48 protein-coding genes and 2 pseudogenes (1 of these 50 running past the window's edge) are annotated in these 57,671 nt (G+C 68.9%); 23 read left to right on the forward strand and 27 right to left on the reverse strand.

Annotated features, from left to right (window positions below; genetic code table 11):
• The 3 genes from BFF94_RS00005 to BFF94_RS00015 form a co-directional block, all read right to left on the reverse strand.
• On the reverse strand, positions 1-2,335 hold a 2,335-nt coding region (locus BFF94_RS00005), incomplete at its 3' end, for a type VI secretion system Vgr family protein (RefSeq protein ID WP_219138798.1).
• Complete coding sequence (locus BFF94_RS00010) at positions 2,336-2,605, reverse strand: PAAR domain-containing protein (protein ID WP_128845706.1); 270 nt, start codon at positions 2,603-2,605, stop codon at positions 2,336-2,338.
• Positions 2,606-2,757: 152 nt separating this feature from the next.
• Entirely contained in the window at positions 2,758-3,690 is a 933-nt protein-coding gene (locus BFF94_RS00015) for a LysR family transcriptional regulator (protein ID WP_128845704.1), read from the reverse strand.
• Between the two features lie 205 nt (positions 3,691-3,895).
• On the opposite strand from BFF94_RS00015, the gene BFF94_RS00020 reads away from it, so the two are divergent.
• From BFF94_RS00020 to pdeR, 4 genes are all read left to right on the forward strand, one after another.
• Positions 3,896-4,669 (forward strand): putative hydro-lyase, encoded by a 774-nt coding sequence (locus BFF94_RS00020; protein ID WP_128845698.1) that lies wholly within the window; start codon positions 3,896-3,898, stop codon positions 4,667-4,669.
• Between the two features lie 88 nt (positions 4,670-4,757).
• Positions 4,758-6,056, forward strand: a complete 1,299-nt coding sequence (locus tag BFF94_RS00025; RefSeq protein ID WP_128845695.1) for an MFS transporter — start codon at positions 4,758-4,760, stop codon at positions 6,054-6,056.
• Between the two features lie 118 nt (positions 6,057-6,174).
• Entirely contained in the window at positions 6,175-9,819 is a 3,645-nt protein-coding gene (locus tag BFF94_RS00030; protein ID WP_219138799.1) for a hydantoinase B/oxoprolinase family protein, read from the forward strand.
• A gap of 560 nt (positions 9,820-10,379) precedes the next feature.
• Positions 10,380-12,383: a cyclic di-GMP phosphodiesterase gene (pdeR, locus tag BFF94_RS00035; protein ID WP_128846501.1), complete on the forward strand. Its 2,004-nt coding sequence runs from the start codon at positions 10,380-10,382 to the stop codon at positions 12,381-12,383.
• A gap of 48 nt (positions 12,384-12,431) precedes the next feature.
• Here the strand turns inward: pdeR and BFF94_RS00040 are convergent, their stop codons facing one another.
• A complete protein-coding gene (locus BFF94_RS00040; RefSeq protein WP_128846498.1) occupies positions 12,432-13,295 on the reverse strand; it encodes a crotonase/enoyl-CoA hydratase family protein in 864 nt (287 codons plus the stop codon).
• Between the two features lie 475 nt (positions 13,296-13,770).
• Here BFF94_RS00040 and BFF94_RS00045 point away from each other — a divergent pair, with 475 nt between their 5' ends.
• Both BFF94_RS00045 and BFF94_RS00050 read left to right on the forward strand, forming a co-directional pair.
• Positions 13,771-15,741, forward strand: a complete 1,971-nt coding sequence (locus tag BFF94_RS00045; protein ID WP_128841498.1) for an APC family permease — start codon at positions 13,771-13,773, stop codon at positions 15,739-15,741.
• Between the two features lie 38 nt (positions 15,742-15,779).
• A pseudogene (locus BFF94_RS00050) lies at positions 15,780-15,938 on the forward strand (DUF1840 family protein); the annotation flags it as partial.
• 73 nt (positions 15,939-16,011) lie between these two features.
• Here the strand turns inward: BFF94_RS00050 and BFF94_RS00055 are convergent.
• The 3 genes from BFF94_RS00055 to BFF94_RS00065 form a co-directional block, all read right to left on the reverse strand.
• On the reverse strand, positions 16,012-16,176 hold the full coding sequence (locus BFF94_RS00055) for a hypothetical protein (protein ID WP_164497711.1): 165 nt from the start codon (positions 16,174-16,176) through the stop codon (positions 16,012-16,014).
• A 44-nt stretch (positions 16,177-16,220) separates the two neighbouring features.
• Entirely contained in the window at positions 16,221-16,502 is a 282-nt protein-coding gene (locus tag BFF94_RS00060) for a hypothetical protein (RefSeq protein WP_128841499.1), read from the reverse strand.
• A 76-nt stretch (positions 16,503-16,578) separates the two neighbouring features.
• Positions 16,579-16,764, reverse strand: a complete 186-nt coding sequence (locus BFF94_RS00065; RefSeq protein ID WP_128841500.1) for a hypothetical protein — start codon at positions 16,762-16,764, stop codon at positions 16,579-16,581.
• A gap of 367 nt (positions 16,765-17,131) precedes the next feature.
• Between BFF94_RS00065 and BFF94_RS00070 the strand changes: the two genes are divergently transcribed.
• Together BFF94_RS00070 and BFF94_RS00075 are read left to right on the forward strand one after the other, a co-directional pair.
• The gene (locus tag BFF94_RS00070) at positions 17,132-19,051 is read left to right on the forward strand and encodes a DUF3857 domain-containing protein (protein ID WP_128841501.1); all 1,920 of its coding nucleotides are present in this window, start codon (positions 17,132-17,134) and stop codon (positions 19,049-19,051) included.
• Between the two features lie 56 nt (positions 19,052-19,107).
• A complete protein-coding gene (locus tag BFF94_RS00075; RefSeq protein ID WP_164497712.1) occupies positions 19,108-19,275 on the forward strand; it encodes a hypothetical protein in 168 nt (55 codons plus the stop codon).
• A gap of 116 nt (positions 19,276-19,391) precedes the next feature.
• On the opposite strand, the gene BFF94_RS00080 is transcribed toward BFF94_RS00075, so the two are convergent.
• Entirely contained in the window at positions 19,392-20,441 is a 1,050-nt protein-coding gene (locus BFF94_RS00080; protein ID WP_128841502.1) for an AraC family transcriptional regulator, read from the reverse strand.
• 70 nt (positions 20,442-20,511) lie between these two features.
• Between BFF94_RS00080 and BFF94_RS00085 the strand changes: the two genes are divergently transcribed.
• Positions 20,512-21,723 (forward strand): MFS transporter, encoded by a 1,212-nt coding sequence (locus tag BFF94_RS00085; RefSeq protein ID WP_219138800.1) that lies wholly within the window; start codon positions 20,512-20,514, stop codon positions 21,721-21,723.
• Between the two features lie 30 nt (positions 21,724-21,753).
• On the opposite strand, the gene BFF94_RS00090 is transcribed toward BFF94_RS00085, so the two are convergent.
• The 4 genes from BFF94_RS00090 to BFF94_RS00105 all read right to left on the reverse strand — a co-directional run bounded on the left by BFF94_RS00090 (position 21,754) and on the right by BFF94_RS00105 (position 24,709).
• Positions 21,754-22,599: a helix-turn-helix domain-containing protein gene (locus tag BFF94_RS00090; RefSeq protein ID WP_128841504.1), complete on the reverse strand. Its 846-nt coding sequence runs from the start codon at positions 22,597-22,599 to the stop codon at positions 21,754-21,756.
• 48 nt (positions 22,600-22,647) lie between these two features.
• Positions 22,648-23,205, reverse strand: a complete 558-nt coding sequence (locus tag BFF94_RS00095; RefSeq protein WP_128841505.1) for a carboxymuconolactone decarboxylase family protein — start codon at positions 23,203-23,205, stop codon at positions 22,648-22,650.
• A 138-nt stretch (positions 23,206-23,343) separates the two neighbouring features.
• Positions 23,344-24,105 carry an isocitrate lyase/PEP mutase family protein gene (locus BFF94_RS00100; RefSeq protein WP_219138801.1) on the reverse strand — a complete coding sequence of 254 codons (762 nt, stop codon included), beginning with the start codon at positions 24,103-24,105 and terminating at the stop codon, positions 23,344-23,346.
• 136 nt (positions 24,106-24,241) lie between these two features.
• Complete coding sequence (locus BFF94_RS00105) at positions 24,242-24,709, reverse strand: MarR family winged helix-turn-helix transcriptional regulator (RefSeq protein ID WP_128841507.1); 468 nt, start codon at positions 24,707-24,709, stop codon at positions 24,242-24,244.
• 81 nt (positions 24,710-24,790) lie between these two features.
• Between BFF94_RS00105 and BFF94_RS00110 the strand changes: the two genes are divergently transcribed.
• Positions 24,791-25,159 (forward strand): hypothetical protein, encoded by a 369-nt coding sequence (locus BFF94_RS00110; protein WP_128841508.1) that lies wholly within the window; start codon positions 24,791-24,793, stop codon positions 25,157-25,159.
• Between the two features lie 91 nt (positions 25,160-25,250).
• Positions 25,251-25,868, forward strand: coding sequence for a glutathione S-transferase family protein (locus tag BFF94_RS00115; RefSeq protein WP_128841509.1), 618 nt, complete (start codon positions 25,251-25,253; stop codon positions 25,866-25,868).
• A gap of 58 nt (positions 25,869-25,926) precedes the next feature.
• Here BFF94_RS00115 and BFF94_RS00120 read toward each other — a convergent pair whose 3' ends face one another.
• From BFF94_RS00120 to BFF94_RS00140, 5 genes are all read right to left on the reverse strand, one after another.
• The gene (locus tag BFF94_RS00120) at positions 25,927-26,649 is read right to left on the reverse strand and encodes an HAD family hydrolase (protein ID WP_128841510.1); all 723 of its coding nucleotides are present in this window, start codon (positions 26,647-26,649) and stop codon (positions 25,927-25,929) included.
• A 23-nt stretch (positions 26,650-26,672) separates the two neighbouring features.
• Complete coding sequence (locus BFF94_RS00125) at positions 26,673-27,644, reverse strand: ornithine cyclodeaminase family protein (protein ID WP_219138802.1); 972 nt, start codon at positions 27,642-27,644, stop codon at positions 26,673-26,675.
• A gap of 87 nt (positions 27,645-27,731) precedes the next feature.
• The gene (locus BFF94_RS00130; protein WP_128841511.1) at positions 27,732-28,862 is read right to left on the reverse strand and encodes a DSD1 family PLP-dependent enzyme; all 1,131 of its coding nucleotides are present in this window, start codon (positions 28,860-28,862) and stop codon (positions 27,732-27,734) included.
• A gap of 129 nt (positions 28,863-28,991) precedes the next feature.
• Positions 28,992-29,918: a LysR family transcriptional regulator gene (locus BFF94_RS00135; RefSeq protein ID WP_128841512.1), complete on the reverse strand. Its 927-nt coding sequence runs from the start codon at positions 29,916-29,918 to the stop codon at positions 28,992-28,994.
• A 97-nt stretch (positions 29,919-30,015) separates the two neighbouring features.
• Positions 30,016-30,930 carry an NAD(P)/FAD-dependent oxidoreductase gene (locus tag BFF94_RS00140; protein WP_128841513.1) on the reverse strand — a complete coding sequence of 305 codons (915 nt, stop codon included), beginning with the start codon at positions 30,928-30,930 and terminating at the stop codon, positions 30,016-30,018.
• Positions 30,931-31,070: 140 nt separating this feature from the next.
• Between BFF94_RS00140 and BFF94_RS00145 the strand changes: the two genes are divergently transcribed.
• From BFF94_RS00145 to BFF94_RS00160, 4 genes are all read left to right on the forward strand, one after another.
• Positions 31,071-31,511, forward strand: a complete 441-nt coding sequence (locus BFF94_RS00145) for an RrF2 family transcriptional regulator (protein ID WP_128841514.1) — start codon at positions 31,071-31,073, stop codon at positions 31,509-31,511.
• Between the two features lie 250 nt (positions 31,512-31,761).
• On the forward strand, positions 31,762-32,346 hold the full coding sequence (locus BFF94_RS00150; RefSeq protein WP_219138803.1) for a DUF2760 domain-containing protein: 585 nt from the start codon (positions 31,762-31,764) through the stop codon (positions 32,344-32,346).
• On the forward strand, positions 32,343-34,184 hold the full coding sequence (locus tag BFF94_RS00155) for an Hsp70 family protein (protein WP_128847891.1): 1,842 nt from the start codon (positions 32,343-32,345) through the stop codon (positions 34,182-34,184). The genes BFF94_RS00150 and BFF94_RS00155 overlap by 4 nt, the downstream gene beginning before the upstream one ends.
• A gap of 5 nt (positions 34,185-34,189) precedes the next feature.
• Complete coding sequence (locus tag BFF94_RS00160) at positions 34,190-36,952, forward strand: Hsp70 family protein (protein WP_219138805.1); 2,763 nt, start codon at positions 34,190-34,192, stop codon at positions 36,950-36,952.
• 85 nt (positions 36,953-37,037) lie between these two features.
• Here the strand turns inward: BFF94_RS00160 and ctlX are convergent, their stop codons facing one another.
• Complete coding sequence (ctlX, locus tag BFF94_RS00165; RefSeq protein ID WP_219138806.1) at positions 37,038-38,039, reverse strand: citrulline utilization hydrolase CtlX; 1,002 nt, start codon at positions 38,037-38,039, stop codon at positions 37,038-37,040.
• 59 nt (positions 38,040-38,098) lie between these two features.
• A complete protein-coding gene (gene ocd / locus BFF94_RS00170; protein WP_128842643.1) occupies positions 38,099-39,178 on the reverse strand; it encodes an ornithine cyclodeaminase in 1,080 nt (359 codons plus the stop codon).
• Positions 39,179-39,494: 316 nt separating this feature from the next.
• Here ocd and BFF94_RS00175 point away from each other — a divergent pair, with 316 nt between their 5' ends.
• Complete coding sequence (locus BFF94_RS00175; protein WP_006479718.1) at positions 39,495-39,926, forward strand: Lrp/AsnC family transcriptional regulator; 432 nt, start codon at positions 39,495-39,497, stop codon at positions 39,924-39,926.
• A gap of 193 nt (positions 39,927-40,119) precedes the next feature.
• Positions 40,120-40,521: a GlcG/HbpS family heme-binding protein gene (locus BFF94_RS00180; RefSeq protein ID WP_128842645.1), complete on the forward strand. Its 402-nt coding sequence runs from the start codon at positions 40,120-40,122 to the stop codon at positions 40,519-40,521.
• A 31-nt stretch (positions 40,522-40,552) separates the two neighbouring features.
• Here BFF94_RS00180 and BFF94_RS00185 read toward each other — a convergent pair whose 3' ends face one another.
• From BFF94_RS00185 to BFF94_RS00220, 8 genes are read right to left on the reverse strand one after another with little or no spacing between them, the layout of a single operon-like run.
• Complete coding sequence (locus BFF94_RS00185) at positions 40,553-41,437, reverse strand: alpha/beta hydrolase (protein ID WP_128842642.1); 885 nt, start codon at positions 41,435-41,437, stop codon at positions 40,553-40,555.
• On the reverse strand, positions 41,434-42,828 hold the full coding sequence (locus tag BFF94_RS00190) for an FAD-dependent oxidoreductase (protein ID WP_128842641.1): 1,395 nt from the start codon (positions 42,826-42,828) through the stop codon (positions 41,434-41,436). Before BFF94_RS00190 ends, BFF94_RS00185 begins: the two co-directional genes overlap by 4 nt.
• 28 nt (positions 42,829-42,856) lie before the next feature.
• On the reverse strand, positions 42,857-43,696 hold the full coding sequence (locus tag BFF94_RS00195; protein WP_128842640.1) for a tryptophan 2,3-dioxygenase: 840 nt from the start codon (positions 43,694-43,696) through the stop codon (positions 42,857-42,859).
• Positions 43,697-43,737: 41 nt separating this feature from the next.
• Complete coding sequence (locus tag BFF94_RS00200) at positions 43,738-44,016, reverse strand: MoaD/ThiS family protein (RefSeq protein WP_128842639.1); 279 nt, start codon at positions 44,014-44,016, stop codon at positions 43,738-43,740.
• Positions 44,017-44,070: 54 nt separating this feature from the next.
• The gene (locus BFF94_RS00205) at positions 44,071-44,481 is read right to left on the reverse strand and encodes a M67 family metallopeptidase (RefSeq protein ID WP_128842638.1); all 411 of its coding nucleotides are present in this window, start codon (positions 44,479-44,481) and stop codon (positions 44,071-44,073) included.
• 10 nt (positions 44,482-44,491) lie between these two features.
• The gene (moeB, locus tag BFF94_RS00210) at positions 44,492-45,655 is read right to left on the reverse strand and encodes a molybdopterin-synthase adenylyltransferase MoeB (RefSeq protein WP_128842637.1); all 1,164 of its coding nucleotides are present in this window, start codon (positions 45,653-45,655) and stop codon (positions 44,492-44,494) included.
• Between the two features lie 50 nt (positions 45,656-45,705).
• Positions 45,706-46,749: an aminotransferase class I/II-fold pyridoxal phosphate-dependent enzyme gene (locus BFF94_RS00215; RefSeq protein WP_219138807.1), complete on the reverse strand. Its 1,044-nt coding sequence runs from the start codon at positions 46,747-46,749 to the stop codon at positions 45,706-45,708.
• The gene (locus tag BFF94_RS00220) at positions 46,742-47,695 is read right to left on the reverse strand and encodes a helix-turn-helix transcriptional regulator (RefSeq protein WP_128842634.1); all 954 of its coding nucleotides are present in this window, start codon (positions 47,693-47,695) and stop codon (positions 46,742-46,744) included. The genes BFF94_RS00215 and BFF94_RS00220 overlap by 8 nt, the downstream gene beginning before the upstream one ends.
• Positions 47,696-48,051: 356 nt before the next feature.
• Here BFF94_RS00220 and BFF94_RS00225 point away from each other — a divergent pair, with 356 nt between their 5' ends.
• From BFF94_RS00225 to BFF94_RS00250, 6 genes and pseudogenes are all read left to right on the forward strand, one after another.
• Positions 48,052-50,013, forward strand: a complete 1,962-nt coding sequence (locus BFF94_RS00225) for a CoA transferase (RefSeq protein WP_219138808.1) — start codon at positions 48,052-48,054, stop codon at positions 50,011-50,013.
• Positions 50,010-51,980, forward strand: a pseudogene (locus BFF94_RS00230) (AMP-binding protein); the annotation flags it as partial. The gene BFF94_RS00225 and the pseudogene BFF94_RS00230, both read left to right, overlap by 4 nt.
• Positions 51,981-52,048: 68 nt before the next feature.
• Positions 52,049-52,759, forward strand: a complete 711-nt coding sequence (locus BFF94_RS37705) for an SAM-dependent methyltransferase (protein WP_246637194.1) — start codon at positions 52,049-52,051, stop codon at positions 52,757-52,759.
• Positions 52,760-52,834: 75 nt separating this feature from the next.
• Entirely contained in the window at positions 52,835-54,550 is a 1,716-nt protein-coding gene (locus BFF94_RS00240; protein WP_219138809.1) for an ABC transporter ATP-binding protein/permease, read from the forward strand.
• A 260-nt stretch (positions 54,551-54,810) separates the two neighbouring features.
• Positions 54,811-57,018, forward strand: coding sequence for a TonB-dependent receptor (locus BFF94_RS00245; protein ID WP_128847473.1), 2,208 nt, complete (start codon positions 54,811-54,813; stop codon positions 57,016-57,018).
• Between the two features lie 10 nt (positions 57,019-57,028).
• Positions 57,029-57,671: the 5' portion of an MFS transporter gene (locus BFF94_RS00250; protein ID WP_219138810.1), read on the forward strand. Its footprint extends 632 nt past the window's final position; the window shows 643 of its 1,275 coding nt (coding positions 1-643); it begins with the start codon at positions 57,029-57,031; the stop codon falls past the right edge of the window.

The raw sequence follows: 57,671 nt of genomic DNA on the forward strand, positions 1-57,671 counted from the left end.
CCTCTGCCGCATGCAGATGGATACTGTCGGTCGTGCTCGTGATCTGGATTGCCTTTTTAGCGGTCACGTCGACACCATCGGTCTGCGCCTCGATACGCACTTTCCCAGCGGCGGCGACGAGTGCCATGCCTGCCTTGTGTACGAACAGCGAGAACGTATTCGATATGCTCGCGAACAGCGAACGCCCCACGGCGATCCCGACATGCCGGCCACTTGTCACCGCGACATCCTCACCGCTTGCGATATGAGCGCTACGCTCGGCCACCAGACTGATGCCAGCCGGCCCAGCCAGCACAATATCGGCCTCCATCAACTCCGGGAACTCGTCCGGGCCGGCTGGCGTATTGCCTCTGATCGCATCGTTGCGTGCCTTGAGCGCCCGAGTCACGTCGCTCTGATCCGTGCCGCGTTGTTGTGCGTCGTGCTGTTGCGCCAAATCCGTGAGGCTTTCCTGTAGTTCGCGCGCCCGCGTGAGTCGGCCGATGGCCTCTTTGGCGTCCTTCGCGTGACCGGGGCCGCCCGGTTGACCGTCTGTCGACACGAACAAACCCTTCAACGCCCGAACAACGCCCCAATCGTCAGTGCGAAGGTCAAAGCCTTTGCCGCGCGCATCGGCGCGCCCCTTCTTTCGGGTGATACGCCGAAGGTTGCCGAGACTCAGCAGGGACGCGCCCGCGTCGCTGGCTATCTGCGTCTGGATTTGCTCCCGCGTATCATCGATTGCCACGTGGCCGGATGCGGTGCCGTGGAATTCCTTGCCGCGCAGTACCGACAGCGCATGATTGTGCGGCAGGTCCAACGCAGGCTGGCGGAGCGCGTTGACGGCACTGCCGATAATCACCGGTAAATCCGGATCACCGTAGTAGTGCGACACCGCCACTTCATGACCGATGCGCGGAATGAACGTCGCCCCCATATCCACGCCTTGCCACGGCGACAGCGCGCGCAGCCAGATGCCTGAGTTCTCGTCGTGCTGGCCTTGCCGGTCCCATTGAAACTGCACCTTGACCCGGCCGTATTGGTCCGTCCAGATTTCCTGCCCGGCGGGGCCAACCACGATAGCCTTCTCAGGCCCGCTCATGATGGGCTTGCGGACGCTGCGCGCTAGCCGGAACGGCTCATTCGTCGGCAGCAGTTCGAATTGTGCGTCAACGCGATAGGTCTGGGCGCCGCTGGTCCGTCCCGCGACTTCCTCAATGTCGAGCGCGCACGATACAACGAGGTATTCACGGTTCGCTGCCTGCTGCGGATAGCCGGTCAACGTAAAGGTGTGGCCGACCGTGAGGCCGCGCAGATTGCCCTGGCCGTTCGCACGCCGCCCCGCGCAGCGGTGCGCCTCAAGCTGCACTTGCGCGAAGTGCCGCGCCTCCCGCTCCGTATCGTTCGGCTGGCCCGTCAGCCCTTGCGCGCCCGCGAGCGGCTGACTGTAATCGCCCCAACCGTAAATCTCGCCGTCGGCGCTTGCGGTCGGGCGAGGGTCTTCCGCCGTGGCGGCCAGATTGGCGCGCGGGCGGGTGTAGTCGTAGTCCGTCACGATCACGTGCCCCGGCGTCAGTCGGCTGATCACGGACAGCGCGTGAATGTGTTCCTCATCGATACGCTGACCATCGGGCGGCAGATAACGCAGCATCTCATAGGCCGCGCCGTGCGGATGATGGCCGCCCATCGAGTCGCACAAGACCAGACGGTGATGGCCATCGTCGTGCTCGAACCACCACCAGATCCCCCATTCTTCCCAGAGGCGTTGCAGAAACGCCCAGTCCGATTCAAACGCCTGCCGCTGCACGTCGCGTTTTGGATAAACGCCCCGGAATGCGCCCAGACGCTTATCGACGCGGTAGGGATATTTCGAAAGCACCGCGTCGGTGATTTCGACGACGGTCATATCCTGAAAGAGACGGCAATCCTGCGTCAGCGTCGCGCGATAGAGCCACGGGCGCAGTTCCAGCTCGTACAGAATCGAATCGCGATCCTGACCGGCAAGCCGGGCCACTTCGACCAGCCCGGTTATCTCACGCGTTCCCGCGCCGATGTTTCCGAGTCCGACGCCATCGGCCAGCCCCGGAATAAACTGCCCGTTGCCTTCGAGTTGGATCGATACGGTGACTTCCGTGCCGACCACCTTGTCCAGATCGTGATTGGCCGTGCGACTGGGGGAGACCGCATAAGCGTCGTCGGTGCGCAGCGTAACGACGTAGCGGCATTCATCGAGACGGCCGATGGTTTCGGTGCCGTGCAAGCGCACTGGAACGAATACCGGCAGCGCGTCCATCCCATAGGTCGGCAACGCTGCGCCCGTGATGGACAGCGTGTGAGCCTGAGTAAACATCGCCATTTACGCTGCCCCCGTTGTTCGCTGACCAATGACGGTCGCACCGCAACCGGTATTGTCGCCGTGGTAACCAACACGTCGACCGCGATGCGTACGCTGGCCACTCGCCAGCAACGGGAAAACGCCACCACATTTCGGGCACGTCACGCCGTGGCCGTCCAGCGCCACCCCCACGCCGAGATGCTTCAGATCACCGGCGGCTTCGGTGACGGTGCCGCCATGATCGGTGGCGTCTCCCAGGCGAACCATTTCATGGCCTTGTGCATTCTTCATCAGCGATCTCACATATCACGTGGATCGAGATTGATAACGTGAAAATGCAGCGACGCCTATGGGATGAATACGATTTTTCCGACTTTGACTTTCGTTAAACAAAAGGTGTTCATTTTGCGCGCGGCTATGTCGACCTGCGCCATTCCACCGCTTCAAAGCGCCTCAACCAGCCGCCGCGTGCTCTTCTCGCAATACTCGTGACACGCGGCGCGCGCAGCGATCGACGCGCCATGCACGAACCTCGGCGCATCCGCGCGCCGCGACATCGACACGACGATCGACGGCGGCGACGGCTGCAGCGGCAGCTCGACGACTTCGCCGCTTTCGATCAGCGCATCGACGAACAGCACCGGAATCGCGGCGACGCCGAAGCCGTCGCGCACCAGCTGCACGATCACCGAGATCGACGGCGACCCGGTAATGCGCGTGTCCGACAGCGGCACGCCGTGCGCGTGCGCGAGCGTGCGAACGATATCTTCCAGCGCGCGGTGGGGCGCGGTGCCGCGCCCGTAGGTCAGGATCGGCTGGCGCAGCACCTGCCGCGCGAGGCCCGTGCGCGTGTTCGGCAGCAGCCCCGTGCGCGCGATCCAGCGCACCGGGTAGTTCGCGAGCGCGTCGCAGACGACCGACGCCTCGTCGCTGCCTTCCACGCGGATGATCAGGTCGAGCTCGCCGGCCATCAGCCGGCGCTGCAGCACGACGCTGACATCGACGGTCAGGTCGATCTCGAGCTGCGGATAGTCGGCCGCCAGCCGGCGCATATAGTGCGGCAGCCAGCTGTGCACGACGGTTTCGATCACGCCGAGCCGCAGCTTGCCGCGCAGCGCGCTCTCGCCGGACGCGGCGGCCTGCAGCTCCTGCGTCGCCTCGACCACGGCTTTCGCATAGCCGAGCAGGTACTCGCCGTTCGGCGTGAGCCGGAATTCGCGGCTGTCGCGGTCGACGAGCACCGTCTGCAGTTCGTCCTCGAGCGCCTTCAGGCGCTGCGAGATCGCGGCCGGCGTCGCATGCAGCGCGGCGGCCGTCGTGCGGAAGTTGCGCAGCTTCGCGAGCACGACGAAGGTTTCGAGAAAACGCGTGTTCATGGCGGTCGGGCGGACGGTGGATGCGCAGCTTGCCGGTGACGAAAAGTGAACGGGACCGGGGAAAACCCCGAGATCCGTTAAGAAATTCTATACACGAAGCGCAAAAAAACTCGTTGGCGACAAAATTTTTTCTTTTCTATTCTTGGCCGTATCCGATGACACGAAGCGGTCATCCCGACGACACACCGATCTGCGACCGAACATCATGACGCCTTCCGAATTCCGCCAGTCCGTGCGCCACGGCGCATTCCGCGGCCCGACCGCCGGCCACTGCGGCCCGTTCGCGCAAGCGAATCTCGCGATCCTGCCCGATGCGTACGCGCACGATTTCCTGCGCTTTTGTCAGGCGAACCCGAAAGCGTGCCCGCTGCTGGGCGTCGGCGAACCGGGCGCGTTCCGGCTCGACGCGCTCGGCGAGGATCTCGATATCCGCACCGACGTGCCGAGCTACAACGTATACCGCGACGGCCGTCTGACCGAACGCGTCGAGTCGCTGGAAGCGCTGTGGCGCGACGATTTCGTCGTATTCGCGATCGGCTGCTCGTTCTCGTTCGAGGAGATGCTGGCGCGCGAAGGGATCGGGCTGCGCCACGTCGAGGAGGGTCGCAACGTGCCGATGTACCGCACGTCGATTCCGAACCGCCGCGCGGGGATCTTCGGCGGCCAGCTCGTCGTGTCGATGCGGCCGATGCGCGGCGCCGATGCGATCCGCGCGGTGCAGGTCACGAGCCGGTTCCCGGGCGTGCACGGCGCGCCGATCCATCTCGGCCACCCGCAGGAACTGGGTATCGCGGATCTGAACGCGCCCGAATTCGGCGACGCGGTGACGATCCGCGACGGCGAACTGCCGGTGTTCTGGGCGTGCGGCGTGACGCCGCAAACCGCGCTGATGGACGCGAAGCTGCCGATCGCGATCGCGCATACGCCCGGCCACATGCTGATGACCGACATCACGAACGCGTCGCTGGCCGTGTTCTGATCCGGCAAACGGCCACGCACACGACACACGCCCGACACACCGCACACCCGACCACCATCCGACGGCGCATCACGACAGGAGCACCACCATGGAAAGCAAGACTCTCGCGGCACCCGCCGCCGAGCCCGCGAGCCGAGCGCGCAACGGCCTGTTCTCGTGGTACGGAGATGCGCAGCCGCGCGAGCGCCGCGCGTTCTGGAGCTGCAAGGTCGGCTACATGCTCGACGGGATGGACACGCAGATGCTGTCGTTCGTGATCCCGACGCTCGTCGCGACCTGGGGCATCTCGCTGGCGGACGCGGGCTTCATCGGCACGGTCACGCTGCTCGCGTCGGCGCTCGGCGGCTGGATCGCCGGCATCCTGTCCGACCGGATCGGCCGCGTGCGCACGCTGCAGCTCACCGTGCTGTGGTTTGCCGTGTTCACCGCGCTGTGCGGGCTCGCGCAGAACTATCACCAGTTGCTCGCGGCACGCGCGCTGATGGGCTTCGGCTTCGGCGGCGAATGGACGGCCGGCGCGGTGCTGATCGGCGAAGTGATCCGCGCGCGCGACCGCGGCAGGGCGGTCGGCCTCGTGCAGTCGGGCTGGGCGATCGGCTGGGGGCTGTGCGCGCTGCTGTATGCGCTGCTGTTCTCGGTGCTGCCGGCCGATCAGGCATGGCGCGCGCTGTTCCTCGTCGGGCTGGCGCCCGCGCTGCTGGTCGTCGCGATCCGCCGCTACGTGAAGGAGCCGGACGTCTACGAGAAGGAGAAGGCCGCGCAGGCGAAAGTGGCCGATGCGCCGCGCCTCACGGAGATCTTCGCGCCGAAGCTGATCACGACGACGCTGCGCGCGGCGCTGCTGACGACCGGCGCGCAGGGCGGCTACTACGCGATCACGACGTGGCTGCCGACCTTCCTGAAGACCGAGCGGCACCTGACCGTGATGGGCACCGGCGGCTATCTCGCGATGATCATCTTCGGCTCGTGGGTCGGCTACCTGACGAGCGCGTACCTGACCGACCGCCTCGGCCGCAAGCCGAACTTCATCCTGTTCGCGGTCGGCTCGATGGCGATCGCGTTTGCCTACACGTCGCTGAACCTGACCAACGCGTCGATGCTGTGGCTCGGCTTCCCGCTCGGCTTCTTCGCGTCGGGCATCTTCTCGGGGATGGGCGCGTTCCTCACCGAACTGTTCCCGACCCGCGTGCGCGGCTCCGGCCAGGGCTTCTGCTACAACGTGGGCCGGGCGATCGGCGCACTGTTCCCGTTCCTGATCGGCGCGCTGTCGAAGCAGTACGGGCTCGGCACCAGCATCGGAATCTTTGCGGTCGCCGCGTACGGCGTGGTGGTCGTCGCCGCGCTGACGCTGCCCGAGACACGCGGCCGCGAACTCGACGCCGCGTAAGCGGCGGGGCGGCCGGCCCTTCGTTTTCCTTCCCTTTCATCGACACCGTGACACGGCGCGCGACGCGCGCCGTGCGGCGGCGCTCGTCCTCGATTCAACGACGCATCGACCCGACATCATGACTGACCGACACCTTTCCCCCGTTCCCTCCGACGCGGCGCGCTGGCAATTCTGGATCGACCGCGGCGGCACCTTCACCGACATCGTCGCGCGCCGGCCCGACGGCACGCTCGTCACGCACAAGCTGCTGTCGGAGAACCCCGAGCAGTATCGCGATGCGGCCGTGGCCGGCATCCGCCACCTGCTCGGCCTCGCGGCAGGCGAGCCGATCACGCCCGAGCGCGTCGACATGGTGAAGATGGGCACGACGGTCGCGACCAACGCGCTGCTCGAACGCAAGGGCGAACGCACCGCGCTCGCGACGACGCGCGGCTTTCGCGACGTGCTGCGCATCGCGTACCAGAACCGGCCGCGCCTGTTCGATCTCGACATCGTGCTGCCCGATGCGCTGTACGAGACGGTCGTCGAGATCGACGAACGCGTCGGCGCGCACGGCGACGTCGTCGTGCCGCTCGACGCACCGGACGCCGAAGCGTCGCTGCGACGCGTGTTCGACTCGGGCGTGCGCGCGCTCGCGATCGTGCTGATCCACGGCTATCGCCATACCGCGCACGAACGTGCGCTCGCGGAGCTCGCGCGCCGCATCGGCTTCACGCAGGTATCGGTGTCGCACGAGGTGTCGCCGCTGATGAAGATGGTGTCGCGCGGCGATACAACTGTCGTCGACGCGTACCTGTCGCCGATCCTGCGCCGCTACGTGGAGCAGGTCGCGCACGAGATGCCGGGCGTGAACCTGCAGTTCATGCAGAGCAGCGGCGGGCTGACGCGCGCCGACGCGTTCCAGGGCAAGGACGCGATCCTGTCGGGCCCGGCGGGCGGCATCGTCGGGATGGTGCGCGCCGCGCGCGCGGCCGGCTTCGCGCAGGTGATCGGCTTCGACATGGGCGGCACGTCGACCGACGTGTCGCACTACAACGGCGAGTTCGAGCGCGTGTTCGAGACGCAGGTGGCCGGCGTGCGGATGCGCGCGCCGATGATGAGCATCCATACGGTCGCCGCGGGCGGCGGCTCGGTGCTCGGCTTCGACGGCGCGCGGCTGCGCGTCGGGCCCGAATCGGCCGGCGCGAACCCGGGGCCGGCCGCGTACCGGCGCGGCGGCCCGCTGACGGTCACCGACTGCAACGTGATGCTCGGCAAGATCCAGCCCGATCATTTCCCGCGCGTGTTCGGCCCGCATGCGGACGAACCGCTCGACCGCGACGGCGTGGTCGCGAAGTTCGCCGCGCTCGCCGACGAGATCCACGCGGCGACGGGGCGGCGCGAGACGCCCGAGGCGCTCGCCGAAGGCTTCCTCGACATCGCGATCGGCAGCATGGCGAACGCGATCAAGAAGATCTCCGTGCAGCGCGGCCACGACGTGTCGCGCTACGTGCTGACGACGTTCGGCGGCGCGGGCGGCCAGCATGCGTGCGGCGTGGCCGACGCGCTCGGCATGACGCAGGTGTTCGCGCATCCGCTCGCGGGCGTGCTGTCCGCATACGGGATGGGCCTGGCCGACCAGACCGCGATGCGCGAGCGCGCGGTCGAGGCCGTGCTGTCCGACGCATCGCTGCCGGCGCTGGACGCGGCGCTCGACCGGCTGGCCGACGAGGCCGTCGGCGCGCTGCTCGAACAGGGCGTGCCGCCGGAGCGGATCGCGACCGAACGACGCGTGCACCTGCGCTACCAGGGCACCGATTCGGCGCTCGACGTGCCGGCTGGCAGCGTCGACGCGATGCAGCAGGCGTTCGAGGCCGCGTACCGGCAGCGCTACGCGTTCCTGATGCCCGGCACGCCGCTCGTCGCCGAGCTGGCCTCGGTCGAGGCGATCGGCCGCTCCGACGCGCCGGTGGAGACCGCGCCGCTCGCGCCGCGCGAAGCGGGCGACGGCGCCACGCCGCGCGCCGATTCCGCCGTGCGCTTTTATTCCGGCGGCCGGTGGCACGACGCGGCGCTCTACGTGCGCGACACGCTGCTCGCCGGCGACGCGATCGACGGCCCGGCGATCGTCGCCGAGAAGAACGGCACGACCGTCGTCGAGCCCGGCTGGCGCGCGGAGATGACCGCGCAGGGCAACCTCGTGCTGACGCGCACGACGCCGCTGCCGACGCGCCGCTCGCTCGGCACCGACGCCGACCCGGTGCGGCTCGAGATCTTCAACAACCTGTTCATGTCGATCGCCGAGCAGATGGGGCTGCGGCTGCAGAACACCGCGTACTCGGTGAACATCAAGGAGCGCCTCGACTTCTCGTGCGCGATCTTCGACGGCGACGGCAACCTGATCGCGAACGCGCCGCACATGCCCGTGCACCTCGGCTCGATGGGCGAGAGCATCCGCACGGTGATCGAGCGCAACCGCGGCCGCATGCGCGACGGCGACGTGTTCATGCTGAACGACCCGTATCACGGCGGCACGCACCTGCCGGACGTGACGGTCATCACGCCGGTGTTCGCGGACGGCGCGGACGCGCCGCTGTTCTACGTCGGCTCGCGCGGCCACCACGCGGACATCGGCGGCACGACGCCGGGCTCGATGCCGCCCGATTCGACGCATATCGACGAGGAGGGCGTGCTGATCGACAACTGGCAGCTCGTGTCGGCCGGCGTGCTGCGCGACGCCGACACCCGCGCGTTGCTCGCGTCGGGCCGCTACCCGGCGCGCAACGTCGAGCAGAACATGGCCGACCTGCGCGCGCAGGTCGCCGCGAACCAGAAGGGCGTCGACGAATTGCGCCGGATGGTCGCGCAGTTCGGCCGCGACGTGGTGCTCGCGTTCATGGGACACGTGCAGGACAACGCGGAAGAAGCCGTGCGGCGCGTGATCGGCGCGCTGCAGGACGGCGCGTACCGCTACCCGCTCGACAACGGCGCGGAGATTCGCGTCGCGATCCGCGTCGACCGCGCGGCGCGGCGCGCGGAAATCGATTTCACCGGCACGTCCGCGCAGCTCGACAACAACTTCAACGCGCCGAAGGCCGTCTGCATGGCCGCCGTGCTGTACGTGTTCCGCACGCTGGTCGGCGACGACATCCCGCTGAACGCCGGCTGCCTGAAACCGCTCACGGTGATCGTGCCGGCCCGCTCGATGCTGAACCCCGAGTATCCGGCGGCGGTCGTGTCGGGCAACGTCGAGACGTCGTCGGCGATCACCAACGCGCTGTACGGCGCGCTCGGCTGCGTCGCGTCGAGCCAGGGCACGATGAACAATTTCACATTCGGCAACGCTCAGCACCAGTACTACGAGACGATCGCGGGCGGCAGCGGCGCGGGCGACGGCTTCGCGGGCGTCGGCGCGGTGCAGACGCACATGACGAACTCGCGGCTCACCGATCCGGAGGTGCTCGAATGGCGCTACCCGGTGCGGCTCGATTCGCACCGGATCCGCGCCGGCTCGGGCGGCGGCGGGCGCTGGCGCGGCGGCGACGGCGCGGTGCGGCGGATCCGCTTCCTCGAGCCGATGACCGCGTCGATCCTGTCGAACAACCGGATCCATGCGCCATTCGGCGCGGCGGGCGGCGAAGCCGGCGCGCTCGGGCGCAACACGATCGAGCGGGCGGACGGCACGGTCGAGGCGCTCGACCATATCGGCCGCGCGCAGATGGCGCCGGGCGACGTGTTCGTCGTCGAAACGCCGGGCGGCGGCGGATACGGCGCGGCGGGCTGAACCGTGCAACCGGCGCGGACACCCGCGCCGGTACGCGGAAAATATTGCAACGGACTGTGGAATAAAACCGCGCATTCACGCACGAACCGAATCAAAAATGACGGAAAGCCGGGTCGCCGGAATGCGATCCGACCCTGCCGCCACGGTCCAGAAGTAGATTTGGCCCCTATTACTGAATTGACCGGAGACGCCCGCCCGGCGGGGCATTCAGACCGTCCCGCCAACCCGTTGCGCGCCGCCGCCCGCGCGTTCGTGCATGCTGCCAATCATGAAAAATCCGGCTTGCCAATCGAGTCCCGATTCCTTGACACTCTGCTCTAAATGTGAGTGCCAATTCTGATCGTCATTTGATAAGATGACTTCATCATTCGTTTGGCAGAACCTGCGCGCGTCATGCGCGAACGCCGGGTCGCATTAGTTGGAAACAAGTACGGACGAGGGCCATCGTCACGGCCATCACGGCCGACCAGCCGGGAGCGCGCGACGCGCGGCCCGGAAGGGCGGGCGGTCGGCTCGCCTCCGTCTACACTGTGCGTTTTTTTCTGGATCGGGGCGGCTCCATGGATGACGAAAACGATAGCGCGGTGCTCGAGGCGCACGTCGGGACCCGCAGCCCCTGCTGGCGTCTCGGCAGCGACAGCAATGCGCTCGAACTGGCCGCCGTGCGCGGCCTGACCAACGTCGCCGTTGCGCTGACGGTCGAGCAGGCCGCGCGCATTCGCGCGCTGACGGGCGTCACGTCGCACCTCGTGCTCGAGATCGTGCTGTTCGGCGAGTCGGTCAGCCTGCATCTCGTCGGCAAGAAGGTCGACACGACCGACTGGGCCGGCACGGCCTGCGCCTATTCCGATGCGGTGTCCGTCGCGTGCGATCTCGGGCACGGGCTCGCGTTCGCCGAGCAGGTCGTGTCCGAAGTGAATTCGCTCGTCGTGATCCTCGACCGCAACGGCATGGTGCAGCGCTTCAATCGCCTGTGCGAGGAGGTGACGGGCAAGCGCGAGGTCGACGTGATCGGCCGCAGCGCGTTCGAGCTGTTCATGAGCCCCGAGCAGGGCGCGCAGTCGCGCACCAACATCACCGGCTTTTTCGCGAGCAACTGTTCGTTCGCGGTCGAGCGCTACATCAACACGGTCAACGGCCCGCGCCTGTTCCAGTTCCGCAACAAGTTCGTGCAGAGCGGCAGCGGCGTGGAGGAGCAGTTCCTGATCTGCTCGGGCATCGACGTCACCGAGGAGCGCAATGCGCAGCAGCGGCTCACCGAACTGGCGAACACCGACGTGCTCACCGGGCTGCCGAACCGCCATGCGATCAGCGAGCGCATCCACGCCGCGATCGCCGCGGAGACGGCCGCGTCGCGCGGCCAGGTCGGCATCCTGTTCCTCGACCTGGACAACTTCAAGCGCGTCAACGATCACTACGGGCACATCACCGGCGACCGCCTGCTGCAGGACGTGTCGGGAATCATCGGCGGCTGCCTGCCGTCCGGCGCGACGCTCGCGCGGCTCGGCGGCGACGAATTCCTCGTGCTGTTCGAGCACGGCACGCGGCCGCTGCTCGAAGCGACCTCGCAGATCATCCTCGAACGGCTGCGCACGCCGATCCACCTCGGGCTGATGGAGGTCTACACGAGCTGCTCGATCGGCATCGCGATGCATCCGCAGCACGGCGATTCGCTCGAGACGCTGATCCGCAGCGCGGATACGGCGATGTACGTCGCGAAGGAAGAAGGCAAGCATACGTACCGCGTGTTCTCGCTGGAGATGAACCAGAAGGTCGCGAAGTACATGTGGCTCGACACGAACCTGCGCAAGGCGCTCGAGGAAGAGCAGTTCGTGCTGCACTACCAGCCGGTCGTCGATATCGCGACCGGCGACGTGCACGGCGTCGAGGCGCTGATCCGCTGGCAGTCGCCCGATCGCGGGCTGGTCGCGCCGATCGAGTTCATCCGCTTCGCGGAGGAGTCGGGGCTGATCGCGCCGCTCGGGCGCTGGGTGATGCGCACCGCGGCCGCGCAGGCCGCCGCGTGGAAGACGAAGGGGCTCGACATCCGGATCGCGGTGAACATGTCCGCGCGGCAGTTGCAGGACATGAACATCGTGCACCAGCTCGCATCGATTCTCGACGGCGCGGGGCTGAAGCCCGGCCTGCTCGACATCGAGCTGACCGAGAGCTGCTTCATCGAGGACGAGGATGCGGCCATCGGTCTGATGCGGCAGTTCCGCCAGCTCGGCGCGGAGATCCATCTCGACGATTTCGGCACCGGCTATTCGTCGCTGTCGCAGTTGTCGCGCCTGCCGCTCGATGCGATCAAGCTCGATCGCACGTTCATCACGGGCATCGACCGCAATCCGCGCTCGCAGGCGCTGGTGCGCTCGGTCGTGTCGCTCGCGAAGGCGCTGAATTTCGCGGTGGTCGCCGAAGGCGTCGAGACGCATGCGGAAGCCGAATTCCTCAAGCAGCTCGACGTCGATCACGCGCAAGGCTACTACTTCGCCCGCCCGATGCCGGCGCAGGCGTTCGAGGCGTGGCTCGCGGAGAGGAGAAAGCTCAGGCTGATCGCCTGAGCCTGGTTCCCGCGCAGGCGCCGCCGGCAAGCGGCGGCGCCGGTCGCACTACACCGTGCGTAGCTTCGACACGCGCCGGTTCTGCAGCATCACGAGGCGTTCCATGTACGCGAGATCCTTCAGCTCGATCGTGAACGCCGCATGGACCCACGCTTCCGTGATGTCCATCAGCTCCGAGCGCGACAACTGGAACACGCGCTCGCGTGCGCGCAGCATCGCGCGCACGCCGTTCAGCTTCGGCTTCGTCACGTCGATGAAGGTGCGCGTCGCGAGATACGCGTCACCGGCGTCGAACGTCTGGTCGATCAGCCCGCAGTCCTCGTACCACTCGGCCGCATGCGTTTCGCCGGTCGCGATCAGCGATTCCGCGAGGCCGCGGTCCGCCTTGCGCGCCACCAGCGAATAGCCGCCCATGCCCGGGAACAGGTTGAACGCGATCTCGGGGAACCCGAGCTTCACGCCCTTCTGCGCGAGCACGTAGTGATGCGCGAGCGCGGCCTCGAAGCCGCCGCCGAGCGCGCTGCCCTCGACCATCGCGATCGAGATCGCCCCGGTGCCGAAGCCCGTGTAGATCTCGTACACGCCGTCGATGCACGAGCGCGCGTAGGCCATCAGCTGATCGCGCCTGCCGCTGCGGATCGCGTCGACGAAGAAGCTCAGGTCGCCGCCGACATTGAACAGCTCGGGGACGAGCGAGCCCGTCACCCAGAAGTCGAACTTGAGGCCCGAGTCGCGTGCGACGCGCGCGAGATGGATGATGTCGGTGACGAGTTGTTGGTTAAAGCACGGCCGCGGCTCCGATCGCAGCATCATCCACATGATGTTGCGACCTTCTTCGTAAAAGGCAGTCAGTTGCGAGAGTTCGCCGGCTTCATAAAACGGGCGGCACGCCGGATGGGATTGGAGTTGCATGGTATGTCCTCGTTGGATGTGGTTATTGACGACCGCGCGCCCGGTGCCGTGCGGGAGACGGGTTTCCCGCACGGCGCCGGGCGCGAGGCATCGCCATTGTTGCGCGCGCACAAAAGTCGAATTGCGGGGAACAACGCACGACCGGGACGCGGGTGACGATTGCGTTCGTGCGGACGGGGCGGGCGGCGACGGGTTGGGGGGGCGGGTATCGGAAGGCGGGTCGGGAGGCGGCGGCCGGCGCGCCGGGCGGGCCGATCTGAACGGGGGGAAGGCGGCCGGGGCAGGTTCGCCGTATTGCGCGAACGCGTGCAAACGGCCGATCCGGCGTGCGGCCGCCGGCGCCGTTCGCTTACGCGCTGAAAGCGGCGCCGGCCCGCCGGACAAGCCCTATGGAATATGCGGACTGGCGCCGCGCCCGTGCGTCGATTAGCGTTAGAGGATCGCGCCGCCGCGCCGGGCGTTTCGGGAGGGGACCATGACCGCATTCCAGAGGGTGTGGCAGTTGCTCGTCGGAAAGCCGCTGGACCCGCTCGATCCGCGCACACGGCATGCGATCGCCGTGACGCCGCTGCTGGCCTGGGTCGGGCTCGGTGCCGACGGCCTGTCGTCGTCGTGCTACGGCCCGGAAGAGGCGTTCCTCGCGCTGGCGCAGCACACGCCGCTCGCACTGTTCCTCGCGCTCGCGACGGCGGCGACCGTGTTCATCATCGCGCTCGGCTACAACCAGGTGATCGAGCTGTTCCCGACGGGCGGCGGCGGCTACCGCGTCGCGACGGCGCTGCTCGGGTCGAAGCCGGGGCTCGTGTCGGGCGCGGCGCTGCTGGTCGACTACGTGCTGACCGTCGCGACGTCGCTCGCGAGCGGCGTCGACGCGTTCTTCAGCCTGCTGCCGGTCAGCGCGCAGGCGTTCAAGCTCACGGTCGAGATCGTGCTGATCGTGCTGATGACGGGGCTCAACTTCCGCGGGATGCGCGAATCGATCATGGTGCTGCTGCCGATCTTCATCGGCTTCGTGATCCTGCACATCGCGCTGATCGTGTATGGCGTCGCCGTGCACGGCAGCAACCTCGCGATGATCGTGCCCGACGCCGTGCACGAGGCGCACGGGATGTCGCAGTCGGTCGGCGTATTCGTGATGCTCGCGTTGCTGATGCGTGCGTTCTCGCTCGGCGGCGGCACCTATACGGGCCTCGAGGCCGTGTCGAACAACGTGAACATGCTTGCCGATCCGCGCGTGCCGAACGGCAAGGTGACGATGTGGTACATGTCGACGTCGCTCGCGTTCACGGCCGGCGGCATCATCCTGCTGTACATGCTGTGGCACGCGCGGCCCGTCGAGGGCGAGACGCTCAACGCGGTCGTGTTCGGCCGCGTGATCGATCATCTCGGGCTCGGCTCGGCGTTCGCGCGTCATGCATTGCTCGCGGCCGTGCTCGCGTTCGAGGCCGGGCTGCTGCTGGTCGGCGCGCAGACGGGCTTCCTCGACGGCCCGGCCGTGCTGTCGAACATGGCGTCGGATTCGTGGGTGCCGCGCCATTTCCGCGACCTGTCGACGCGCCTCGTGCGGCAGAACGGCATCATCGTCGTCGGCCTGTCGAGCCTGCTGATCCTGCTGTGGACGCACGGCAACGTCGACGTGCTCGTCGTGCTGTACAGCATCAACGTGTTCCTCACGTTCAGCATGTCGCTGCTCGGGCTGTGCACGTACTGGTGGCGCCATCGCAGCGAGCGCGGCTGGTTCAGGCACTTCTTCCTGTCCGCGCTCGGGCTGAGCGTGACGGCGACCGTGCTCGTCATCACGCTGATCGAGAAGTTCACGGCGGGCGGCTGGCTCACGGTGCTCGTGACGAGCGCGGTGATCGCGCTGTGCTTCATGATCAACCGCCACTACGCGGAGACGCGCGTGCAACTCGCGAAGGAAGATGCGCTGTTCTCGGGGAAGCCGCCCGAAGTCGACGAGGCGAGTGCGCCGGGCAAGCCCGATCCGTCGCAACCGACGGCCGTGCTGCTGGTCGGCAAGCATCGCGGCGCGAGCATGCACGCGCTGCTGTGGGTCAACCGGCTGTTTCCCGGGCACTTCCGCAACGTGATCTTCCTCGCGGTCGGCGAGGTCGATGCGAAGGCGTACGAAGGGCACGAACATCTCGAACGGCTGCGTCACGCGATCACCGAATCGCTCGACTACTATGTCGCGCACTGCCGCCGCAACGGCATCGCGGCCGACTACCGGATCGCGTTCGGCACGAATCCCGTCGTGGAATTCATGAACCTCGCGTCGGCGACGCTCGACGCGTATCCGAACGCCGTGTGCTTCGCGAGCAAGCTGATTTTCCGGCGCGTGAATTTCCTGACCGCATGGCTGCACAACCAGACGCCGGTCGAGCTGCAGGCGCGCCTGCATGTCGAGGGCAAGCAGATGGTGCTGCTGCCGATGAATGTCGGCTAGCGGCGCACGTCACCCGACGCGCCGCGTGACGGCTCGACGATGCATCGCCGCATGCGGGCGGGCTCGCGCAGCGCGCGTGGCCGCTGCTGGACATGATGCGTGCGGCCCATGAACAGGGCCGGCACGTGATGTGGGGCGTGCAGGCGCAGCGCGGGCGCAGCGCGCGCATGCCGCCCGCGGAACCGGGCTTCCGCTGAAAGGCCGACGGCCTCGCGTCGAACGATGCGCAAGGCATCGGCCGATTTTTTGCGCGGCGCGATCGTGGCACGCTTACGGATGGTGATGCGTATGCGTATGCGAGCGCGACGAGCGCCGCGCGGAGCGGCGCAGCAGCCTGTCGCGCGTGCGGTCGCGGCCGCGCCGGGTCGCGAAGAACAGCACCGCGAACACGAGGATCGCGAGCAGCACGAGGGTCCGGACGATATCGTTTTCCATGTCGCCTCCGGCAGGATGGGGGACGAGGAATGCGTGGCCGGCTGTCAGCCGGCGGGCATGCAGGCGCTGGCGAGCTTCGTGTCGATGAAGCGCTTGGCCAGCGCGATCGAGATCCTGACCGCGTCCGTGTCCGCGTCGTTGCGGAACACGTGATGCTTCGGGTCGAGCAGGTGCGCTTCGTGGCATCCGCCCGCATCGCGCCAGTACACGACGGCGAGCGGCTGGTACGGCGTGCCGAGTTCGAACCCTTCGCCGGCCACCGGGTCGACGAGCGCGACCGCGCGGATCCCGCACTGACGATAGGTCAGGCAGAGCGGCGATTCCATGACGGTCTTCACGGCGGGCACCGGCCGTTCCGACCCCGCGCGGCGCATGATCGGACGAATGGGCGCCGGGCCGGATTCACGTCAGCATCGGCATCGCTTCGATCAGCGCGATACCGAGCAGCGCGCCGAGTGCGGCGCCGACCACTTTCGGATGCCACCGCTCGCGATGCAGCGCCGTCAGCAGCGCGCCGGACAGGATCACGCCCGGCAGCGCGAGCGCGATCACGAGGTAACCGATTTCGAAATCGTGGTCGATCTGCACGATGTTTCCTTCCCCATGTCGGCGTGTCGCGCTCGGCGCAATCTCGTTTGCTCCGCCGACGTCGCCCGCACGAGTGATCTGCCTGAATTATATGTCGCGACATGATATAAAAATCGGTCTCGCCCGGGCAGGTTGCGCAACGGCGATATTCCGGTGTTGCGACGCCGGTGACGTCGGCCCGGCCGCTTGCCGCGTCGCGGAGGCGGCCTTTCGCCACGCGGCTTGACGCTCGCCGGTACGTCACCCACACTGGGTCGCACGACGGCCACGCGGCGCGTGGCCTGTCATGCGCGCGTCATGCGGGTCGATCCGTTCGCGCCGGCGCGCGTCCCTGGCGTCCAGCAACGAATGCGCGGAGTGCTTCGACGTGGTGCGTTTTCCTTTCCGATGGACCGGCTGCCTGTTCGCGTGCGCCGTTGCGCTCGCCACCTGCGTGCTTGCGCGGCCGGTGCTGGCCGATACACCCGATACGCCCGACACGAGCCGCACGGGCGACGAAGCGCCCGTCACGCTGGTCAGCGACGTCCACGAGTTCGTGATCCAGCACGACGGTTCGCTCGACGAGCACGACGATTCGACGCTGCGCGCGAACAACGCGAACGGCATCGACGCGGTTGCGCAGCGCTATGTCTGGTTCGACAAGAATCTCGAGAAGGTCGACCTGCTCGCTGCCGAGACGATCGACCGCGACGGCGTCGCGCATCCGGTCGGCGCGGACGGCATCCGCGACGTGCAGGAGCCGCGCTCGGCCGGCGCGCCGACGTTCCAGGACGGGCTGTTGCGCACCGTCGTGTTCCCCGGCGTCGAAGCCGGATCGAGCACGCGCGTGGCGTTCCGCAAGACGCGCACGAAGCCCGTCAATCGCGGCTACTTCGGCTATTACGTCGAGCCGTCGCGCGAACCGGTCGACAGCCAGCGGCTGATCTTCGACGTGCCGGCCGACCTGCCGCTGTACGCGGATGCACGTGGCTACGTCGCGCTGCCGCCGGTGACGGCGAACGGCCGTACGCGCTACGAGTTCGACTACCGGCACGGCCCGTACGACCGCATCGAGAACGGCGCGGTCGGCTACCCGACCTACGGCGACCGGCTCGTCGTGTCGACGCTGCCCGACTACGCGGCGTTCGCGGCGCGCTACCGCAACGCGGCCGTCGACCCGAGCACCGACGATCCGGCCGTCGTGCAGCTGGCGCGCGCGCTCACCGCGGCTGCCGCCGATCCGCGCGACAAGGCGCGCATCCTGTACGACTGGGTGCAGGCGAACGTGCGCTACGTCGGGCTGTTTCTCGGCGAAACGGCCGCCGCGCCGCATCGCGCGACGGACATCCTGCGCAACCGCTACGGCGACTGCAAGGACCACGTCGCGCTGTTCGGCGCGCTGCTCGCGGCGGTCGGCATCCGCAGCGAACCGGTGCTGATCAATCTCGGTGCCGTGTACACGCTGCCGTCGGTGCCCGGTTACGGCGGCGGCGCGATCAATCACGCGATCACGTGGCTGCCCGATCTCGCGCTCTACGCGGATACGACGACGGCCGGCATCGCGTTCGGCTATCTGCCGCCGATCGTGATGGATCGCCCCGCGCTGCTCGTCGACACGGGCGTGCTGTCGCGCACGCCGGCCACGCAGCCGCGCGGCCGCATCGCGCGGGTCGAGATCGATGCCGCCCGGCAGGGCGCCGCGCGTTTTCATGCGTACATCGAGGACGACGGCTGGACGGCCGAACTCGAACGCAACCTGTTTCGCCGCGCGCCGCACGAGCGCATCGAGCAGCTCGCGACCGAACGCCTGCGGCAAAGCGGCTTGCGCGGCCGCGCGCAACTGTCGACCAGCGACCGGCGCGTGACCGGCGGGCCGTTCGACGTGACGATCTCGGGCACGCTCGATCATTTCGTGTGGCCCGACGGCACGACCGCATTGCCCGCGCTGTCGAGCCTCACGGGCGGCATCGCGACGCAGGTCGAAGGCTGGCTGGCCGAGCCCGTGCGCACGCAGCCGTGGGGCTGCATCGGCGGCACGTTCGACGAGACCGGCCAGATCGCGCTGCCGGCCGGTGTCGTCGTGACCGACTTGCCGGCCGATGCGGCCGTGCACGACCGCTTCGTCGACTTCACGTCGCATTACGTGTTCGACGCGGCCGCGCGCGTCGTGCAGGTGACGCGGCGGATGACGGCGGCTTTCGGCCGTCAGGTATGCACGCCGGACGAATTCACGGCGCTGCGTGCGTCGCTCGAGCGCATCGAGCGTGACACGCAGGCGCAGATCGTCGTGCGGGCGAAAGGGCGTTGAACGGGGAGGAACGGTGAGCGCGTCGCTGCCATCGGGCGACGCACAGGAGAAACATCATGACGGAACGGGATCACGAGATCGCCGATCTCTCGAAGGAATTGCTGGGCAGGATCGTGCAGGGCATGATCGCGAACGGTGCGGCCGTGGATGTGCAGGCATGTGCTGCGCTTGCCGTGCAGTGCGCGGCGGCGCTGGTCGACGAGCTCGACGCACGCAGCGGCTGAACGCCGAAGGACGTCACGCGCGGCGGCGACTTGTGCGACGCCGGCGAACGCGCGACTTCGGCGCGCGGCAGCGCAGGGCGGGCTGTCGGTCAGCGCCGCGCGTCAGGCGTCAGGCCTTACGCGTCGACACGCACGTCGCCGTCCGCGCGCACGGCGCCCGGCGGCTTGCCCACCACACGCTTGAACGCGCGGCTGAACGCGGCGAGCGACCCGTAGCCGAGCCGGTAGGCGACGGCTTCGATCGTCTCGTGGTCGCGCGCGATCCACTGCGCGGCGAGCCGCATCCGCAGCTCGGTCAGGTAGCGCACCGGCGTCATGCCGGTCGCCGCGAGAAAGCGCTCGGCGAACACCGAGCGCGACACGCCGGCTTCGGTGGCCAATTCCGCGACGCTCCAGTTGCGGCCCGGATCGCGATGCAGCGCGACGATCGCGCGGCCGAGCTTCGGCTCGCGCAGCGCCTGCACCCAGCCCGTCGCGTCGCCGCATCCGCATTCGACCCAGCCGCGCACGATGAACGCGGCGACCACATCCGCGAGCCGCGCGAGGATGCCCGCGAAGCCCGCGCGCGCCGAGCAGGATTCGCGCTCCATCGCGTCGAGCATCGGGCGGATTTCCGGGTAGCGCGCGAGCAGCGTGCCGACGTGCATGAACTCGGGCATCGTGCCGACGAGCGGCTGCATGCCGCCGAGATCGAGCTCCATGCACGCGCTGAAGATCAGCGCATCGCCGGCGCCCGGCTCCGTCGCCGCGGAGGCCGCGGGCGACGCGCCGGCCGACGCCACTGACGCCACCGTATCGCAGATCTTCGCGACCTCGAAGCCGTTGATCTCGCGGCACGGCGCATCCGGGTCCGACACCAGCGCGTGCATCCGGCCGTGCGGCAGCAGGATCGCGTCGCCGGCCTCGAGCCGCATCGTCTCGCCGGTCGCGTCGCGCAGCAGCACCGGCCCGCGCCCGACGAAATGGAACTGCGCGCGGCCCGGCGCTTGGCCGAAATTCAGCCCGAACGGCCGCGCGACCTGGATGCGGCGGTACTGCACGCCGCTCAGGCGCATCCCCAGCAGCAGCTCGCTGACGAGGTCGTGCGCGTCGGGGACAGGGGGAAGCAGCGGCTCGGACATATCGAGATTCGGACGATCGATCAACAAGAACGGATTGTATGTCATAGACCGTCCTGCTGCCGTTCCTTACGATACGTCGTCATCAGTATTTTCCCTAACCGACACGGAACGACGCATGAATCCCGGAATCCCCCCGGCCGCCACCACGGCGGCCTCCCGCGAACCGGCCTGGGGCGCGGTATTCGCGATGACGCTGGGCGTCTTCGGGCTCGTCACGGCCGAATTCCTGCCCGCGAGCCTGCTGACGCCAATGGCCGACAGCCTCGGCGTGACCGAAGGCGTGGCCGGGCAGGCCGTGACGGCCACCGCGACGGTCGCGCTCGTCACGAGCCTGCTGATCTCGGCGCTGACGCGCACGATCGACCGGCGGCGCGTGCTGCTCGCATTCTCGGTGCTGCTGGTCGCATCGAATCTGGCGGTCGCGTTCGCGCCCAACCTGACGACGCTGCTGGTCGGCCGCGTCGTGCTCGGCGTCGCGCTCGGCGGCTTCTGGACGATGGCGACAGCCACTGCGATGCGGCTCGTGCCGACGGCGATGGTGCCGCGCGCGCTGTCGATCATCTTCAGCGGCGTGGCGGTCGCGACGATCGCTTCCGCGCCGATGGGCAGCTACTTCGGCCACCTGATCGGCTGGCGCAACGTGTTCCTGATCGCGGCCGTGCTCGGCGGCGTCGCGTTCGTGTCGCAGGTCGTCACGCTGCCGTCGATGCCGCCGAGCGGCACGACGCGGCTGCGCACGCTGATCGACGTGCTGCGCCGGCCGACCGTCGGCCTCGGGATGTTCGCGACGATCCTCGTGTTCACCGGGCATTTCGCGTTCTTCACGTACCTGCGGCCGTTCCTCGAGCAGGTTGCGGGCGTCGGCGTGAACGGGCTGTCGGCGATCCTGCTCGGCTACGGCATCGCGAACTTCGTCGGCACGTCGCTCGCGGGCCGCGTGCTCGAACACCGGCTGCGGCCGATGCTGATCGGGATGCCCGCGCTGATGGTCGTGCTCGGCATCGCGCTCGTCGCGCTCGGCCGTGCGCCGATGCTCGACGCGGTGCTCATCGCGTTGTGGGGGATGGCGTTCGGCGGCGTGCCCGTCGCATGGTCGACGTGGGTCACGCGCACCGTGCCCGACGAGGCCGAGAGCGCGGGCGGGCTGATCGTCGCGGCGATCCAGCTCGCGATCGCGACGGGCGCGGCGGCCGGCGGCGTCGTGTTCGACGCGAACGGTGCGGCCGGCGTGTTCGTCGCCGCGGCCGTCGTGCTGGCGGTCGCGGTCGCGACGATCGTGACCGGCGTGCCGAAGCGGGTGGGCGTGGTGTCCGCGCTGGCGGAATGACCGGCGCCGGCGGGCCGTTCGGCCCGCCGCTCAGCGCACCGGCGCGTGCGCGTCGAGCAGTTGCCGGTGGCGCGCTTCGGTCGCGTCGTCGGCGGGAAACATGCACTCCATGCGCAGCTCCTGCGCCGCGGCGCTTTGCGGCGTACCGACCGTCGTGACCAGCGAGAAGTAACGCAGCACGACGCCTTCGTGCACGAAGCCGATCGGAATGACCGGCAGCGACGGCGCGGCGGCCGGCGCCGGCGGCGTTTTCCAGTCGCGTGGTGCATCGGGGCTTGCGAGCAGGTCGTCGAGCAGCCGCCGCGCGTCGTCGTCGATCACGCGGCCGACCGATTCGCGATGCACGCGCTGCAGCAGGCTGCGCGACACGCTGTCCCAGTCGGCCAGGAACGGCCGCATGCCGTGCGGATCGAACATCAGGCGCAGCAGGTTGCGCGGGCCTTCGCGCGCGGCCATGTCGATGAAGCAGCCGAAAAAGCGCGGCGCCGCATCGTTGGTCATCAGCACGTTCCAGTGGCGGTCCATCACGATCGCCGGGAACGGATCGTGCTGGCGCACGACCCGTTCGAGCGCGCGGATCACGCCGTGCATCTCCTGTGCATCCCACGGCGCTTCCGAATACACGGGCGCGTAGCCGGCCGCGAGCAGCAGCGCGTTGCGCTCGCGCAGCGGCACGTCCAGCGTCTGCGCGAGCGTCAGCAGCGTGTCGCGGCCCGGCACGCTGCGCCCGCTTTCGATGAAGCTGATCTGGCGCTGCGAGATGCCCGCGTCGAGCGACAGGTCGAGCTGGCTCACGCCGCGCACGTCGCGCCAGTAGCGCAACAACTGGCCCAGTTCGTGCGGCGGCGTGTCCGGATCGCGGCGGCTGGCGTTCATCGGGCCTCCCTGATCGTTCCGTGATCGACGCGAACGACTATATCGGACTCATGCGGCGCTCGCATGCCAAGCGAACTCGTCGAACGGCGCTTCGAGCGTGGGCTGCGTGACGCTGCCGACGTAGTTCGTGATCGTCGACGCGGCAACCACTGCGATGACTTCCAGCAGTTGCTCGGCGGAGAAACCGGCGTCGACGAACGATTGCCGGTCGGCATCGGAGAGGCGGCCGCGGGTGTCGATCAGCTTGCGCGCGGTGGCCGACAGCGCGGCCAGTTGCGCGTCGCCGGGCAGGCCACCGCGCCGGATCGCGTCGACGTCGGCGGGCAGAACACCCTGATTCAGCGCGAGCGCGGTATGGAACGCGACCGGCCACTCGCTCGCGTTCGTGACCGCGTTGGTGAGCAACAGCGTCTGGATCTGCGGCTCGGTGAGGCTGCTGGCGTGCACGCGCTCGAACAGGCCGATGAAACCGTTGATCAGCACCGGCGACGCGGCCATCGCCGCCGCGATGTTCGGGACCATGCCGAAGGTTTGCTGGAGTTGCTGGAGCACAGGCTTCGATTCGGCCGGCGCCGAGTCGATCGTATGAAGCGGATAGGCGGACATGGTGTCTCCCGGGCGATGAGCGCCGCCGGAATGGCGGCGCGACACCCGAAGCGTAGGAGCGAGCGTGCCGCGCGCCAATTACACGGGATGTAATCGCTGGATGCGCGCGCGAGGCCGTCCGCCCCGCGAATCCGCTGGCTAGCCGCCTTGCCCGACCAGCGCCGCCAGCGTCTTCATCGCCTGCAGGTACGGATACGGCCCGTGGCTGATGCGGGCCACGCCGGCTTCCGCGAGGTCGGCGAGCGTCGGCGTATCCGCGACGCGCATCACGTTCACGGGCAGCGGCGAAGCGGCGGTCAACTTGCGAATGAGCGCCGGCGAGCGAAGGCCCGGCACGAACAGGCCGTCGGCGCCGGCCGCTGCGTACGCGCGTGCACGGGCCAGCGTCGCGTCGAGCAGGCGTTCGTCGTGCGTGTCGGCCGCCGCCTTGAAGAACACGTCGGTACGCGCGTTGATGAAGTAGTCGGCGCCCGCGCGATCGGCTGCCTGCCGTGCCGCCGCGACCCGGGCCGCCGCTTCTTCGACGTCACGCAATTCGCCCGTCGCCGGAAAACTGTCTTCGAGGTTGCAGCCGATCGCACCGGCCTCGATGCTCAGCGCGATCGTCTCGGCGACATCCTCCGGCCGCTCGCCGTACCCGCTTTCGAGGTCGACGGTGACGGGCAGGTCCGTCGCGCGCGTGATCCGCTCCAGCACTTGCATCATGAGTGCCCGCGGCATCTGCTCGCCGTCGACGAACCCGTTGGCCGCCGCGACCGACCAGCTGCCGGTCGCCAGCGCGACGGCGCCCGCTTCGGCCACCGTGCGCGCGCTGCCGGCGTCCCACACGTTGAACAGCGCCAGCGGCTGGCCTGCCCGGTGAAGCGACCGGAAATACGCGCCTTTCTCGTTGCTGCTCATGCTCGTTCCTCCTGGGGGAAAACCGGATCGGTTGGGGGTCGAGCGATATTGCCACCGAATCGAGTGCGGCGACGGATTCGCGCAATGGCTGCTGACAACGCGTGGCAGGAAGTCGACTGGCGCTCCGCGCGCCGGCTCAGTCGCGCGTGGCAGGATCGACCGACAGCGTGCGCAACTGGCCGCGCAACTGATCGACTTCCCCCGGTGCGAATGGCCGTTCGATCTCGGCATGCGTTTGCTGCCACAGCGGAAACGCTTCGGCCAGCAGGCCGTGGCCGGCCGGCGTCAGTTCGAGCAGGCGGCTGCGTCCGTCGTCCGGGTCCTGCATGATCGTGACGAGGCCGCGCCGCTCGAGCGGCTTGAGCGCGGCCGTGAGCGTGGTGCGATCCATCGCGAGCAGCGACGCGACCGATTTCATCGGGGCCGGCTGCGGCCGGTTCAGCGACATCAGGAGCGAAAACTGGCCGTTGGTGAGGTCGAGCGGGCGCAGCACATCGTCGAAGATGCGCGCGAGATTGCGCGCCGCGCGCTGCATGTGCAGGCACAGGCAGCAATCGCGCACCATCAGCGTCGTTTCGAAAGGGAGCGTTTCTTTTCGTGCCATGTTGCAATTGTGTTGATATCAACCTATCTTGTCAAGGTCGAGGTGCGGCAGCCCGCCGCGCCTGTCATCGGAGGAGAAGGCATGAGTGCGCAACAGCAGTTGTATCTCGCCGTATTTCTCGGGACCAAGGATAGCCCGGCCATGAAGGCCTGGCTGGCGCTGCCGGAGCAGGAGCGGCGCACGCGCGAGCGGGACGGCATTGCGGCGTGGCATGCGTGGGTCGACCGGCATCGCGACGCGATCGTCGAGATGGGCGGGCCGCTCGGCAAGACCAAGGCCGTCGATGCAGGCGGCATCAAGGACACGGCGAACGCGATGAGCGGCTTTACCGTCGTGCGGGCGGCTTCGCACGACGCGGCGGCCGCGCTGTTCGAAGGCCATCCGCATTTCACGCTGTTCCCGGGCGAGGCGATCGACGTGATGCCGGTGCTGGCGATTCCCGGTGCGTGAACGACGCGTGATGTCGTGCGCCGCGCGTCGTCGATGCGCCGCGGCCCGCATGCGCGACATTTTTTCCGGACATTCTGGAGGGAGATGGGCGATGAAGCTTTACGGATTTGCCGGCACCCGCTCGCAACGCGCGCTGTGGGGGCTGAAGGAACTGGATGCGGATTTCGAATTCGTGTCGGTCAACCTGCTCGAGGGCGAGCACAAGCGGCCCGAATTTCTGCGCCTCAATCCGGCCGGCAAGGTGCCCGTGCTGGTGGACGGCGACCTCGTGATTCCCGAGTCGGCCGCGATCGTGCTGTATCTCGCGGACAAGTACCCGGAGAAGGCGCTGCTGCCGGTCGATCCGGCGTTGCGCGCGGAGGCCTACCGGTGGGTCATGTTCGCGGTGACGGAGCTCGAGCAGCCGTTGTGGCGGATCACGCGGCATTCGTTCCTCTATCCGCCGGAGAAGCGCTCGCCCGCCGATATCGAGCTGGCGCGCGAGGATTTCGCGGCGATGGCTGTGATCCTTGACAAGCATCTCGAAGGGCGCGAGTTCATCGTCGGCAATTCGCTGACGGTGGCCGATTGCGTGACGGCCTACCTGATCGACTGGGCGAGCGAATGCCACCTGATCGAACCGTTCCCGCAACTGCGTGCGTATCTCGATCGGTTGTATGCGCGGCCGAAGGCGCCGCAGCGGATCGCGGACGCGAGGAAGGCGGCGTGAACCTGCGGCGGGTCATCCATCGCGTTGGCATGACCCGCCGCGACACGCCCGCATGCGGTCACGACACCTCGTCAGGCCCGCCGAGCGCGCGGCACAGCATCGACAGGTCGCGCAGCGTGAGATGCGGCGCCGCGGCATGCTGCGGGTCACGTTCCACTTCCTGATGCGTGTCGCGAACGATCCATGCCGCCTGCAGCCCCGCATTCAACGCGCCGACGATATCGAGGTGGAAATCGTCCCCGACATGCAGCAGTTCCGCCGGACGCACGTCGAGTGCGTCCGCCGCCGCATGGAATATCCCGGGTTCCGGCTTCGCGATTCCGAACGCCTGCGCGCTGAGTGTTTCCCGAAAGAATTCGCCGCCGCCGGTCAGCCGGAGATCCGCATTGCCGTTGGTCACCGCGATCAACGGAAAGCGGGCGCTCAGCCACGCAAGCGCCGGCAACGTGTCTTCAAAGAACTCGACCTTGTTCCGCGCGGAATAGAACGCGGCGTACGCGTGCTCGGCCAGCGCGACATCTTCGTTCGCCCGCTCCAGCGCGAGCCCGATCGATCCGAGTCGCAACGCGCGATAGTCGCTGGCGAGGTCCGGGCACAAACGTTCGTATTCCTCACGCAGCTCGCTCAGCGTCTGATGCGTGGGCAGCACGCCCGCGGTATTCGGCGCGTGCTCGATCAGCCATGCGTGAAGCGCTGCCTCGGCCCGTTCGACGGTGGCTCCGAACGGCCACAGCGTGTCGTCCAGGTCGAACGAGAGGGCGGACACTTTGGCAAGACGCATGGCGGTTGAAAGAGGGAAGTTGTCTACCAGGGCCACGGAACGAAGGTTCCGGTGCCGTTATCGAGTGCCTGCCGATACAGGAAGCGTGCGACGGTGAGGTCCTGAAGCGCGAGCCCCGTCATGTCGAATACGGTGATCTCGTGCGCGGCACGGTCGACCGACACCGTTGCTGCGAGGATGTCACCGATTTCAGTGCGTGGCAAATCCGGCGCCCACTGACATTCGCCGATGCTGCGCGCCTGCTCTTGATCGTCCACGAAAATGCGCGCACGTTCCAGCACGCCTGCCGGAAGCTCGCGCTTGCCCGCCGTGTCGGCGCCCACGCAAGTGAGATGGGTGCCGGGCTGAACCGCATCCGCATCGAACAACGCACCGCCGCCCGGTGTTGCCGTGATGACCACGTCGCTATCAGCCACCGCATCGTTGCGGTCGCGCGCCACGCGGATCGCGCACCGTTCCCGGAAGGCCGATTCGAACGCAGGGTCCGGCTCGCCGCTGACGTTCGCGTACTGCACCGTGCAGCGTTGCGGCAGCAGCCTGAGCGCATAGTCGAGCTGGACGCGTGCCTGCACGCCCGTGCCGAACACGCTGATCCGGGTGCTGTCGCGGCGGGCGAGCTGCTGCAGCCCGATACCGCCCGCGGCGCCGGTCCGCGCGGTGGTGATCGCGTTGCCGTCCATGATGCACAGCGGGCGGCCGGTGGCCGGATCGAACAGCGCAACGGTGGCCTGATGCGGCTCGCCGCCGCGTGCCCGGTTGCCCGGCCAGAACCCGGCGGCCTTGAAACCGAGCAGATCCTGGCTCGCGACATCGCCCGACTTGATGCCGAACACGCCGCCGGTGTGCAGCTTCTCGCGAACCACCGGGAATACGCGCCCGGCCCTTTGACTGTGCAGCACAAAGGCTTCGCGCACCGCCGCCATGACTTGCTCGGCCTGGAGGGCGGGTTCGACGGCATCGCGGTCGAGAAGCAGGAGTCGGGCGTCTGTCGGCATTTCAGGTCGGTCGTTCCGGTGCAAGGCGAAGCGGGGATGTTTAAATATTGTCCAGATTTGGACGAATAGTCAATGTGTGCGGGTCGCTCACCACCCGTAGAAGCGCGGCCACGCCTGCGCGCCGCCGTCTTCGCCGATGGCCTGGTATTCGGGGTGTTGCGCGCCGGTGGCGCACGCGTGATTCGGCAGGATGCGCAGGCGCGTTCCGATCGGAAACCGCTGTGCGATGCCCGCGTCGGGCGAGCCCGCGCGCGACACGATGCCGTGCTCCTGGTTGGCGGCGCTCATCACGTAGTCGCCGAGCACTTCGCCGCCTTCGGTGCAGACCTGCCCGTAACCGAAATCGCGGGTCTGGCGCTGCGTGCCGCGGTCGCGGCTCATCGCCATCCAGCCCGCGTCGACGATCGCCCAGCCTTTCTCTTCCTGGTGACCGATGACGGTGGTCAGCACCGACAGTGCGATGTCGGACAGTTCGCACACGCCGACGTTGTGCATCACGAGGTCGAACATCACATACACGCCGGCGCGAACCTCGGTCACGCCTTCGAGGTGTTCCGCCGCCAGCGCGGTGGGCGTCGAACCGATACTCACGACCGGGCAGGGCAGCCCGGCGGCCTTCAGGCGCTCCGCGGCCCGCACGGTGCGGCTGCGCTCCTGTTCGGCGATTGCCGCCAGCGCTTCCCGCGTATCGTATTCGTAGCTGGAACCCGCGTGGGCCAGCACCCCGCCGAGCACCATCCCGCCCTCGACCAGTGCGCGGCCCACGTCGATCAGCAAGTCGGCCTCGGGTGGGACGCCCGAGCGGTGGCCGTCGACGTCGACCTCGATCCACACTTCGAAGCGCTCGCCGTGCGCGCGCCCGAATTCCGCGATGGCGTGCGCGGCTTGCAGGCTGTCGGCGACGATCTTCAGGTCGCAGCCCTGCCGGCGCAGCGCAAGCGCCTGGCCAAGCCTGGCGGGCACCATGCCGACCGCGTAGACGATGTCCCGGATGCCGCCCGCGAAGAACTGCTCGGCTTCCTTGAGCGTCGACACCGTGATGCCCTGCGCGCCCGCCGCGATTTGCACGTCGACGACTTGCCGGCACTTGGTGGTCTTCACGTGCGGCCGGAATTTCACGCCGAGTGCGTCCAGATGCGCCTGCATGCGGTCGATGTTGTGCCGCATGCGGCCGACATCGATCAATGCGGCCGGGGTGTTGAGGGTTTGGATGTCCACGATGCGCTGCCTCGAAGTGTTGCCGATGCGGACACTGTAGGGCTATCGACGGGCGCCGCGTTTAACGCAGGCCTAATCCGTCATTAAACGCTGTTTAATCGACCGAATTGCGCGGACCATCGGGGCGGCTCATGCCTTGCCGCGCCACGGCGGCGGGCTGAGAAACCGCGTCGCGGCTTCGAGAAAAACCCGTTGCCGCGCGGAGCGGCCGGTGCGCGACGGCAACAGCGCGGTCACGGGCGCGGGCGGCAGGTGCCAGTCGGGCAGCAGCCGGACGAGCTTGCCGTTCGCCAGCAGCGGGGCGACGTCCCACTCGGAGCGTTCGACGATCCCGAGCCCGGCCAACGCCCATTCGGTGATGACGGTGCCGTCGTTGGACGACAACGCGCCCGCGACGCGGATGACGGTAGCGCGTCGCGACTCGCCCTTGACGTCGCCGCCTGGCGAGAAGCGCCATCGCGGGATGTCCTCGTCGTTCTCGCGCAGGCACAGGCAGTCGTAGCGCGTCAGGTCGGACGGATGATCCAGGTCCTTGATGTGACGCGCGTAGGCAGGGCTCGCGCACAGGAACCGCTCGTTGGGCGCAAGCGGATACCCGATCCACGACGAGGACTTGAGGCTGCCGACATGGACGACCACGTCAGCCCCCGACGCGCTGGTCAGCGGGCTCTCCGACAGGTGGAGCGAGATTTCCAGCTTCGGATGGGCGCGCTGCACGTCGCGCACGATCCGGGCGACGTACTTGCGCCCGAAGCCGAGCGGGGCGACGACGCGCAGCGTGCCCTGCACGTCGCCGTGGTCGCCTGCAATACTGATCGGCAGCGCCTCCACGCGCTCGAGAATGTCGACGGCTTCCTGGTACAGCCGCTGCCCTTCGTCGGTCAACGCAATCCCTTTCGGCTGCCGCACGGCGAGCCTGGCGTTCAGCCGCGCTTCCATCCGCTGCAGGCGAATCGTGACCGCGGGCGGCGTGAGATCGAGCAAGCGGGCGGCAGAGGCCAGCGAACGCGACATGCCGATCGCGCGTATGAGTCGAAGGTCGTCGAGGTCGAGCATTTCATGTCTCTTAATGCTGGCTGTTCCGAGCATTAAACCGCAGATCGCGCGACGATGCCATCGCCGCACATCGCGCGGCCCGCTGCTCCACGCACCGTTACGTGTCGAGCCCGACAATCAGCGACCGGTGTGCGGCGACCCCGGCCATCACGCCCGACGCCGACGCGAACGTCGCGTTGGTCATCGGCGTCGACGCGTCGCCGGCCGCGAATGCCCCGGCGACGCTTGTCTGCTTCCACGTATCGACGCGAACGACAGGGCCGAGCGGCCCTTCGTCGAACGCGCAGCCGAGCTGTTGCGCGAGGTCGCTCGCCATCGTCGTGCGCGCACCGACGAACAGCGCGTCGATCGGCACGACCTGCCCGTCGGCGAGCCGCAGCGCGTCGATACGCGGTGCATCGCCAAGGATTTCGACGACCGGCGACCGCTCGATGCGCACGCCGCGCGCGCTCAGCAACGCAGCCTCTTCTTCATTCGCGTCGACCACGCCCTGCGTGAACCACGTCGTCGGGCCCCAGTCCGGAATCAGGATCGCCTGATGCACGGAAAGCGGATGCGTGGCCAGCACGCCGAGCCGCTGGCCGCTCACCTCGTACCCATGGCAATACGGACAGTGCAGCACGCTGACGCCCCAGCGTTGCGCGAGCCCCGGCAGCGCGGGCAGTTCGTCGCGGATGCCGGTCGCGAGAATCAGCCGGTCCGCGCTCGCGCGGCTGCCGTCCGACAGCGTCACGTGGAAGCAGCCATTCGCGTCGCGCTCGGCGGTGCGCGCTTCGCCTTCGATCCGCTGCACGGTCGGATACGCCGCGAGCTGCGCGGCGGCTTCGGCAACGATCTGCGCGGGCGGCTTGCCGTCTTGCCCGAAAAAGCCGTGCGCGTGTTCGGCAAAGCGGTTGCGCGGCCGGCCGGCGTCGATCACGAGCACGCGGCGGCGCGCCCGTGCAAGCTGCATCGCGGCCGACAGCCCCGCAAAGCTGCCGCCGACCACGATCACTTCATGATGGTTATGCATGCACCCGCTCCTTTCTTGAGCCTGCGTGAATGACGAACGTGCGCCGATGGCGGCCAACTCATGGAACACGAAAAGTTACATGATAGGGGGATGGTATCATTCATGCAACTTCAGAAGTTTCGAGAGAGGGGGGCCCGCTGGTGAGAACCGACAGCCGTTTGTCGCGCATGCTGCATGCGCTGATCCACATGGACCAGGCCGACGGCCCGCTGACGTCGGAGACGATCGCGACGATGCTGTGCACGAATCCGGTCGTCGTGCGGCGCCTGCTCGGCGGCTTGCGCGACTGCGGCTACGTGCAGTCGGAGAAGGGGCACGGCGGCGGCTGGGCGCTGAGCGTCGCGCTCGACGACATCACGCTGCTCGACGTCTATCGTGCAGTGGGCGAGCCGCCGCTGTTCTCCGATCTGGTGCCCGAGGACGCGCCCGAATGCCTGGTCGAGCAGGCGGTCAACGCGCATCTGTCCGCGACGCTGAAGGACGCCGAAGCATCGCTGCTGGCGCGCTTCGGCGAAGTCACGCTCGGCATGCTGTCGCGCGATTTCGAAGCGAAGGCGGCCCGGCTGCGCAAGCCGCGCTGACGCGCCGCAGCATGACGACCGATCGCCGCTGACGTGCGATCCGGCGCGGCCGAAACCACCGCGCCGCCGCGCTCTGTCCCCCAACTTCTGCCCGGTTCGCCCGCCACAGGGCAAAATACGGGTTTTCCGCACCCGCGAGGGCGCGACCGAATCACGCGCCGGGCGGCGGCAGTGCGCAATCCGCACGCCGCCGCCGGGCGCCCAGGCAAGATCGCTCGCCGCGTCGCGAGCCCACAGGAGTCCAGACCCCATGCCCGAATCCAACCTGTCCTTCTTCGGCCGGCTGTCGCTGGCCGTCGGCACGTTCTTCTCCGTGCTCGGCAACCGCGAGTTCGCGGCCGGCGTGCTGCGCGTGCGCGATGGCGCCCCGGCCCCGGTCGCGCCGACCCCGGCCCCGGCCGCCGCGCCCGTCGCGCCCGCGCCCGTGAAGGCGCCGGCGCCCGAGCTGCGCGAAGCGAGCCCGCAGGCCGCGCTGCAACTGCTCGGCCTGCTGCAGCGCGATGCGCGCTTCATCGACTTCGTCGAGGAAGACATCGCCGGCTATGCGGACGCCGATATCGGCGCGGCCGCGCGCCTCGTGCACGACGGCTGCCGCGCCGCGCTGCGCGAACACTTCACGATCGTGCCGGTGCGCGACGAAGCCGAAGGCAGCCGCGTGACGCTGCCGGCCGGCTTCGACGCGACGGCCGTGCGCGTGACGGGCAACGTGGTCGGCTCGGCGCCGTTCTCGGGCACGGTCAGCCATCGCGGCTGGCGTGTTTCCGACGTGCGCCTGCCGAAGCTGACGGGCAGCCACGACGCCTCGGTGGTCGCACCGGCGGAGGTGGAACTGTGAGCGATCCGCGCTATTCGATCGGTATCGACCTCGGTACGACCCACTGCGCGCTGTCGTACGTCGACAGCGCCGCGAGCGACGGCGAAACGATCACGCAGCAGGTGCTGCCGATCGCGCAGCTCACCGCGCCCGGCGCGCTGGAATCGCGCGACCTGTTGCCGTCGTTCCTCTACCTGCCGCATGAAAGCGAACTGACGCAGGGCGACCTGACGCTGCCGTGGACGGCGTCGCGCGGCTTCGCGGTCGGCGAGATGGCGCGCACCCGCGGCGCTGGCACGCCGATCCGCCTCGTGTCGAGCGCGAAGAGCTGGCTGTGCCACCCGGGCGTCGATCGCCGCGCGGCGATCCTGCCGAGCGATGCGCCGCCGGAAGTGGCGCGCGTATCGCCGCTGGAAAGCTCGATCCGCTACCTGACGCACCTGCGCGAAGCGTGGGACCACGCGCATCCCGACGCGCCGTTCGCCGACCAGGACGTGACGGTCACGATCCCCGCGTCGTTCGACCCGGCCGCGCGCGAGCTGACGGCCGAGGCGGCACGCGCCGCCGGCTACTCGCGGATGACGCTGCTCGAGGAGCCGCAGGCCGCGCTTTACAGCTGGATCCAGAAGAGCCAGGGCGGCTGGCGCAAGCAGGTGCAGGTCGGCGACCTGATCCTGTGCGTCGACGTCGGCGGCGGCACGACCGACCTGTCGCTGATCGCGGTGGTCGAGCGCGACGGCAATCTCGAACTGCATCGCGTGGCCGTCGGCGAGCACATCCTGCTCGGCGGCGACAACATGGATCTCGCGCTGGCGCACATCGTCGCGCGCAAGCTCGCGCAGCAGGGTACGCAGGCCGATCCGTGGCAACTGCGCGCGCTCACGTACGCATGCCGCGCCGCGAAGGAAACGCTGCTGTCCGATCCGACGACCGACGCGGTGCCGCTCGTCGTGCCGAGCCGCGGCTCGAAGCTGATCGGCGGGTCGATCCGCACGGAACTCACGCGCGCGGAACTCACGCAGACGATCCTCGAAGGCTTCTTCCCGCAGGTCGATGCGGCTGCGCGCCCGGTGAGCCGCGCGCGCGTCGGCCTGACGCAGCTCGGCCTGCCGTATGCGCAGGACGCGGGCATCACGCGCCATCTCGCGGCGTTCCTCGGCCGTCAGGTCGCGGCGCTCGACACGCTCGAAGGCGTGCAGCGCACGCTGCCGCAGGGCGCGACGTTCCTGCATCCGACGGCCGTGCTGTTCAACGGCGGCGTGTTCAAGTCGACGCTGCTCACGCAGCGCGTGCTCGACACGCTCAACGGCTGGCTCGCGGCAGAAGGCGCGCCGCCCGCACGCCTGCTCGAAGGCGCGGATCTCGATCTCGCGGTCGCGCGCGGCGCGGCGTACTACGGCTTCGTGAAGCGTGGTCGTGGCGTGCGGATTCGCGGCGGCACGGCGCGGGCGTACTACGTCGCGATCGAATCGGCGATGCCGGCGGTGCCGGGGCTCGAACCGCCGGTGCAGGCGCTGTGTGTCGCGCCGTTCGGGATGGAGGAAGGCTCGGACGCGGCGCTGCCGCCGCAGGAGTTCGGCCTCGTCGTCGGCGAACCGGTGCAGTTCCGCTTCTTCGGTTCGTCGGTGCGCCGCCAGGATCAGGTCGGCACGCTGCTCGACTACTGGTCGGCGGACGAGCTGCAGGAGCTCGAGGAAATCCAGGCGACGCTGCCCGCCGAAGGGCGTACCGTCGGCGAAATCGTGCCGGTGAAGCTGCATGCGCGCGTGACCGAGGCCGGCACGCTGGAACTCGAGGCGATCCCGAGCGGCACGAACGAGCGCTGGAAGGTCGAGTTCGACGTGCGCGGCGCCGCCTGAGCGCGATGAAGCGTTATACGGTCGGCATCGACCTCGGCACCAGCAATACGGTCGTCGCGTACGTCGAGGCCGGTTCCGACGCGATCCGCGTGTTCGACGTCGAGCAACTGGTCGGCCCCGGCGCGGTGGCCGCGCAGCCGCTGCTGCCGTCGGTGCGCTATCACCCGGCGGCCGGCGAACTTCCGCCGGACGCGCTGCGGCTGCCGTGGGCGGCCGATACCCGGGCAAAAGCAAACGCGAATGCGAACGCAGCCGGTGCGCCGCCGGCCGTGATCGGCCGCTACGCGCGCACGCTCGGCGCGCAGGTGCCGGGCCGGCTCGTGACGAGCGCGAAGAGCTGGCTGTCGCACGCATCGGTCGACCGGCTCGCGGCGATCCTGCCGTGGGGCGCGGCCGACGGCGTCGACAAGGTGTCGCCGGTCGACGCGAGCGCGAGCTATCTCGCGCATGTGCGCGACGCGTGGGACGTGCGCTTTCCCGATGCGCCGCTCGCGAAGCAGGACGTGATCCTGACGGTGCCCGCGTCGTTCGACGACGGCGCGCGCGCGTTGACGGTCGAGGCCGCGCGGCGCGCGAAGCTGCCGGCGCTGCGGCTGCTGGAAGAGCCGCAGGCCGCGTTCTACGACTGGCTGTACGGCCAGCGCGAGACGTTGCGCGACACGTTCGCCGACGCGCGGCGCGTGCTGATCTGCGACGTCGGCGGCGGCACGACCGACCTCACGCTCGTCGATGTCGCGCCGGGCGGCGACGGCGAACCGGCCTTCACGCGCGTCGGCGTCGGCAACCACCTGATGCTCGGCGGCGACAACATGGATCTCGCGCTCGCGCGCCTGGTCGAGACGCGGCTGACCGAGCCCGGCACGCGGCTGTCGGCCGCGAGCCTGTCGCAGCTCGTCGAGCGCTGCCGCGCGGCGAAGGAGCGGCTGCTCGGCGACGACGCGCCGGCGTCCGTCACCGTCACGCTGCTCGGCGCGGGCAGCAAGCTCGTCGGCGGCGCGCGCTCGGCCGAGCTGACGCGGCAGGAAGTCGAGCAGATTGTCGTCGACGGCTTCTTTCCGCAGGTCGAGGCCGGCGAACTGCCGCGCCGCGCGCGCGCCGCAATCGTCGAATTCGGGTTGCCGTATGCGAGCGACCCGGCCGTCACGCGGCACGTCGCCGCGTTCCTGAACCGTCATGCGGAAGGCCCGCTGCCTGACACGCTGCTGCTCAACGGCGGCGTGTTCCGCGCGGGCGCGCTCGCCGGCCGTCTCGCGCAGACGCTCGGCGCATGGCGCGGCGCGCCGCTCGACGTGCTGCACAACGCGCATCCGGATGTGGCGGTCGCGCGCGGCGCGGTGGCCTACGGGCTCGCGCGCGCCGGGCATGCGCCGCGCATCGGCGGCGGCTCCGCGCGCAGCTATTTCCTCGTGCTCGACGATGGCGCCGATGACGCGGCCGCGCGCGGCGTCTGCCTGCTGCCGCGCGGTGCGGAAGAGGGCCGCGAGATCCGGCTCGAGGATCGCACGTTCGCGCTGCAACTCGGGCAGCCGGTGCGTTTCCACCTCGTGTCGACGGTGGCCGAGACCGCGTACCGGCCCGGCGATCTCGTCGATCTCGACGGTGGCGATTTCGTGCGGCTGCCGCCGATCGCGACGGTCGTCGACGCGAAGGCGGGCAGCGACGCGCGCGAAACGCCGGTGAAGCTCACCGCGTCGCTGACCGAGGTCGGCACGCTCGAAATGCATTGCATCGCGACCGACGACGCGGCACGCCGCTGGCGGCTCGAATTCCAGTTGCGCGGCGATGCGCCGGCGCATGGCGACGACGCTGCGCTCGCGCGGCACCCGCGGCTCGACCACGCGATCGAGCTGATCGAGCGCTCGTTCGGCAGCAAGGCCGCGGACGTCACGCCGAAGGACACGCGCCGGTTGCGCGCGCAACTCGAACAGGTGCTCGGTGCGCGCGAAACGTGGGACGTCGCGCTCGCGCGCGAACTGTTCGACGCATTGCTCGCGCGTGCGCGGCGACGCCGGCGCTCGGCCGACCACGAGCGTGCGTGGCTGAACCTCGCCGGCTATTGCCTGCGTCCGGGCTTCGGCCATCCGCTCGACGCGTGGCGTATCGAGCAGCTTTGGCCGCTGTTCGACGACGGGATTCAATACGTGACCGACGGACAGGTGTGGTCCGAGTGGTGGACGCTGTGGCGGCGCGTGGCCGGCGGCCTCGACGACGACGCGCAGACGCAGGTGCGCGACGCGATCGCGTTCCTCGAACCGTCCGACGACAAGCGGCGCAAGCTGCCGTTCGATCCGGGCAAGGTCGGGCCGGCCGACATGACGCGGCTGTCCGCATCGCTCGAACGGCTGCCCGTCGAGCGCAAGGTCGAACTGGCCGAGCGCCTGATCGCGCAGTTGCAGAAGCCGGCCGAGCGCGCGCTGTGCGCGTGGGCGCTCGGGCGCATCGGTGCGCGCCGGCCGTTCTACGGCAGCGCGCACAGTGTCGTGCCGGCCGACGTCGCGAACGGCTGGCTCGATGCGCTGTTCGCGCTGGACTGGAAGCAGGTCGAGCCGGCCGCGTTCGCGGCCGCGCAGATTGCACGGATGACCGGCGACCGTTCGCGCGATCTGCCGGACGACACGCGTGAGGCGGTGATCCGGCGTCTGTCGGCCGCGAATGCATCGGCGGCCTGGATCGACATGGTGCGCGAAGCAATCGCGTTCGACGAAGCCGACACGGTGCGCGTGTTCGGCGAAACGCTGCCGGCCGGGTTGAAGCTGCTGGCCGGGTGAAAGTCCTGCGGGATGCGTCGGTCTCGTTCGCAGGCCGAAGCATCCGGTTGCGCCGGCCGCCGAGCAACGTGGGCATCCTTTTGATTCAGGCGTGCGATACCGCTTCGCGCTGCCGTTCCATCGATTCGATTTCCTTCACGTCCTGCGCCGCCGTGCGCCGCGCGAGATGAATCCCCGCGAGCATGCAGCGCACCGATCCGCCGGCCAGTTCGAGCGTCGGCACGTCGAGCGGCAGCAGCCGCGCGGAGTGCTCGATCGTCGCGCGCTGGTCGGGTGCGAGGCACTCGAACGCCCGCCGCGACAGCGCCAGCACGTGTCCGTTCGTTCCCGACAATTCCAGCGTATTGCCCGCGAAGTTCGCGATCTGCGACTGATCGAGCGCGATCACCGTGCGGCCCGTTTCGGTCAGACGGCGCGCGATCTCGTCGCGGCGCCGGCGGTCGGCGATCAGGTCGAGGCCGACCATCGCGAACTCGGTTGCGACGCTCATCATCACGTTCGTGTGATAGATCGGGCGCCCGTCGGCATCGGCCGTATCGAAGCAGATCGGCTCGAAATTGAAGTGCGTGCAGAAGCGCTCGAGCGCGACCGGATCCGCGCGGCGCGAACGCGCGGTGTACGCGATCCGCGCGACGTGGTCGAGCACCATCGCGCCGGTGCCTTCGAGGAACACGTCGTCGTATTCGAGCCCCGAATAGTCGATCACGTCCTGCACCCGATACTCGGCCTTCAGCATTTCGATCACGTCGGCGCGCCGCTCGCGGCGGCGGTTCGGGCTGTGCATCGGATACAGCGCGACGTGGCCGCCGGGATGCGTCGAGAACCAGTTGTTCGGGAACACGGAGTCGGGCGTGTCGCGCTCGCCGTGGTCGTCGAACACGTGCACGCGCACGCCCGCATCGGCGAGCGTCTGCGCGGCCGCCGTGACTTCGTCGCGCGCGGCCGCCGACACCGACGGCGTGTCGCTCGCGCCGCTGCCGGCCGTGCGCTGGAATGCGTTGTCGGCCGCGGTCTGCGGGTTCGGTACGAAGCGGTGCGGCCGGATCATCACGACGGCGGCCGGCGCCTGGATCGATACGAGATTCATGGAACGCAGGAACGAAAGGCAAGGAGCCGGGCGGCGCACAGGCCGCCCGGGATTGACGGTCAGCGCGCGAACGCGGCGACGGCTTCGGTGGCGAACGCCGCGTGACCCTGCGCGATCGCGGCCGGGTCGTCGATCAGCGCGAACAGGTTCTTCGGATCGACGGCCGGCGGAATCAGCGCGATCTCGACGCCCGCGTTGTGCTGCTGCGCGAGCGCGTACAGGTAGCGCAGCGCCGAGTAGTCCTCGAGCGCGAAGCCGACCGAGTCGAACACCGTGACCTCGTCCGCGCGTTCGCGGCCGGTCGTCTCGCGTTGCAGCACGCGCCACAGCTCGGTGACGGGGAAGTCGGCCGGCATCTGCTGGATCTCGCCCTCGATGCGCGACTGCGGCTCGAATTCGACGAACACGCGGCCCGCCTGCAGCACGCCCGCTTCGAGTTCGGTCTTGCCCGGGCAATCGCCGCCCACGGCGTTCAAATGCATGCCGGGCTCGATCATGTCGGCCGTGACGATCGTCGCGTACGCCTTGTCGGCGGTGACGGTCGTCACGATGTCGGCGCCGCGCACGGCGTCGGCGGTCGATGCGGCCCGCACGACGCGCAGCGCCGGGTATGCGGCGAGGTTCTGCACGAGCTTGTCGGTCGCGAGCGGATCGACGTCGAACACGCGGATTTCGTCGATGCCGAGCAGCGTATGGAACGCGATCGCCTGGAATTCGCTTTGCGCGCCGTTGCCGACCAGCGCCATCGTGCGCGAATCGGGCCGTGCGAGTGCCCGTGCGGCGAGCACCGACGTGGCGGCCGTGCGCAGCGCGGTCGTCAGCGTGAGTTCGGCGAGCAGCAGCGGGTAGCCGGTATCGACTTCGGCGAGCGCGCCGAACGCCATCACCGTGTGCATTCCGCGCGCCGCGTTGACGGGGTGGCCGTTCACGTACTTGAACGCGAACAGCGACGCGTTCGCGACCGGCATCAGTTCGATCACGCCGTCGCGCGAGTGGCACGCGACGCGCGGCGACTTGTCGAAATCGGCCCAGTGCAGGTAATCGGCGTGCAGCGTGTCGACGAGTTCGCGCAGGAACGTCGTGACGCCGGTTTTGGCAATCAGTCGGGCGGTGGCGGGAACGTCGAGGAAGCGAGTCATCGGTTTGTCTCCTGTCGACCCGAGTTAGCGCTTTAGCGGTTACTCGGGTCCTATGCATTGGCGTTCTGGTCGACCGGGCGGTGCTTCGGCGCGGGCCCGGGCTTCCGGGAAAGCGGCGGCGCGGCTTGTCCGGCCGGTCGATGGAGTCATTATTTCCGTGAGTCGAGCCAACAAAAAGACAGCAAAAGTGGCAGATTTATCGATAGACTTGGCAGAATGCCAGCCAATTTCGGCAGTTTGTCTGGTTTTCGCTGGTCGGAATGCGCAGCCTCCGGCACGCTGGCGGCCGGTCCACGCACAACAGGAAGGCCCGTTCATGATCACGCTCGACGACGTCGACCGGCAGCTCATTGCGCTGCTGCGCGACAACGCGCGACTGCCTGTCGTCGCACTGGCGAAGGAATTGCGCGTCGCGCGCGCGACCGTGCAGAACCGGCTGACGCGACTGGAGAAAAACGGCGTGATCGTCGGCTATACGGTGAGGCTCAAGCCGGCGGCCGAGCGGCACCGGATCCGCGCGCTGATGTCGATCGCGGTGCAGGGCAATCGCGGCGCGGAAGTGGTGAAGGTGCTGCGCGGGCATCCGAACGTCGCGTCGATCCACAGCACGAACGGCCGCTGGGATCTCGTCGCCGAACTGCATGCCGATTCGCTCGAGCATTTCGATCGCGTGCTCGGCGCGATCCGGCTGATCGACGGGATCGCGAATACGGAGACGAGTATCTTGCTGTCGACGCACAAGGCGTGACCGCGACGGGGCTGTCGGTCGAAACCGACGCGCCTTTTTTGCGTCGTTCCATTCGACGTGCTTGCCGTCGAACTGCCGTTCACGTATCGAGAGTATTGCCGAATATCGTTATGTCGGCTACCGTTTACGCTATATTTTTGATTTGGATAACTATGTAAAAGATCATCGAATCCAACAGGGAAAGCGACCGGAAATGAAAACAAAACCCGTATTGACGAGTGAAGACGTGAAGAAGATCGCCGCTGCATCGGAGGCTTTCGCGCTGGCCCGCCACTGGCCCGTGACGATCGCGATTCTCGACGACGGCGGCCACTTGCTGCACCTGCAGCGGCTCGATGGCGCAACGCCGAGTTCGGTCGAGATGGCGATCGCGAAAGGGCGTACGGCCGTGCTCGGGCGGCGCGAGAGCAAGATATACGAAGACATCGTGATGCAGGGTCGCGTGTCGTTCCTCAGCGCGCCGATGGCGGGTTTTCTCGAGGGCGGCGTGCCGATTGTCGTTGATGGCGAGACCGTCGGCGCTGTCAGCGTATCGGGTGTGAAGTCGGCCGAGGATGCGGAAGTCGCCCGCGCGGGGATCGCCGCGCTCGCGTAACGCGTCGGCCGTGCGCTGCGGCGGGCGCGCGTCAACGTCCGCCACGGCCGAGCAGCGGCGCGATCCGGCGGTCGAGCGGCGTGCCGGGCACACCGAGGTCGAACACGAGGTCGAAGTGGTTCCGCGCGGCTATTTCGCCGGCTGCGCACAGCATGCCGCCGCGTGCGAGGCGGCCGACCAGGTTGCGGCTCTGCCGCCGGAACTCGTCGGTCTCATGTTCTCCCCAGCAGACGGTCACCGGCACCCGCGTGTGAATCGGCAGGTACTGCGGGCTCAGCGCGAAGGCGGCGCGTTCGTCGAGCCCCAGCGCATCGTTGATGTAGGTGCCGACGAGCGGGCGCAGATCGTAGATGCCCGATAGCAGGATCGCGCCGTCGAACGGTGGTGAGTCGGGTCCGCGCGTGCGCCAGTCGAGCGTCAGCAGCATCGTGGCCAGATGGGCGCCCGCCGAGCTGCCGGCAATGACGATGCGTGGGGCGGCCATGAAGCGCCGCAGCGCGGCGATGGCGTCGGCTGCCTGCTCGACGATGCCGGGCAATGTCGCGCGCGGCGCGAGCGTGTAGCCGACGGCTGCGTACGCGACGCGCTGGCCGAGAAACGCGGGCGCCGGAAACAGCGAATCGTCGGCTGATAGCTCCTGCCAGTAGCCGCCGTGGAAATAGGCGACGAGCACGTCGGCGGTGCGGCCGGCAGGCTCGAACAGCAGGATGCGCTGCGCGGCATCCGTGCCGTAGCGCAGGATCGTCGGCGCGGCGAGGCTGCGCGCCGCGTTGCGGCTGCGCGCGCGATAGTCGGACAGCGTGTTGCGGAAATCCGGCGCTTTCGAACTCGGCGAATACTCGCGAGCGCGCTCGGCTGCATCGAGCCGACGCCAGGCGGGCCGGACGATGCCGGGCAAGATCGTGGCGGCGCTCATGAGGCGGACAGCTCGGGCAGACGGTCGAACAGGTCGCGCTCGACTGCGCGCAGGTCGATCTGCCGGAACGCATCGCAGCCGGCCGTGCCGGCCCGCAGGATGTCGGCCTGGATCTTGCCGCGTTCGTACGCGAGCGCATACGGCACGTGCTGGAATGTCACCATGCTGTAGCGCGGCACGAAGCGGGCGGGATGGCGCTCGGCGAGCCACGCCGACAGCTCGCGTTCGAGTGCATAGCCGGGCGTCGCGACCCGCGCCCGCATCTCGACATAGTTATCGAGCGCCATCGCCTGGATCGCCAGCGCATTTGGTCGACGTTCGGCCTCGAACGCGTTGAGCGCGGCCCGCCGATCGTGCGGGTGTTCATCGAGCTGGCGCGCGAGCGCGATGGCGTCCTCCAACGCACAGTTCATCCCCTGGCCGTGGAACGGCACCATCGCGTGCGCCGCATCGCCGAGCAGGACGGTATGCCCGTGCGCGTGCCAGCGCTGCAACCGAAGCGTGGCGAGCATGCCGACCGGATGCGCATCGAAATCGGCTTCGAGTGCCGGCACGTGCGTGGACAGGTCGGGAAACGCCTGCTCGAACAGCCGCCGTGCGGCACGGCCGTCGGGCAGCTGCGCGAAGCTTGGTGTGCCGGTGTCGTCGTCCGCGTCGACCGGCAGGAACAGCGTCGTGGTGAAACTCCCTTCGACATTCGGCAGCGCGATGCACATGTAGCCGCCGCGCGGCCACAGATGCAGCGCGTTCGGCTCGATGCGAAATCCGCCGCCAGGTGCCGCTGGAATCTCCAGCTCCTTGTAGCCGTGCGGCTGCCGTTCGCAATCGATGCCGAGATCGACCGTGCGCGACAGCGCGGCGCGCACCCGAGAATCCGCGCCGTCCGCGCCGATCAGCAGATCGAAGGCGGCGCGCTGTCCGTTCGTCAGGACAAGTTCGCGCGCGTTGCAATCGACGTCCTCGACGGCCACGCCGTGGTGCACGCGCGCGCCGGCACGCTCTGCCGCGTCGAGCAGGAGCCGGTTCAACCGGCCCCGGTGGATCGACCAGATCACGTCGCCGGGGTTGCGTCCGTAAGGGTGCAGGTGCGGATATTCGCCGGTCGCATGCACCATGCGGCCGCGCATCGCGACCGTGTGGCGCATTGTTTCGACGTCGAGCTGCGCGGCGCGCAGTGCGTGGATGCCGCGCTCCGCGAGTGCGAGATTGATCGAGCGGCCGCCCGCGTCGCCGTGGCGTCGCGGGTCGGCGTGCCGCTCGAACACATCGACGCGCCAGCCGCGCGCGGCGAGCAGACACGCGGCAAGCGTGCCGGCCAGCCCTGCGCCGGCGATCGCGAGGCGGCCGCGCGACGCGGGCCGGCCGGGAGAGGGAGTAACGGTATCGTGCATGTCGGTAACCGTGGAAAAGGGGGGCGAGTCAGAGCGCCGTGCGCATCTGCCACAGCTCGGGAAACAGCACGACATCGAGCGTCCTGCGCAGGTAGCTCGCACCGTCGCTGCCGCCCGTGCCGCGGCGCAGGCCGATTGTGCGTTCGACGGTGCCGATATGTCGGAAGCGCCATTGGCGCACGCCTTCCTCGAGATCGATCAGGCGTTCGCCGAGGTCGTACAGTGCCCAGTGCGCATCCGTGTCGCGGTACACCGCGCACCAAGCGGCTTCCACCGACGCGTCGTAGCGGACTGACCCGGTCGGATCGGCATCGAGCCGCGCGCGGCAGATCGCGAAACCCGCGCGCGCCAGCGCGCCGACCGCCTCGTCGTACAGCGACGGCGCGTGCAGCCGCGCGAGCAGTGCGTCGTGCGCAGCCGGGTGCGCATCGTGATCGCCGATCACCGCCGGGTTCTTGTTGCCGAGCAGGAACTCGATCTCGCGGAACTGGAACGACTGATGGCCGGACGCGGAACCGAGCGCGGGGCGCATCGCGAGAAATTCGACGGGCGTGAGCGTCGCGAGCACGTTCCAGCTGTGCACGAGATGATCCATGGTCCGCTGCGCGCGGGCGACCGTCTTCGACGCCTGCGGAAGCTGCGATGCGCGAAGTTGCTTGCACGCGCGCGTCAGCTCGTGCAGCAGCAGCTTCATCCAGAGTTCCGCTGTCTGGTGCTGGATGATGAACAGCATCTCGTCGTGCGTGCCGGATAGCGGCGACTGGCTGTCGAGCAAGCTGTCGAGCTGCAGATAGCCGCTGTAGCGCAAGCCCGGCCGCGGCTTCGCGGCCGCCGCGCCAGGCGGGCTCATGAAAGGACATTGCTGCATGATCGGCTCCTCGGGCAGGAGAGACGTCGCGGCGGCCGCGTTCAGTAGCGGCCCCCGGCGACGGCCGGAAGGATCGTGATGGTGTCGCCGTCCGCGACGGCAGCCGACAGCCCGCCCCTGAAGCGGATGTCGTCGTCGTTCACGTAGACGTTGACAAAGCGGTGCAGCCGGTCGTCTTCGACGAGCCGCTGTTGCAGACCTGGATACGTCGACTCGAGCGAGTCGATCACGGCGCGCAGCGTGTCGCCCTGCGCTTCGACGACCTTCCGGTCGTTGGTCAGCGTTCGCATGATGGTCGGAATGCAGATCATGATAGCCATTTGTAGTCCTTAATGTTTTGTTGGATGCGTCGTTCAGGTGAAGCCGGGTGGTGCCTATGCGCTGATCCTCAGCGGCGTTTCGGTCGCGATGCCGTCCACGATCCGGTAGCAGCGGAGCGCGGGTTCGAAGCGCGGGTCGGTCGCGACGATTAGGTGGTACGCATCGGGATGCGCAGCCGCGTAATCGATGTCGGTGCGGCTCGGTCGCGCGGCCGACGCCGTATGCGAGTGGTAGATCACGACCGGCGTCTCGTCGCGCGCGTCGAGGTCGCGCCAGACGCGCAGCTGCTCGGCGGCGTCGAACTGAAAAAAGGTCGGCGACTGTGTTGCGTTGTGCATCGGAATCACGCGCGATGGCGGCGAGCCGTCGGCCGTGCCCGCGACGATGCCGCAGCATTCGAGCGGATGCGCTGCGCGCGCGTGGCGGACGATCGTGTCGACGACGTCGGTCGGCAGGGTCAGCATCGGCGGCGCCTCAGTATTGCGGCAGGGACGGATCGACCGTGCGGATCCACGAAAGGATGCCGCCGTCGAGGTTGCTGACGTCCGTGAAGCCCGCTTGGCACATCGCCTGAACGACGTCGCGCGAGCGTGCGCCGCCCTTGCAGTACACGACGGTGCGGCGCGTGCGCTCGAGCTTCGCGAGCCCGTCGGCCAGCAACTGCTGCTTCGGCATCAGCCGTGCACCGGGAATGCGTACGAGTTCCCATTCGTTCGGCTCGCGCACGTCGACGAGCTCGAACGGCAGACCCGCGTCGAGCAGTTGCTTGAGTGCGGTCGCATCGATCGCGGGTACACGCACGGGTTCGGTGAGCGTCGCGAGGCCGCAGAAATGCGGGTAGTCGTCGAGCGCGACGATCGGCTGTCGTTGCGGCGCGCGCCGCAGCGGCAGGAAGCGGTAGCGCATGTCGAGAGCATCGTACACGGCGAGCCGGCCGAGCAGCGATTCGCCGATGCCCGTGATCAGCTTCACGGTCTCGGTCGCCATGATCGACGCGATCGACGCGCACAGCACGCCGAGTACGCCACCTTCGGTGCACGACGGCGCGAGATGTGGCGGCGGCGGCTCCGGATAGAGGTCGCGGTAGTTGACGCCGGCGCCGCCGGGCGCGTCCTCCCAGAACACCGACGCCTGGCCTTCGAAGCGGTAGATCGAGCCCCACACGTAGGGCTTGCGGGCCAGCACGCAAGCATCGTTGACGAGGTAGCGCGTCGCGAAGTTGTCGGTGCCATCGACGATCAGGTCGTACTGCGAGAACAGCTCGATCGCGTTGTCGTTGTCGAGCCGCTCGTCGTGCACCCGCACGTCGACGTGCGGATTGAGCGCGACGATCGCGTTGCGCGCGCTTGCCGTCTTCGGCATGCCGACCGTCGACATCCGGTGGATCACCTGCCGCTGCAGGTTCGACACGTCGACGCGGTCGAAATCGATCACGCCGAGCGTGCCGACGCCCGCGGCGGCGAGATAGAGCAGCGCGGGCGAACCGAGCCCGCCCGCGCCGACCACGAGCACGCGGGCGGACTTCAGGCGCTGCTGGCCGGTCAGGCCGAGTTCCGGCAGCAGGATGTGCCGGCTGTAGCGAGTCAGCTCGTCGCCGAACAGCGGTGCGAGCGTCGTAACGAGAGGCGGTAGTTTCATGGCGGATCGTCGATAGGCGGTGGAGCGGAATGACGGGGAGCGGGGCGCGTTCAGGCGGTGTCGCGTCCGGCCGGTTCGGCGAGCACGTGCGCGAGGGCCGCTTTCAGCGCGTCCATCTCGTCGCGCGTGCCGATCGTGATGCGTATCCAGTTCGGCATGTCGGGCCAACTGCGTCCCACGTGCACGCCGCGCGCGGCGAGCGCCGCGATCACGGGCGGGCCGGCGCGGCCGAGATCGACCATCACGCAGTTCGCGCGCGACGGCAGGCACGCGAGGCCGTGCGCGGCGAACCAGCGGATCAGATCGTCGCGACCGGCCGCCGTGTACGCCTTGCGCTCACCGAGCCGGTCGCGCAGCGCGAGGCTCGCGAGGGCCGCGGCGGCGGCCGGCACGGACACATCGTGCGGCGGCATGGTGTGGATGTGTCCGATGGCGTCGGGTTGCGCGACTGCATAGCCGAGCCGCAGGCCGGCCATCCCGTAGATCTTCGAGAACGTGCGCGCGACGATCAGCCCCGGGTCCGTGCGTACCGCGTCGAGCATCGACGGTTCGTCGCTGTACTCGATATAGGCCTCGTCGACGAGCACGGTCGTGCCGGGCCAGCGGTCGCTCAGCAGGTGTCGCAGCGCGTCGCGCGGCGTCACGGTGCCGGTCGGGTTGTTCGGGTTGGCGACATAGATCAGCCCGCGCGGTGCGGCTTCGCACATCGCGGCGACGTCGTGCGCGCCGTCCGCGCAAAGCGGCACGCGGCGGACGGGCCGGTTCGCGAGCCGGGCGGCCTGTTCGCAGACGGGGTAGCCGGGGCTGGCGAGCACGAGTGGCGCATCGGGCGCGGTGAACGCGAGCGTCGCGTAATGCAGCGCGCGATTCGAGCCCGGATACAGCGACACCCAGCCGGCAGGCACGTCGTGAGCGGCTGCGATCGCTTCGCGCAGCCGTTCGACGAGCGGGAATTGGTAACGGCCCGCCTCGGCGAGCACGTGCGCAGCGGCGGCTTCGGCTTCGTCGAACGGGCCGAACGGCGATTCGTTGAGGTTCAGGAATATCTCGCGCCGGCCGGCGGCGTGGGCGGGTGTGGCATGCAGGTCAGTCATGGCTGGCACATTCGGCGCATCGGACGAGGGCTCGGCAGGATCGGTTGCCGAGGACGGACTTCGGCGTGCACCCGAAGAAACGCGTGAACGCGGCGCTGAGATTGCTCGGATGCTGATAGCCGACGCGATAGGCCGTCTCGGCCACCTGGTGGCCGGCTTCGAGCAGCTCCTGCGCGCGGTGCATCCGCAGTTCGAGCAGATGCTGTGCCGGGCTCGTGCCGTAGGCCTGGCGGAAGCACTCCTTCAGCTTGTATTCGCTGATGCCGAGCGAGGCCGACAGGTACGCGTTGTTGAGCGGCTTGTCGAGGTGCGTGCGCATGAACGCCTCGATGTGCGCGAGCTTGTCGAGGTCGCGCGCGCCGAGGCGACCGGTCTGCACGGGCGCCGGTGCGATCGTGCTCAATTGGTCGGCGAGCAGGCTCAGCGCGTGGATGCGCAGGCTCAGGCCGTCCTGCTGCAGCAGGTCGGGATTCCGGAAGAAGCGCAGGTGCGGGCTCGTACCGTTCGCCATGAATGCAACTTGCCGGAATCCTTCGAAATGGCCGAGCATCGGGCCGAGCAACTCGCGGCATCGGTCCGCGCCGACGAAGTTCGACAGCGTGCTTTCCGACACGACGAGCCGCAGCTGCCGCACAAGCCGGTTTGCGGCGAAGCGGCGTTCGCCGCCGCCGCTGCGGAACACCGACACCGTTGTGTGACCGGACGAGAACGGCAGGCGCTCGCCGCGCCGGTCACAGAACTCGGAGTCGCCTTCAAGGCCGATCGTGACGACGAGCTGGCGTTCGGCGCCGTCGTGGCTGCAGGCCTCGGTCAGCGCGCGCTCCGACAGCACACTCGAGCGCACGACCGAGAAGCCGGGCTCGCAATTCAGGCGTTCGACCGCGTAGCTGCCGCATTCGGCGTCCCCGCGTGCGACGGTCCAGGTCTGGTTTGGGGCGACGTCCATTGCGGACGCGCTGGGTATGGTCAGTGCGTGCATCCGAACAACTCCTCTCAGGTTCTCCACGGTAGACCGGACGTTTCGGTAAATCTCAAGCGCCTCGATGTCCGCAAGACTAGCTACAAAGTTTTGGCGATGGAACGGCTTCACCCGGCCCGCATATGAAATTCGCCGATATCCATATGAAATGAGAATGATTCTCATTAATTAGTAAAATATCATTGTGGATGTCGACCATCAACTGATGGCGCTGTCGTCCGCCGGCAGCGCCGGCGCGTACCCCGGCGGGGTCGCGGCCGCCGCTGGATGGGCGGGAAGTGGTGTGTTTCCCCCTGACCGGGGCCAGATCAACATCCATGCCTATGACCGACATTGAACGAAATGCCGCGCGGCTTGCGGCGCTGCCGCTAGGCGATGTACGGCTGGCGCTGTCGGCGTCGCCGCCCGGCTTCGCGCCGGCGTTGAGCGCGCTGCAACGGCGGATGACGGCGTTCGGCGCGCAGTGCGTGCCGCTGCGGCGCGTTTGCGCCTTTCCCGACGACGTGGCGTCCACGGGCTGCGACATGATTCACGCGCGTCTTGCCGATGCGTCGGGCGCGCGCGTCGACGTGTCGCTGCGCGGCTGGCCGGCGGCCGGCGCGCCCGTGTCCGATGCGCTGCTGCAGGCCGCGACCGGCATCACTGGCTGGCATGCGCGTGCCGAGCACGCGTGGCGGTCGCTCGGCGTTGACTACGTGTCGACGCTCGGCGCGTCGCTCGCGTCCGCGTCCGCGCTGGCCGCGTTGGCTGCCCAGCGCGGACGCGACGGAGCGCCGCCTGCCGCGCTGTCGCTTTGTCTTGCCGATGCCGCGCTGTTCGCGATGGGCCAGTACCTCGCGATGGATCACGCCGGGCAGCCCGTGCAGCCGCCGCGCGACGAGAACGATCGTCCACCGCCGTTCGAGAGCGGCGACGGCGAGCGCTTCGAATTCGAAGCGCTCGACCCGGACGCATGGGGGCACTTCTGGCAGCGTGCGGGGGCTGCCGCGGACGACATCGCGGCCGGGTGGCGCCCGTTCATGCTGCGCTACACGCAGGCGTGTGCGCCGCTGCCGGCCGGCCTGTTTCGCGTGGTGGCCCGGCTCGACTATGCGTCGCTGTGCGCGATTGCGCGCGATACGGGTACCTATGTGAGCGCGGTGCGTGATGCGGCCGCGCTGCGCGACGATCCGCGCGACGCGCGCTGGCGCGCGGGCGGCCCGTGGCAATTCGATCCGGCGGCGGAGCCGGCCGGTACGCCGCCGTTCGCGCGCGGCGATGTGCCGGCGGTGCCCGGCCGGCCGCTCGCCGGCATGACCGTGCTTGAATCCTGCCGGTTGATCCAGGGGCCGCTCGCGGGTCACGTGCTGCGCCTGCTCGGCGCGCGCGTGATCAAGATCGAGCCGCCCGGCGGCGATCCGATGCGCGGGATGCCGCCGCTGGCGGGTGGCGTGTCCGCGCATTTCGACGTGATCAACCGCGGCAAGGAATGCATTGAACTCGATCTGCACACGCGCGCCGGGCGCGACCGCGTGTTCGACCTCGCGCGCGACGCTGACGTGTTCCTGCACAACTGGGCGCCCGGCCGCGCCGCGCGGCTCGAACTGACGGCGGCCGATTTCGCGCGGGTCGCGCCCGCGCTCGTCTACGCGTCGGCATCCGGCGCCGGGCGGGAGCCGGCGCACGACGATCCGGTCGGTACCGACTTCATGGTGCAGGCGCACAGCGGCCTGGCGGCGCTGATTGGTGGCCCGTACGGAAGCGGCGGCGCGCTGCTGACGCTGGTCGACGTGCTGGGCGGCGTCGCGGCGGCCGAGGGCGTGGCCGCCGCGCTCTACGCGCGCGCCGTCGACGGCCGCGCGCGCGGGTTCGATTCCGCGATGACGGGTGCCGCGGCGCTGCTCGTTGCGCACGCGCACGAAGCGGCGGCTGCGCCGCGTGCCGATGCCGAGCCACTCGCCGCGGCGCTGGGCCTGCCGGCCGCGTACGCGACGCGCGACGGCCGCCTGATGATCGATGTGCCACCCGGCGAACGCGGCGCGGTGTGCCTCGTGAGGCTGTGCGGTGCCGTGTACGGCGTGGTGCCGGACGATGCGGCCGAGCGTCTCGCCGCCGCGCTCGCCGTGCACGACACCGTGCACTGGCAGCGCGAATTTGCCGCACACGACGTGCCGGCCGTCGCGATCGCGGCCGATGCGGCCGACGTCGCGGCCCATCCGCTCCTGGCGGGCAGCGTGCGGCGTGAAGCCGACCGCCTGTCCGTCACCTGTCCCTGGACCTTCACTCACACTGAGACGCTTCGATGACATTCGACTCCACGCTTTCCGCCGCCCGGTCGCGCGGCGCCGTTCCGGAATCCGGCGCCGTGCGCGACCACGTTCCCGCCGCGCTGCGGCGCGCCTGGGCCGACGCCGGCATTTACGCAGGGCGCGACCTGTTCGGCGCGTTCGCGGGTTACGCCGATGCGCACCCGCTCGCGCTCGCGGTGTCCGACGGCGGCATCGCGCTCACTTATGCGCAACTGCGCGTGCGCAGCCTCGGGCTCGCGACCGCGCTGCACGAATGTGGCGTGCGTGCGGGCGACGTCGTGGCGGTCAACCTGCCGAACGGCTGGCGTGCCTGCGCGGTCGACCTGGCCGCCGCTGCGCTCGGCGCGATCGTGCTGCCTTACCCGATCGGCCGCAAGCGGCACGAGAGCCGTGCGCTCCTTGCGAAGTCGGCCGCGAAGGTGCTGATCTGCCAGCGGCGGGTCGGCGACATTGACTATGCGGCACTGGTTGACGGGCTGCGCGACGAACTGCCCGTGCTCGAACGCGTGTTCGTGCACGGCGCGCGCTATCTTGACTGGCCTGACCTCGATCGCTGCTGGGAGCGTGAGCCGCATCCGTACCGTGCGGGCGTGCTCGACCCGGACGGCCCGGTGCGGCTGATCGCGTCGTCGGGTTCAGAGGCCGAGCCGAAGCTTGTGCTGTATTCGCACAATGGCTTGATTGGCGGGCAGGCGTCGTACCTGAAGAGCCTCGGCGCCGATGTTTCGTTGATACGCGCGATGTTCTGCGTGTCGCTCGCGTCCCCGTTCGGCTCGCTCGGCACGTCGTGCACGCTCGCGGCGCTCGGCGGTGCACTCGTTAATCTCGAGCGGTTCGAGCCGACCGCCGCCCTGCTCGCGATCGCCGCGCTGCGCGTTACGCATCTGTTCGCGGGGCCGAACATGGTCGACATGCTGCTCGAAAGCCCACTGCTCGTGGACGGCGGGGACGATGCGCCCGACCTGTCGTCGCTGAAGGCGATCGTTAGCGGCGGTTCGGCGCTGAGCGCGGAAACCGCGCGGCGCGTGCGTGACATGATCGGCTGCGCGCTGATCCAGTCGTACGGCTCGGCGGACGGCGTCGCGTGTCACACCGCGCTCGACGACGATTTCGATACGGTCGTCGCGACGGTCGGGCGGCCCGATCCGGCGGTCGTCACGGTGCGGATCGTCGACGATGCGGGCCGGGATGCCGACCCGGGCGACGAAGGCGAGATTTGGGCGCGCGGGCCGATGACGCCGATGGGCTACTACGGCGCGCCGGAACTGAACGAACGCAATCGCGCGGCGGACGGCTGGGTGCGGCTCGGCGATCGCGGCCGGATGGATGCGGCCGGCTATCTGCAGATCGTCGGCCGCCGTGCGGATACCGTGTTGCGCAACGGCGTGAAGATCAATCTCGTCGAGATCGAGATGCTGCTGCACGGGCATCCCGACGTCGCGGACGTGGCCGTCGTGCAGGCGGCGGGCGATGCGGCCGTCGTGCGGCTCTGTGCGTGCGTCGTGCCGCGCGTGGGCCGCCAGGTGCCGACGCTTGACGCGATCAACCGCTTCCTGCTCGACGACGGGGGCGTGGAGAGCAGCAAGCGCATCGACGCGGTGGTGCCGTGCCCGCGGCTGCGGCTCGCACCGTCGGGCAAGGTCGATCGCGCGACGCTCGCGCGCGAAGTCGCGACCGCACAGGCTGCGCTTGCGACCTGCCTGCCGGGCGCGCAACCCGCGCTGTCCGCGGCGCCGATCCTCGATCTGCTGATGGGCGTCGAGCGTGCCGGTGTGCTGCGTGCGGCGATCGAGTTGCGCGTGTTCGACCGGCTGGCGGCTGGCCCGCGCGGTGCGGCCGAACTGGCCGGCGAACTGCAGGCCAGCGCGCGCGGGATGCGGATCCTGCTCGATGCGCTGGCCGGGCTCGAGCTCGTCGACCACGACGCCGCGCGTGCACGCTATGCACTGAACCCGACGTCGCAGCGCTTTCTCGTGACCGCGTCGCCGCACTACATCGGCGGCCTTTCGAGCGTTTATACGGCCGATCTGATGTGGGACACGTTCCGGCATTTCAAGGACGCCGTCGTGGCGGGCGGCAGCGTGCTGCCGTCGAGCCTCGAGGCCGCAGATCACCCGTACTGGCAGGAGTTCGCGGTCGGCATTGCGGACACGAGCCGCCGCACCGCGCGGCGCGGCGCGTCGCGGATCTGCTCGCGCCGTGGGCCGCCGCGCGCCGGTCGGTCGCCGTACTCGATCTCGGCTGTGGCAACGGTATCTACGGCTTTACGTTCGCGCAGGCGCAGCCGAAGGCGACCGTCTGCGGCGTCGACTGGCCGTCGATCCGCGACGCGTGTGCGCGCACCGCGCACGAATTCGGTGTCGAGGCGCGCGCGCAGTTCGTCGGCGGTGATCTGTTCGACGTCGAGATTCCGGGGCAGTACGACCTCGTCATCCTGAGCCAGATCCTCCATCACTTCGCCGAGGACGCATGCCGCCGGCTGCTCGCGCGCGCATGCCGCCTCCTCGCGCCCGGAGGGCGGATCGCGGTTTGCGATTTCATGATCTCGGACGCGCCGCCCGCGAGCGAGCCCGTGCCGCGCCTGTTCGCCGCCCAGATGCTCGGGCTCACGCAGGCGGGCGACTGCTATCCGGTCGCCTCAGTCAGGGCGCTGCTCGCCGAACAGGGGCTCGTCGGTGTCACGGCCACGCCGCTGAAGGGTGTGCCCGTGCACTGCGTGACGGGCGACCGCACGGCAGATTGACCAATGCATCGCAGACGCGTCATCACGGTGCAGCGCGAGCCGTATCGATCAGGTATCCAGATGAAGGGGAATCAGATGCAAACTCAATTGTGGCGACTCGCGGGAGTCGTCTACGCCGATATCGCGACGAGCGTCGCGATCGGGCTGGCCGTCACCGCGTGCTACGCGGCCCAGGCGCTGTGCATTGCGCTCGGGATCGCGGCCGTGCTGTCGGGCGCGTCGCCGTCGGACGTGTTCGGTTGGGTGCTTGGCTTCGCGGCGTTCGCGCTCGCACGGATCGCGCTGATGTGGGCCGGCGAAGTCGCGGCGCTGCGCACCGCGAGCCGCACCAAGGCACGGTTGCGCGCGCGGCTGCTGCCGCAGGCGCTGGCGCTCGGCGCGGACGGCGGCGCGGGTCGTACCGCTGAACTACAGCACACCATCATCGGCGGCGTCGAGGCGCTCGAGACGTATTACGGCCGCTACATTCCGGCCGTCTGCGTTGCACTTGTCGGCTGCACCGGCGTGATCGGCGCCGTCGCGTGGCTCGATCCGCTGTCCGCGAGTGTGCTCGCCGCCTGCGTGCTGGCGGTGCCCGTCGTCGATCGCGTGTGGCTGCGGCTGTGCCGGCCAAAGGCATCGGGGCTGATGGCGTCGATGGGGCGCTTCGGCGCGACGATGCTCGACAGCCTGCAGGGCATTGCCACGCTGAAGGCGTTCGACGCGGCCGGCACGCGCCGCGCGGCGCTGGTCGCCGCGGCGGCTGACCTGCGCAGCGAGGCGATGGGGATTCTTTACGCCACGCTGATGCGCAACGGCGTGACGGGCCTGTTCGGGCTTGGCTGCATCGCGCTGGTGGCGGCGTTAAATGCGTCGCGTGCGGCGTCGGGCGCGCTGCCTGCGACGACCGCGCTGATCACGCTGTTCCTGGCGCGCGAGGCGTTCCGGCCGGTCGACCGGCTCGACAAGACGTTCCATGTCGCGTGGGGTGCCGCGAGCGCGGCCGCGCCGATCGCCGCGTTGCTCGATGCCGAACCGCCCGTGCGCGAGCCGGCGTCGCCGCGCGCGCCGGGCGCGCGCTCGGACATCGCCTTCGACGACGTGACGTTTGCGTGGCCGGGCAGTGACCGGCTCGCGCTCGAGCGCGTGTCGTTCGCGGTCGGCGAGCGCGAATTCGTTGGTGTCGTCGGGCCGTCGGGCGCCGGCAAGTCGACGCTTGGCGCGCTGCTGACGCGGATGGCCGACCCGCAGCGCGGCGCAGTGCGGATCGGCGGCGTCGACCTGCGCGACCTGCCGCTGGCGGCGATGCGCGCGCAGGTCAGCGCGGTGTTCCAGGACATCGTGCTGTTCCACGGCAGTATCGAGGACAACCTGCGGTTCGCGCGCCCCGACGCGGACGCGCAGGCGATTCGCGACGCGGCGCGGGTCGCGCACGTCCACGAGTTCATCGAAAGTCTGCCGCACGGCTATGCGACCGTTGTCGGCGAGCGCGGCGCGCAGTTGTCGGGTGGCCAGCGGCAGCGGATCGCGATCGCGCGCGCGCTGCTGCGCGACAGTCCCGTGCTCGTGCTCGACGAAGCGTCGTCGAGCCTCGACACGGAGAGCGAGCGCGCGTTCCACGACGCGCTCGCGCGGCTGCGCCGGCATCGCACGGTGCTGATGATCGCGCACCGGCCATCGACGATCCGCCAGGCCGACCGCATCGTCGTGCTCGACGAAGGCCGCGTCGTCGAGCAGGGTACGCATGCCGAACTCGTCGCGCGCGACGGACGCTATGCGCGCCTGATCGCACGCGATGCGGGTTGCGCGTGAATCGCATCACCCATTCCAACCACTACCACCACGCTTCAAGGGGTTCGCGGCGAGGCCGTTGCCGGCCGGTCGAGAACGGAGCATCAGCAGGGGAATGTTTCATGAGTCGTCGTTGCAGTCGTGCTGCCCGGACCCGCCGGGCGACTTCGCGTATCGCTTCACCGGATCGATTCCCCGTTCAATCCTTCAGTTTACCGAACGTTTCACTCATCAGCTTCGCGGGCGCCGCCGGTGCCGGGGTGCGTCGCGCGGTCAGGCCGATTGCGCCGCTGTCGCTTGCGCTAGCGGCCGCTTGTGCGGTACCGCTGTCCGCGCACGCGGGGGGCGGCGCGATGGCCGTTCCGGCTGCTATCCCGTCGCCGGCTTCTGCTTCCACCTCGTCCGACCCGGCCACCGGCGTACAGCTCGAAGCGGTGACGATCACCGCGCGCCGCCACAGCGAATCGCAGCAGAAAGTGCCGGTCAGCGTGACGGTGGCGAGCGGCGTGGATCTCGCGGTCGACGCCGCGCCGTCGGCCGGCAACGCGGGCCTGGCGCGTTCGGTGCCGAACCTCGCGTTCGCGGATATCGGTGCGACCTATGCAAACGTGTTCAGCATTCGCGGCGTTGGCTCGTTCATGCCGCTCGCGGCCGACGACGAATCGGTCGTGATGTACGTGAACGACGTGCCGCGCGCGACCACGGGCGCGCCGCCGACCTTCATGGACGTTGACCGCGTCGAGGTGCTGCGAGGCCCGCAGGGTACGCTGTTCGGCCGCAACACGCAGGGTGGCGCGATCAACGTGATCACGAAGCAGCCGACCTTCAAGCGCGAATTCTCGGCCACCGCGGAAGCCGGCACGCACGGCCGCTGGCTCGGCGAGATGATCGGCAACGGGCCGGTGTCGGACGATGTCGCCGCGCGCGTCGCGGTGCGGATGTCGAACCTGAACGGCAGCGTGCCGAACCTCGCGACGGGCAGCACCGACGGGCGCGTGAAGATCGGCGCCGCGCGTGGCACGGTGCTGTGGGTGCCCGACGACCGCACGTCGGTCACGGTGTCGGGCTTCGTCGACCAGACCGAGACCACCGCGCCGCGCTTCGTGCTGCTGCAGAACCCCGATTTCCCGCAGGTCGAGCTGGATCCGTCTACGGTCAGCCGCTGGCGCGACGCGGGCGGCAGCGTGCGGGTCGAGCGCGCGTTCGACCGCGTCAAGTTCACGTCGCTGACGAGCTACCAGGATTCGCGCAACGTCCAGCAGTTCGACCTGACCGACGGGCTTATCTATTCGGCGCTGTCGACGCGGCCGGCGAGCGTGTTCAACGTGCCGGGTGCGGACTACACCGAGATGCATTTCGGCGAATCGACGTTCCAGCAGGAGGTGCGGCTGAATTCGCACGACGACAGCCCCGTGATGTGGACCGCCGGGTTCAATTATTTCCATTCGCGCTTCACGAACGACACGTCGGCGGTCGCGTCGCCGGCCGCGTTCAATTTCGTGACGACGCAGAACGGCCAGCAGCACAACCGCATCAATACCGACAGCATGTCGCTGTTCGGCGAGGCGAGCTGGCCGCTCACGGCGCGGCTGAAGGCGATCACGGGCGTGCGCGCGACCTATGAGCGCAAGGACGCGCGCTATGCGTTCGACGGCAACGGCAATCCGAAAGTCGTGAGCCGGTTTCGCGAGGACGACAGCCTGAGCGACACGTTCGTCACCGGGCGCGCGGGCCTGACGTTCGACTGGACCGATACGCTGATGACCTATACGACCGTGTCGCGCGGCGAAGCGTCGGCCGGGTTTCCAGCCGTGACCGTGAACGGGCCGCAAGGCCGGCGCGAGTCGTCGTTTCCCGCGTCGACGAGCTGGACCTACGAACTCGGCTTCAAGTCGCTGTGGCTCGATCGGCGACTCAGCGTCGACGGGTCGGTGTTCTACAACGACGTGAAGAACGGCCACCTTGTCGCGTTCTTCCCGTCGAGCGGGCTGTTCATGCCCGCGTCGCTCGACTATCGGACCTATGGCGCGGAATTCGAACTCGGCGCGAAGGTGTCGCGCTACGTACGGTTGACGGCTGGGCTCGGCTATACGCATGGCGAACTGCGCTCGGTGCCCGCCGGCGACGTCACGGGTGCGCGGTCGGGCAACCGGCTGTCGAACGTGCCGCGCACGACGGCCAACCTCGGCGTGCACGGCGAATTGCCCGGCGGCGCCGTCGGGTTGCCGGGGCGCTTCAATGCGGACGTGGCGTGGCAGTTCGTCGGCTCGCGCGCGGTCGACGTGCGCAACAGCTTCAATCTCGCCGCGTACAGCGTGGCCAACCTGCGGGTCGGCTGGACGTACCGGAACTGGACGCTGTACGGGTTCGCGGAGAACTTGTTCGACCGCCGCTACGTCGTCGCGGGGCAGAGCTGGGCGCCGGGTGTCGGTTCGGTGCGTGTCGGCCAGCCGCGCGTCGTCGGCATCGGCATGACGACGCAGCTTTGACGGGAGCCCCATGAGCGAACCACTTCTTCTCGCCGGCGATCAACCGCCAGCCGTTGCGCCGACGCCCGGCATCGCGCGCGTACTCACGGTCGTCGCGATCCTCTACGCCGGGATCGGCAGTGTGTTCGGCTTCGTGCAGGGCGGCCTCGGGCCGATCCTGCGCGCGCAGGGCGTGACGCTGGCGTCGCTGCAATGGGTCTATGCGCTGTACCTGCCGTTCGGCGTCGCGTTCCTGTGGGCGCCCTGGTTCGACGCGCGGCGGATGCGCTGGCTCGGGCACCGCACCGGCTGGATCGTCGCGACGCAACTGGTCGCCGTCGCGGCGACGCTCGGCATCGCCGCGCTGCCGAGTGCCCCGTCCGTCGCATCGCTGTTCGCGCTCGGGCTCGTCGCGACGGCAGCCGTTGCGACGATGGACCTGTCGCTCGACGCGTTGACGGTCGAGCAGACGCCACCGTCGGGCCGCACGCTCGTCGCGGCCGCGAAGATGGGGGGGATGGCGGTCGGCCTGCTGCTGGGCGGCGGCGTGCTCGTGTGGGCGTATCCGTCGGCCGGCTGGCGGCTCACGTTCGTGCTGCTGGCCGCGATCCTCGCCGTGTCGCTGTTGCCGGTCGCGCTGCTGGTCGCGGCCGATCGCGCGGCGCCGCGCATCG

Origin of the sequence: Burkholderia catarinensis (assembly GCF_001883705.2) — a bacterium.
Lineage (GTDB): Bacteria > Pseudomonadota > Gammaproteobacteria > Burkholderiales > Burkholderiaceae > Burkholderia > Burkholderia catarinensis.

Bases quoted from the DNA above. Each gene is read 5' to 3' on its own strand.
- BFF94_RS00010 (WP_128845706.1), bottom strand. From the start codon at position 2,605: ATGAAGAATGCACAAGGCCATGAAATGGTTCGCCTGGGAGACGCCACC.
- BFF94_RS00015 (WP_128845704.1), bottom strand. From the start codon at position 3,690: ATGAACACGCGTTTTCTCGAAACCTTCGTCGTGCTCGCGAAGCTGCGC.
- BFF94_RS00020 (WP_128845698.1), top strand. From the start codon at position 3,896: ATGACGCCTTCCGAATTCCGCCAGTCCGTGCGCCACGGCGCATTCCGC.
- BFF94_RS00025 (WP_128845695.1), top strand. From the start codon at position 4,758: ATGGAAAGCAAGACTCTCGCGGCACCCGCCGCCGAGCCCGCGAGCCGA.
- BFF94_RS00030 (WP_219138799.1), top strand. From the start codon at position 6,175: ATGACTGACCGACACCTTTCCCCCGTTCCCTCCGACGCGGCGCGCTGG.
- pdeR (WP_128846501.1), top strand. From the start codon at position 10,380: ATGGATGACGAAAACGATAGCGCGGTGCTCGAGGCGCACGTCGGGACC.
- BFF94_RS00040 (WP_128846498.1), bottom strand. From the start codon at position 13,295: ATGCAACTCCAATCCCATCCGGCGTGCCGCCCGTTTTATGAAGCCGGC.
- BFF94_RS00045 (WP_128841498.1), top strand. From the start codon at position 13,771: ATGACCGCATTCCAGAGGGTGTGGCAGTTGCTCGTCGGAAAGCCGCTG.
- BFF94_RS00055 (WP_164497711.1), bottom strand. From the start codon at position 16,176: ATGGAAAACGATATCGTCCGGACCCTCGTGCTGCTCGCGATCCTCGTG.
- BFF94_RS00060 (WP_128841499.1), bottom strand. From the start codon at position 16,502: ATGGAATCGCCGCTCTGCCTGACCTATCGTCAGTGCGGGATCCGCGCG.
- BFF94_RS00075 (WP_164497712.1), top strand. From the start codon at position 19,108: ATGACGGAACGGGATCACGAGATCGCCGATCTCTCGAAGGAATTGCTG.
- BFF94_RS00080 (WP_128841502.1), bottom strand. From the start codon at position 20,441: ATGACATACAATCCGTTCTTGTTGATCGATCGTCCGAATCTCGATATG.
- BFF94_RS00085 (WP_219138800.1), top strand. From the start codon at position 20,512: ATGAATCCCGGAATCCCCCCGGCCGCCACCACGGCGGCCTCCCGCGAA.
- BFF94_RS00090 (WP_128841504.1), bottom strand. From the start codon at position 22,599: ATGAACGCCAGCCGCCGCGATCCGGACACGCCGCCGCACGAACTGGGC.
- BFF94_RS00095 (WP_128841505.1), bottom strand. From the start codon at position 23,205: ATGTCCGCCTATCCGCTTCATACGATCGACTCGGCGCCGGCCGAATCG.
- BFF94_RS00100 (WP_219138801.1), bottom strand. From the start codon at position 24,105: ATGAGCAGCAACGAGAAAGGCGCGTATTTCCGGTCGCTTCACCGGGCA.
- BFF94_RS00105 (WP_128841507.1), bottom strand. From the start codon at position 24,709: ATGGCACGAAAAGAAACGCTCCCTTTCGAAACGACGCTGATGGTGCGC.
- BFF94_RS00110 (WP_128841508.1), top strand. From the start codon at position 24,791: ATGAGTGCGCAACAGCAGTTGTATCTCGCCGTATTTCTCGGGACCAAG.
- BFF94_RS00115 (WP_128841509.1), top strand. From the start codon at position 25,251: ATGAAGCTTTACGGATTTGCCGGCACCCGCTCGCAACGCGCGCTGTGG.
- BFF94_RS00120 (WP_128841510.1), bottom strand. From the start codon at position 26,649: ATGCGTCTTGCCAAAGTGTCCGCCCTCTCGTTCGACCTGGACGACACG.
- BFF94_RS00125 (WP_219138802.1), bottom strand. From the start codon at position 27,644: ATGCCGACAGACGCCCGACTCCTGCTTCTCGACCGCGATGCCGTCGAA.
- BFF94_RS00135 (WP_128841512.1), bottom strand. From the start codon at position 29,918: ATGCTCGACCTCGACGACCTTCGACTCATACGCGCGATCGGCATGTCG.
- BFF94_RS00140 (WP_128841513.1), bottom strand. From the start codon at position 30,930: ATGCATAACCATCATGAAGTGATCGTGGTCGGCGGCAGCTTTGCGGGG.
- BFF94_RS00150 (WP_219138803.1), top strand. From the start codon at position 31,762: ATGCCCGAATCCAACCTGTCCTTCTTCGGCCGGCTGTCGCTGGCCGTC.
- BFF94_RS00160 (WP_219138805.1), top strand. From the start codon at position 34,190: ATGAAGCGTTATACGGTCGGCATCGACCTCGGCACCAGCAATACGGTC.
- ctlX (WP_219138806.1), bottom strand. From the start codon at position 38,039: ATGAATCTCGTATCGATCCAGGCGCCGGCCGCCGTCGTGATGATCCGG.
- ocd (WP_128842643.1), bottom strand. From the start codon at position 39,178: ATGACTCGCTTCCTCGACGTTCCCGCCACCGCCCGACTGATTGCCAAA.
- BFF94_RS00175 (WP_006479718.1), top strand. From the start codon at position 39,495: ATGATCACGCTCGACGACGTCGACCGGCAGCTCATTGCGCTGCTGCGC.
- BFF94_RS00180 (WP_128842645.1), top strand. From the start codon at position 40,120: ATGAAAACAAAACCCGTATTGACGAGTGAAGACGTGAAGAAGATCGCC.
- BFF94_RS00185 (WP_128842642.1), bottom strand. From the start codon at position 41,437: ATGAGCGCCGCCACGATCTTGCCCGGCATCGTCCGGCCCGCCTGGCGT.
- BFF94_RS00190 (WP_128842641.1), bottom strand. From the start codon at position 42,828: ATGCACGATACCGTTACTCCCTCTCCCGGCCGGCCCGCGTCGCGCGGC.
- BFF94_RS00195 (WP_128842640.1), bottom strand. From the start codon at position 43,696: ATGCAGCAATGTCCTTTCATGAGCCCGCCTGGCGCGGCGGCCGCGAAG.
- BFF94_RS00200 (WP_128842639.1), bottom strand. From the start codon at position 44,016: ATGGCTATCATGATCTGCATTCCGACCATCATGCGAACGCTGACCAAC.
- BFF94_RS00205 (WP_128842638.1), bottom strand. From the start codon at position 44,481: ATGCTGACCCTGCCGACCGACGTCGTCGACACGATCGTCCGCCACGCG.
- moeB (WP_128842637.1), bottom strand. From the start codon at position 45,655: ATGAAACTACCGCCTCTCGTTACGACGCTCGCACCGCTGTTCGGCGAC.
- BFF94_RS00215 (WP_219138807.1), bottom strand. From the start codon at position 46,749: ATGACTGACCTGCATGCCACACCCGCCCACGCCGCCGGCCGGCGCGAG.
- BFF94_RS00220 (WP_128842634.1), bottom strand. From the start codon at position 47,695: ATGGACGTCGCCCCAAACCAGACCTGGACCGTCGCACGCGGGGACGCC.
- BFF94_RS00225 (WP_219138808.1), top strand. From the start codon at position 48,052: ATGACCGACATTGAACGAAATGCCGCGCGGCTTGCGGCGCTGCCGCTA.
- BFF94_RS00240 (WP_219138809.1), top strand. From the start codon at position 52,835: ATGCAAACTCAATTGTGGCGACTCGCGGGAGTCGTCTACGCCGATATC.